The 56,082-nt window shown below is 68.3% G+C and carries 57 protein-coding genes (1 of these 57 only partly in view); 33 read left to right on the top strand and 24 right to left on the bottom strand.

Features of this window, described 5'->3' with window-relative positions; all coding sequences use genetic code 11:
• The 9 genes from BSE24067_RS27100 to BSE24067_RS27060 all read left to right on the top strand — a co-directional run.
• The coding region annotated (locus BSE24067_RS27100) for a Rossmann fold domain-containing protein (RefSeq protein WP_367647179.1) crosses the window boundary (this coding region is incomplete at its 5' end): on the top strand, nt 1–51 show 51 of its 328 nt. The annotated region extends 277 nt beyond the left edge of the window.
• A gap of 78 nt (nt 52–129) precedes the next feature.
• Nucleotides 130–534 carry a dihydroneopterin aldolase gene (locus BSE24067_RS27095; protein WP_040142336.1) on the top strand — a complete coding sequence of 135 codons (405 nt, stop codon included), beginning with the start codon at nt 130–132 and terminating at the stop codon, nt 532–534.
• Entirely contained in the window at nt 531–1,526 is a 996-nt protein-coding gene (gene ttcA, locus BSE24067_RS27090) for a tRNA 2-thiocytidine(32) synthetase TtcA (RefSeq protein WP_151068268.1), read from the top strand. The genes BSE24067_RS27095 and ttcA overlap by 4 nt, the downstream gene beginning before the upstream one ends.
• 136 nt (nt 1,527–1,662) lie before the next feature.
• Complete coding sequence (gene glmU, locus BSE24067_RS27085; protein ID WP_151068269.1) at nt 1,663–3,024, top strand: bifunctional UDP-N-acetylglucosamine diphosphorylase/glucosamine-1-phosphate N-acetyltransferase GlmU; 1,362 nt, start codon at nt 1,663–1,665, stop codon at nt 3,022–3,024.
• A gap of 54 nt (nt 3,025–3,078) precedes the next feature.
• Nucleotides 3,079–4,896, top strand: a complete 1,818-nt coding sequence (gene glmS, locus BSE24067_RS27080) for a glutamine--fructose-6-phosphate transaminase (isomerizing) (protein ID WP_151068270.1) — start codon at nt 3,079–3,081, stop codon at nt 4,894–4,896.
• A 139-nt stretch (nt 4,897–5,035) separates the two neighbouring features.
• A complete protein-coding gene (locus BSE24067_RS27075; RefSeq protein WP_151068271.1) occupies nt 5,036–5,413 on the top strand; it encodes a type II toxin-antitoxin system RelE/ParE family toxin in 378 nt (125 codons plus the stop codon).
• Nucleotides 5,406–5,726: a helix-turn-helix domain-containing protein gene (locus tag BSE24067_RS27070; RefSeq protein WP_151068272.1), complete on the top strand. Its 321-nt coding sequence runs from the start codon at nt 5,406–5,408 to the stop codon at nt 5,724–5,726. The genes BSE24067_RS27075 and BSE24067_RS27070 overlap by 8 nt, the downstream gene beginning before the upstream one ends.
• Before the next feature lie 88 nt (nt 5,727–5,814).
• The gene (locus tag BSE24067_RS27065) at nt 5,815–6,270 is read left to right on the top strand and encodes a hypothetical protein (RefSeq protein ID WP_151068273.1); all 456 of its coding nucleotides are present in this window, start codon (nt 5,815–5,817) and stop codon (nt 6,268–6,270) included.
• Nucleotides 6,270–6,488 (top strand): hypothetical protein, encoded by a 219-nt coding sequence (locus BSE24067_RS27060; RefSeq protein ID WP_124496473.1) that lies wholly within the window; start codon nt 6,270–6,272, stop codon nt 6,486–6,488. Before BSE24067_RS27065 ends, BSE24067_RS27060 begins: the two co-directional genes overlap by 1 nt.
• A gap of 70 nt (nt 6,489–6,558) precedes the next feature.
• Here the strand turns inward: BSE24067_RS27060 and BSE24067_RS27055 are convergent, their stop codons facing one another.
• Nucleotides 6,559–7,395, bottom strand: coding sequence for an FTR1 family iron permease (locus BSE24067_RS27055; protein WP_151068274.1), 837 nt, complete (start codon nt 7,393–7,395; stop codon nt 6,559–6,561).
• A 12-nt stretch (nt 7,396–7,407) separates the two neighbouring features.
• Nucleotides 7,408–7,740 carry a cupredoxin domain-containing protein gene (locus BSE24067_RS27050; RefSeq protein ID WP_006488047.1) on the bottom strand — a complete coding sequence of 111 codons (333 nt, stop codon included), beginning with the start codon at nt 7,738–7,740 and terminating at the stop codon, nt 7,408–7,410.
• Between the two features lie 350 nt (nt 7,741–8,090).
• On the opposite strand from BSE24067_RS27050, the gene BSE24067_RS27045 reads away from it, so the two are divergent.
• Nucleotides 8,091–8,270, top strand: coding sequence for a heavy-metal-associated domain-containing protein (locus BSE24067_RS27045; RefSeq protein ID WP_151068275.1), 180 nt, complete (start codon nt 8,091–8,093; stop codon nt 8,268–8,270).
• A 71-nt stretch (nt 8,271–8,341) separates the two neighbouring features.
• Here BSE24067_RS27045 and BSE24067_RS27040 read toward each other — a convergent pair whose 3' ends face one another.
• Nucleotides 8,342–9,832 (bottom strand): aldehyde dehydrogenase, encoded by a 1,491-nt coding sequence (locus tag BSE24067_RS27040; protein WP_151068276.1) that lies wholly within the window; start codon nt 9,830–9,832, stop codon nt 8,342–8,344.
• Between the two features lie 86 nt (nt 9,833–9,918).
• Nucleotides 9,919–10,470 carry a cupin domain-containing protein gene (locus BSE24067_RS27035; protein WP_151068277.1) on the bottom strand — a complete coding sequence of 184 codons (552 nt, stop codon included), beginning with the start codon at nt 10,468–10,470 and terminating at the stop codon, nt 9,919–9,921.
• Nucleotides 10,471–10,938: 468 nt separating this feature from the next.
• On the opposite strand from BSE24067_RS27035, the gene BSE24067_RS32665 reads away from it, so the two are divergent.
• The 11 genes from BSE24067_RS32665 to BSE24067_RS26985 all read left to right on the top strand — a co-directional run bounded on the left by BSE24067_RS32665 (nt 10,939) and on the right by BSE24067_RS26985 (nt 23,811).
• A complete protein-coding gene (locus tag BSE24067_RS32665) occupies nt 10,939–11,121 on the top strand; it encodes a hypothetical protein (protein ID WP_006402789.1) in 183 nt (60 codons plus the stop codon).
• Between the two features lie 290 nt (nt 11,122–11,411).
• On the top strand, nt 11,412–12,194 hold the full coding sequence (locus BSE24067_RS27030) for a gamma-glutamyl-gamma-aminobutyrate hydrolase family protein (protein ID WP_151068278.1): 783 nt from the start codon (nt 11,412–11,414) through the stop codon (nt 12,192–12,194).
• 33 nt (nt 12,195–12,227) lie between these two features.
• On the top strand, nt 12,228–13,565 hold the full coding sequence (locus tag BSE24067_RS27025; RefSeq protein WP_151068279.1) for a glutamine synthetase family protein: 1,338 nt from the start codon (nt 12,228–12,230) through the stop codon (nt 13,563–13,565).
• Between the two features lie 37 nt (nt 13,566–13,602).
• Nucleotides 13,603–15,030: an aspartate aminotransferase family protein gene (locus tag BSE24067_RS27020; RefSeq protein ID WP_174904911.1), complete on the top strand. Its 1,428-nt coding sequence runs from the start codon at nt 13,603–13,605 to the stop codon at nt 15,028–15,030.
• 62 nt (nt 15,031–15,092) lie between these two features.
• Nucleotides 15,093–16,208 (top strand): polyamine ABC transporter substrate-binding protein, encoded by a 1,116-nt coding sequence (locus tag BSE24067_RS27015; protein WP_151067444.1) that lies wholly within the window; start codon nt 15,093–15,095, stop codon nt 16,206–16,208.
• A gap of 190 nt (nt 16,209–16,398) precedes the next feature.
• Complete coding sequence (locus tag BSE24067_RS27010; protein ID WP_151067446.1) at nt 16,399–17,553, top strand: ABC transporter ATP-binding protein; 1,155 nt, start codon at nt 16,399–16,401, stop codon at nt 17,551–17,553.
• Nucleotides 17,554–17,563: 10 nt separating this feature from the next.
• Nucleotides 17,564–18,550 carry an ABC transporter permease subunit gene (locus BSE24067_RS27005; RefSeq protein WP_151067468.1) on the top strand — a complete coding sequence of 329 codons (987 nt, stop codon included), beginning with the start codon at nt 17,564–17,566 and terminating at the stop codon, nt 18,548–18,550.
• Nucleotides 18,547–19,386, top strand: coding sequence for an ABC transporter permease subunit (locus BSE24067_RS27000; protein ID WP_170297545.1), 840 nt, complete (start codon nt 18,547–18,549; stop codon nt 19,384–19,386). The genes BSE24067_RS27005 and BSE24067_RS27000 overlap by 4 nt, the downstream gene beginning before the upstream one ends.
• Nucleotides 19,387–19,492: 106 nt before the next feature.
• Nucleotides 19,493–21,067: a DUF3138 family protein gene (locus BSE24067_RS26995; protein WP_151067470.1), complete on the top strand. Its 1,575-nt coding sequence runs from the start codon at nt 19,493–19,495 to the stop codon at nt 21,065–21,067.
• Between the two features lie 112 nt (nt 21,068–21,179).
• Nucleotides 21,180–22,484: an NAD(P)/FAD-dependent oxidoreductase gene (locus BSE24067_RS26990; RefSeq protein ID WP_151067448.1), complete on the top strand. Its 1,305-nt coding sequence runs from the start codon at nt 21,180–21,182 to the stop codon at nt 22,482–22,484.
• 25 nt (nt 22,485–22,509) lie between these two features.
• Nucleotides 22,510–23,811, top strand: a complete 1,302-nt coding sequence (locus BSE24067_RS26985; RefSeq protein ID WP_151067450.1) for an NAD(P)/FAD-dependent oxidoreductase — start codon at nt 22,510–22,512, stop codon at nt 23,809–23,811.
• Nucleotides 23,812–23,888: 77 nt separating this feature from the next.
• Here BSE24067_RS26985 and gor read toward each other — a convergent pair whose 3' ends face one another.
• The 4 genes from gor to BSE24067_RS26965 all read right to left on the bottom strand — a co-directional run bounded on the left by gor (nt 23,889) and on the right by BSE24067_RS26965 (nt 28,215).
• The gene (gene gor / locus BSE24067_RS26980) at nt 23,889–25,244 is read right to left on the bottom strand and encodes a glutathione-disulfide reductase (RefSeq protein ID WP_151067452.1); all 1,356 of its coding nucleotides are present in this window, start codon (nt 25,242–25,244) and stop codon (nt 23,889–23,891) included.
• 243 nt (nt 25,245–25,487) lie between these two features.
• On the bottom strand, nt 25,488–25,712 hold the full coding sequence (locus BSE24067_RS26975) for a hypothetical protein (RefSeq protein ID WP_151067472.1): 225 nt from the start codon (nt 25,710–25,712) through the stop codon (nt 25,488–25,490).
• A gap of 328 nt (nt 25,713–26,040) precedes the next feature.
• A complete protein-coding gene (locus BSE24067_RS26970) occupies nt 26,041–27,162 on the bottom strand; it encodes a porin (RefSeq protein WP_151067454.1) in 1,122 nt (373 codons plus the stop codon).
• Nucleotides 27,163–27,447: 285 nt separating this feature from the next.
• Entirely contained in the window at nt 27,448–28,215 is a 768-nt protein-coding gene (locus tag BSE24067_RS26965; RefSeq protein ID WP_151067474.1) for a YoaK family protein, read from the bottom strand.
• 360 nt (nt 28,216–28,575) lie between these two features.
• On the opposite strand from BSE24067_RS26965, the gene BSE24067_RS26960 reads away from it, so the two are divergent.
• Complete coding sequence (locus BSE24067_RS26960; protein WP_151067456.1) at nt 28,576–28,917, top strand: hypothetical protein; 342 nt, start codon at nt 28,576–28,578, stop codon at nt 28,915–28,917.
• A gap of 62 nt (nt 28,918–28,979) precedes the next feature.
• Here the strand turns inward: BSE24067_RS26960 and BSE24067_RS26955 are convergent, their stop codons facing one another.
• Both BSE24067_RS26955 and BSE24067_RS26950 read right to left on the bottom strand, forming a co-directional pair.
• Entirely contained in the window at nt 28,980–29,507 is a 528-nt protein-coding gene (locus BSE24067_RS26955) for a chromate transporter (protein ID WP_151067458.1), read from the bottom strand.
• Complete coding sequence (locus tag BSE24067_RS26950; protein WP_151067460.1) at nt 29,507–30,118, bottom strand: chromate transporter; 612 nt, start codon at nt 30,116–30,118, stop codon at nt 29,507–29,509. Before BSE24067_RS26950 ends, BSE24067_RS26955 begins: the two co-directional genes overlap by 1 nt.
• A 96-nt stretch (nt 30,119–30,214) precedes the next feature.
• Here BSE24067_RS26950 and BSE24067_RS26945 point away from each other — a divergent pair, with 96 nt between their 5' ends.
• From BSE24067_RS26945 to BSE24067_RS26915, 7 genes are all read left to right on the top strand, one after another.
• Nucleotides 30,215–31,099, top strand: coding sequence for a transcriptional regulator GcvA (locus BSE24067_RS26945; protein WP_151067462.1), 885 nt, complete (start codon nt 30,215–30,217; stop codon nt 31,097–31,099).
• Nucleotides 31,100–31,150: 51 nt separating this feature from the next.
• Complete coding sequence (locus BSE24067_RS26940) at nt 31,151–31,303, top strand: hypothetical protein (protein WP_170297546.1); 153 nt, start codon at nt 31,151–31,153, stop codon at nt 31,301–31,303.
• Nucleotides 31,304–31,986: 683 nt separating this feature from the next.
• Nucleotides 31,987–32,493, top strand: a complete 507-nt coding sequence (locus BSE24067_RS26935; RefSeq protein WP_151067464.1) for a Csu type fimbrial protein — start codon at nt 31,987–31,989, stop codon at nt 32,491–32,493.
• A 93-nt stretch (nt 32,494–32,586) separates the two neighbouring features.
• Nucleotides 32,587–33,339 carry a fimbrial biogenesis chaperone gene (locus BSE24067_RS26930; protein ID WP_151067476.1) on the top strand — a complete coding sequence of 251 codons (753 nt, stop codon included), beginning with the start codon at nt 32,587–32,589 and terminating at the stop codon, nt 33,337–33,339.
• A gap of 25 nt (nt 33,340–33,364) precedes the next feature.
• Nucleotides 33,365–35,671, top strand: a complete 2,307-nt coding sequence (locus BSE24067_RS26925; RefSeq protein WP_244130475.1) for a fimbria/pilus outer membrane usher protein — start codon at nt 33,365–33,367, stop codon at nt 35,669–35,671.
• Nucleotides 35,668–36,183 (top strand): Csu type fimbrial protein, encoded by a 516-nt coding sequence (locus BSE24067_RS26920; protein ID WP_151067466.1) that lies wholly within the window; start codon nt 35,668–35,670, stop codon nt 36,181–36,183. Before BSE24067_RS26925 ends, BSE24067_RS26920 begins: the two co-directional genes overlap by 4 nt.
• A gap of 72 nt (nt 36,184–36,255) precedes the next feature.
• Nucleotides 36,256–36,852, top strand: a complete 597-nt coding sequence (locus BSE24067_RS26915; RefSeq protein WP_174904909.1) for a hypothetical protein — start codon at nt 36,256–36,258, stop codon at nt 36,850–36,852.
• A 27-nt stretch (nt 36,853–36,879) separates the two neighbouring features.
• Here the strand turns inward: BSE24067_RS26915 and BSE24067_RS26910 are convergent, their stop codons facing one another.
• The 13 genes from BSE24067_RS26910 to flgB form a co-directional block, all read right to left on the bottom strand.
• Entirely contained in the window at nt 36,880–38,184 is a 1,305-nt protein-coding gene (locus BSE24067_RS26910) for a solute carrier family 23 protein (protein WP_151068765.1), read from the bottom strand.
• Between the two features lie 292 nt (nt 38,185–38,476).
• Complete coding sequence (gene flgL, locus BSE24067_RS26905; protein WP_151067115.1) at nt 38,477–39,718, bottom strand: flagellar hook-associated protein FlgL; 1,242 nt, start codon at nt 39,716–39,718, stop codon at nt 38,477–38,479.
• A 22-nt stretch (nt 39,719–39,740) separates the two neighbouring features.
• Entirely contained in the window at nt 39,741–41,738 is a 1,998-nt protein-coding gene (gene flgK, locus BSE24067_RS26900) for a flagellar hook-associated protein FlgK (protein WP_151067114.1), read from the bottom strand.
• Nucleotides 41,739–41,929: 191 nt separating this feature from the next.
• The gene (locus BSE24067_RS26895) at nt 41,930–42,685 is read right to left on the bottom strand and encodes a flagellar brake protein (RefSeq protein ID WP_151067113.1); all 756 of its coding nucleotides are present in this window, start codon (nt 42,683–42,685) and stop codon (nt 41,930–41,932) included.
• A gap of 234 nt (nt 42,686–42,919) precedes the next feature.
• Nucleotides 42,920–43,903, bottom strand: coding sequence for a flagellar assembly peptidoglycan hydrolase FlgJ (flgJ, locus tag BSE24067_RS26890; RefSeq protein ID WP_151067112.1), 984 nt, complete (start codon nt 43,901–43,903; stop codon nt 42,920–42,922).
• Entirely contained in the window at nt 43,904–45,079 is a 1,176-nt protein-coding gene (locus BSE24067_RS26885) for a flagellar basal body P-ring protein FlgI (protein ID WP_244130474.1), read from the bottom strand.
• Entirely contained in the window at nt 45,079–45,768 is a 690-nt protein-coding gene (gene flgH / locus BSE24067_RS26880) for a flagellar basal body L-ring protein FlgH (RefSeq protein ID WP_151067110.1), read from the bottom strand. Before flgH ends, BSE24067_RS26885 begins: the two co-directional genes overlap by 1 nt.
• Nucleotides 45,769–45,788: 20 nt before the next feature.
• Entirely contained in the window at nt 45,789–46,577 is a 789-nt protein-coding gene (gene flgG / locus BSE24067_RS26875; protein ID WP_006485706.1) for a flagellar basal-body rod protein FlgG, read from the bottom strand.
• 35 nt (nt 46,578–46,612) lie between these two features.
• Complete coding sequence (gene flgF, locus BSE24067_RS26870) at nt 46,613–47,371, bottom strand: flagellar basal-body rod protein FlgF (RefSeq protein ID WP_151067109.1); 759 nt, start codon at nt 47,369–47,371, stop codon at nt 46,613–46,615.
• Between the two features lie 20 nt (nt 47,372–47,391).
• The gene (gene flgE, locus BSE24067_RS26865; protein ID WP_151067108.1) at nt 47,392–48,633 is read right to left on the bottom strand and encodes a flagellar hook protein FlgE; all 1,242 of its coding nucleotides are present in this window, start codon (nt 48,631–48,633) and stop codon (nt 47,392–47,394) included.
• Nucleotides 48,634–48,661: 28 nt separating this feature from the next.
• The gene (locus BSE24067_RS26860) at nt 48,662–49,405 is read right to left on the bottom strand and encodes a flagellar hook assembly protein FlgD (protein WP_151067107.1); all 744 of its coding nucleotides are present in this window, start codon (nt 49,403–49,405) and stop codon (nt 48,662–48,664) included.
• A 62-nt stretch (nt 49,406–49,467) separates the two neighbouring features.
• Nucleotides 49,468–49,893 carry a flagellar basal body rod protein FlgC gene (gene flgC, locus BSE24067_RS26855; protein WP_040142404.1) on the bottom strand — a complete coding sequence of 142 codons (426 nt, stop codon included), beginning with the start codon at nt 49,891–49,893 and terminating at the stop codon, nt 49,468–49,470.
• 36 nt (nt 49,894–49,929) lie between these two features.
• Nucleotides 49,930–50,418 (bottom strand): flagellar basal body rod protein FlgB, encoded by a 489-nt coding sequence (gene flgB / locus BSE24067_RS26850; RefSeq protein ID WP_151067106.1) that lies wholly within the window; start codon nt 50,416–50,418, stop codon nt 49,930–49,932.
• A gap of 205 nt (nt 50,419–50,623) precedes the next feature.
• On the opposite strand from flgB, the gene flgA reads away from it, so the two are divergent.
• The 3 genes from flgA (at nt 50,624) to BSE24067_RS26835 (ending at nt 52,960) form a co-directional block, all read left to right on the top strand.
• Complete coding sequence (gene flgA / locus BSE24067_RS26845; protein WP_174904907.1) at nt 50,624–51,985, top strand: flagellar basal body P-ring formation chaperone FlgA; 1,362 nt, start codon at nt 50,624–50,626, stop codon at nt 51,983–51,985.
• 119 nt (nt 51,986–52,104) lie between these two features.
• Nucleotides 52,105–52,434 (top strand): flagellar biosynthesis anti-sigma factor FlgM, encoded by a 330-nt coding sequence (flgM, locus tag BSE24067_RS26840; RefSeq protein ID WP_151067105.1) that lies wholly within the window; start codon nt 52,105–52,107, stop codon nt 52,432–52,434.
• Nucleotides 52,435–52,519: 85 nt separating this feature from the next.
• Entirely contained in the window at nt 52,520–52,960 is a 441-nt protein-coding gene (locus BSE24067_RS26835; RefSeq protein ID WP_151067104.1) for a flagella synthesis protein FlgN, read from the top strand.
• A gap of 77 nt (nt 52,961–53,037) precedes the next feature.
• Here BSE24067_RS26835 and BSE24067_RS26830 read toward each other — a convergent pair whose 3' ends face one another.
• On the bottom strand, nt 53,038–54,888 hold the full coding sequence (locus tag BSE24067_RS26830) for a M24 family metallopeptidase (protein WP_151067103.1): 1,851 nt from the start codon (nt 54,886–54,888) through the stop codon (nt 53,038–53,040).
• A 451-nt stretch (nt 54,889–55,339) separates the two neighbouring features.
• Here BSE24067_RS26830 and BSE24067_RS26825 point away from each other — a divergent pair.
• Nucleotides 55,340–56,082, top strand: a 743-nt coding sequence (locus BSE24067_RS26825) for a helix-turn-helix domain-containing protein (protein WP_254600365.1), incomplete at its 3' end; no start/stop codon positions are given.

Raw genomic sequence — 56,082 nt, 5'->3', positions numbered from 1 at the left:
GTCGACGGCGGCGAGCACCTGGTGCCGCCGGCCGCCGGCCCGACTGACTGAACTGCGCGGCGCGCGCGGCCCGACCGCCGCCGCCCGCGCCGCTTTGCGTGTGCGCACGCCAATTTGACTGGGACGACCATGTTTTCCGCTCTCCTGCACCCCCGCCTCGCGGACTGCCGCAGGCTCTACCTGCGCGACTACGAGGTGCACATCAACATCGGGGCCTTCGAACACGAGAAGCGCGGCGAGCAGCGCGTCGTCATCAACGTCGACCTGTTCGTGCCGCTCGCGCAATCGACGCCCGTCGACGACCGGCTGCATGAAGTCGTCGACTACGACCTGATGAAGCAGAGCGTCGCGCAATGCCTCGCGCGCGGCCACATTCATCTGCAGGAAACGCTGTGCGACGCGATCGCCGCGACCCTGCTGGCGCACGACACCGTGCGCGCGGTACGCGTCCGTACCGAGAAACCGGACGCCTATCCGGACTGCGACGCCGTCGGCGTCGAAGTCTTTCGCATCAAGGACGAGGAGCGCGCATGAACGCCCCCCACATGAACGACACGGCGGCCGATGGCGTCGCCGTCGAAGCCACCGTCGCCGAAACCGGCCGGCGCGCGCTGACGCGCCGCGAGCAGAAGGAAGCGTACGAGAACAACAAGCTGTTCAAGCGGATCGTGCGCCAGGTCGGCCAAGCGATCGGCGACTACAACATGATCGAGGACGGCGACAAGGTGATGGTGTGCCTGTCCGGCGGCAAGGACAGCTATGCGATGCTCGACGTGCTGCTGCGCCTGCGCGAGCGCGCGCCGATCGACTTCGACATCGTCGCGGTCAACCTCGACCAGAAGCAGCCGGGCTTCCCCGAGCACGTGCTGCCCGAGTACCTGACGCAGATCGGCGTGCCGTTCCACATCGAGAACCAGGACACCTACAGCATCGTCAAGCGGCTCGTGCCCGAAGGCAAGACGACCTGCTCGCTGTGCTCGCGGCTGCGCCGCGGGATCCTGTACCGCGTGGCCGGCGAGCTCGGCGCGACCAAGATCGCGCTCGGCCACCATCGCGACGACATCCTGCAAACGTTGCTGCTGAACATGTTCTACGGCGGCAAGCTGAAGGGGATGCCGCCGAAGCTGCAATCGGACGACGGCAAGAACGTCGTGATCCGCCCGCTCGCGTACGTGAGGGAAACCGATCTCGAAAAATACGCGGAACTGCGCGAATTCCCGATCATCCCGTGCAACCTGTGCGGCAGCCAGCCGAACCTGAAGCGCGCGGAAATGAAGGCGCTGATCCGCGAATGGGACAAGCGCTTCCCGGGCCGCGTCGACAACATGTTCAGCGCGCTCGCGAACGTCGTGCCGTCGCACCTGATGGATACGACGCAGTTCCCGTTCGCGTCGCTGCGCGCGAGCGGCGTCGCCGATCCGCAGGGCGACATCGCGTTCGACGAGGAACCGTGCGCATCGGGCGACGACACGCGCGCGCCCGGCGCGGCCCGGCCGATCTCGATCGTCCAGTTCGACGATCTGTAAGCAGCGCCCGAACGCGGGCCGGAACGGGGCGAAGCGCGCCCCTTTTCGGCACTGTCGCCGCGCCGCGACAGGCCCGGAACGCCAGGGGCCGCATGCTAAAATGGACGGCTTCGAACTCCTCAGACAAGCTGGCGCCATGAATATCGTGATTTTGGCGGCAGGCACCGGCAAGCGCATGCGTTCCGCGCTGCCGAAAGTGCTCCATCCCCTGGCCGGCAGGCCGCTCCTCTCCCACGTCATCGCCACCGCGCGCACGCTGCAGCCGTCGCGGCTCGTCGTCGTCGTCGGTCATGGCGCCGAGCAGGTGCAGGCCGCCGTCGCCGCGCCCGACGTGCAGTTCGCGCTGCAAGCGGAGCAGCTCGGCACCGGCCACGCGGTGCGCCAGGCGCTGCCGCTGCTCGATCCCGCGCAACCGACGCTCGTGCTGTACGGCGACGTGCCGCTCACGCGCGCGTCCACGCTGAAACGTCTCGTCGACGCCGCGCGCGACGGCCGCTACGGGATTCTGACGGTCACGCTCGACGATCCGACCGGCTACGGCCGCATCGTGCGCGACGCGTCCGGCTTCGTCACGCGCATCGTCGAGCAGAAGGACGCGTCGCCCGAGCAGCTGAAGATCGCCGAGATCAACACCGGCATCATCGTCACGCCCACCGCGCAGCTGTCGATGTGGCTCGGCGCGCTGAAGAACGAGAACGCGCAGGGCGAGTACTACCTGACCGACGTCGTCGAGCTCGCGATCGAGGCCGGTTTCGAGATCGTCACGTCGCAGCCCGACGACGAATGGGAAACGCTCGGCGTGAACAGCAAGGCGCAGCTCGCGGAGCTCGAGCGCATCCATCAGCGCACCGTCGCCGATGCGCTGCTCGCCGACGGCGTCACGCTCGCCGATCCGGCGCGCGTCGACGTGCGCGGCACGCTGCGCTGCGGGCGCGACGTGTCGATCGACGTGAACTGCGTGTTCGAAGGCAACGTGACGCTCGCCGACAACGTGACGATCGGCGCGAACTGCGTGATCCGCAACGCGTCGATCGGCGCGGGCACGCGCATCGACGCGTTCACGCACATCGACGGCGCCGAACTCGGCGCGAACACCGTGATCGGCCCGTACGCGCGGCTGCGCCCCGGCGCGCAGCTCGCGGACGAAGCGCACGTCGGCAACTTCGTCGAGGTGAAGAACGCGGTGATCGGCCACGGCTCGAAGGCGAACCACCTGACCTACATCGGCGACGCCGACATCGGCGCGCGCGTGAACATCGGCGCGGGCACGATCACCTGCAACTACGACGGTGCGAACAAGTTCCGCACCGTGATCGAAGACGACGTGTTCGTCGGTTCGGACACGCAGCTCGTCGCGCCGGTGCGCGTCGGCCGCGGCGTGACGATCGCGGCCGGCACGACGATCTGGAAGGACGTCGCCGAAGGCGTCCTCGCATTGAACGAGAAGACGCAGACCGCGAAGAGCGGCTACGTCCGCCCGGTCAAGAAGAAGAGCTGAACCCTTTGCGGGCGCCCGCGCGGCGCCCGCGTCGACTTACAGGATTGACCATTCATGTGCGGGATTGTCGGCGCAGTTGCGCAGCGTAATATCGTTCCGGTGCTGATCGAAGGATTGCGGCGCCTCGAATACCGTGGCTACGATTCGTGCGGCGTCGCCGTGCTCGAACCGGGCGCACCGAAGCGCGCGCGCAGCGTCGCGCGCGTCGCCGATCTCGATGCGCAGGTACGGGAATCGCACCTGGAAGGCACGACCGGCGTCGCGCACACGCGCTGGGCCACGCACGGCGCGCCCGTCACGCACAACGCGCACCCGATCTTCTCGTCGAACGCGCTTGCGCTCGTGCACAACGGCATCATCGAGAACTTCGAGGCGCTGCGCGACGCGCTGCGCGCGAAGGGCTACGAATTCGTGTCCCAGACCGACACCGAAGTGATTGCGCACCTCGTGCACAGCCTGTATCGCGGCAACCTGTTCGACGCGGTGCGCGAAGCCGTGCAGCAGCTGCACGGCGCTTACGCGATCGCGGTCACGCACAAGGACGAGCCGCACACCGTCGTCGGCGCGCGCCAGGGTTCGCCGCTCGTCGTCGGTCACGGCGACGGCGAGAACTTCCTCGCGTCCGACGCACTCGCGCTGGCCGGCAGCACCGACCGCTTCACGTTCCTCGAGGAAGGCGACGTGTGCGAACTGTCGCTCGGCGGCGTGAAGATCGTCGACCGCCACGGCGCGCTCGCGCAGCGCGAAATCCGCGTGGTCAGCGCATACGGCGGCGCGGTCGAGCTTGGGCCCTATCGCCACTTCATGCAGAAGGAAATCTTCGAGCAGCCGCGCGCGATCGGCGACACGGTGCCGCAAACGGAAGCATTCGACGCGGCGCTGTTCGGCGACGCGGCGAGCGCCGCGTTCGCGGACATCGACAGCCTGCTGATCCTCGCGTGCGGCACGAGCTACTACTCGGGCCTCACCGCGAAGTACTGGCTCGAATCGATCGCGAAGATTCCGACGCAGGTCGAGATCGCGAGCGAATACCGCTACCGCGAGTCGGTGCCGAACCCGCGCCAGCTCGTGCTGGTGATTTCGCAGTCGGGTGAAACGGCCGATACGCTCGCCGCGCTCAAGCATGCGCAGTCGCTCGGCCACACGCATACGCTCGCGGTGTGCAACGTCGCGACGAGCGCGATGGTGCGCCTGACCGAGATGCAGTTCCTGACGCACGCGGGCACCGAGATCGGCGTCGCGTCGACGAAGGCGTTCACGACGCAGCTCGTCGCGCTGTTCGTGCTGGCGGCGACGCTCGGCAAGCTGCGCGGGCACGTCGATGCCGCACAGGAAGCGCAGTTCCTGAAGGAGCTGCGCCACCTGCCGGCCGCGCTGAACAGCGTGCTCGCGCTCGAGCCGCAGATCATCGCGTGGTCGGAGGAGTTCGCGCGCAAGGAAAACGCGCTGTTCCTCGGCCGCGGGCTGCACTATCCGATCGCGCTCGAAGGCGCGCTGAAGCTGAAGGAAATCTCGTACATCCACGCGGAAGCGTATCCGGCCGGCGAGCTGAAGCACGGGCCGCTCGCGTTGGTCACGGAAGCGATGCCGGTCGTTACCGTCGCGCCGAACGACACGCTGCTCGAGAAGCTGAAGTCGAACATGCAGGAAGTGCGCGCACGCGGCGGCCAGCTGTACGTGTTCGCGGATGCCGACACGCAGATCGTCAACGACGACGGCCTGCACGTGATCCGGATGCCGGAGCACTACGGGCAGCTGTCGCCGATCCTGCACGTGGTGCCGCTGCAGCTGCTCGCGTATCACACCGCATGCGCGCGCGGCACCGACGTCGACAAGCCGCGCAATCTCGCGAAGTCGGTGACGGTGGAGTAACACGCGTGCCCCGCACGGGCCGTTGCCGGCCTGTCGGGGTCACGTAGCGGCGCGGAGCCAGCCATTCAGGCCATTCGGCCAGGTCGAAATGTGTACCACGTAGTGGTATATAATCCTGTGCTGATTCGACTGGCTCGACATGTCTGCTTCCGTACGACGCGTATTCAGGACGAAGTGGTTTCACAAGGCAGCAGGAAAGGCAGCAGGAAAAGCGGGAATCGCCGACGGCGAGCTGTGCCGTGCGGTGCGGGCACTGGCCCGAGGTCAGGGTGTCGATCTCGGCGGCAACGTCTGGAAGAAGCGCCTGGACGGCAATCGCCAGCGACGCATCGTGCCGGGCAAGGTGGGACACACGTGGGTATTCGTGTTCCTGTTCGCGAAATGCGACCGCGAGAACATCGACGCGCACGAACTGCGCGCCTTCAGAAAGCTCGCCGCGGATGTCGGTCGATGCACCGACGTCGACATCGCGACGCTGGCCGCACTGAACGAGTGGGTGGAGATTCGCAATGGCTAAGAGCCGATTCAACAGCGACGCAACGGAGGCCGTTCACGCCGCCGCGCCGGGCCGCTATCGCGCGCAGCTGATCGACAAGAAGACGATGCGCGAATACGACGCACTGTGCGTCGAAGCCGCGCCGCAGTTCGATCCGGCAGCAATCGCGCGCATCCGCAAGTCGGTGAACGTGAGCCAGAGCGTGTTCGCGCTCTACCTGAACACGACGACGTCGACGATCCGCCAATGGGAACAGGGCGACAAGCGGCCGAGCGGCATCGCCGCGCGAATGCTGCAGATCGTCGAGAAGCACGGGCTCGAGGTGTTTTCCTGAGCCGCGTTTCCCGAACGCCGACGGGCAGCCGATCCCGCACCGGCCACCGCGATGCAACGCGACCCGCGAGCAAGATGACGGAGAGACAATGGTAAGACTGTTTGGATGCGGATTGCTGGCGCTGAGCGTCGCGTCGACGAGCTGGGCGGCCGAGCATTACGTCGAAGTCTGGAACCCGCCCGAGGCACGCGCGCCGGCGGCACGCACGCCGGCCGCGCGCACCGGTGCCGACGCGCACGCTGCCAGCAAGGCCGCGGAAAAGCACGCGAGCGTGCAGTCGAAGCCCGCCGCGAAACCGCACAAGCGCCGCGTCGCGCAGGCCGTGAAAGCCGCGCCGCATCGCGCGCCTGCCGCGACGGTCGAAGCGCCTGCCGCACCGCGTCCGGCCGCGCAGCCGGCGCCGGGCCGGCTCACGGTGATGCAGCCGGCCGCGCCGGACACGCCGCACGCGCTCGACTTCCCCGATATCCCGCGGCAATACACGCCGGACGGCAACGTGCTGCGCGTCGGCACGAGCAGCCGCTCCGCGGAGGTGACGCGATAATGGAAGCGCAGACGTATCACGGCTACCAGATCTGGGGCCACGCGATCCTGCAGCAGGACGAGATCCTGCAACCCGAACGTTTCGCCGCGAGCGGCACGATCACGCAGAACAACCGGCTCGTCGAAGCGTCGGGCGTGCTCGGCGTGTTCGACACCGAGGACGAAGCGCGCGAAGCCGGGCTCGAATGGGCGCGCGCGTGGATCGACGGTCATCGCTGAGCGGCGATGCGCAACGGATGAAAAAAAGGGGCGTCGATGACGCCCCTTGTTTCATCCGCACCGCGGCAGATCATGCCGCGTGCCGCGGCGGCCGCACGGCCGTCTGCGGGCGCCCGACGAGCCGCGCGAGCACGACGATCGCGATCAGCGTCACGACGTACGCGGCGATCTGGATCCCCGCCGGGCGCGCGGTATAGCCGATCAGCGTATGCAGCGCCTTGCCGACGATGCTCGATTCCTTCAGCAGCCACGACGTGTCCCACACCGCATCGCCCCACGACGGCACGAGCCCTGCCGCGAGCAGAAAACCCACGCACTGGCTCGCCATCCCCGCCGCGAGCAGCACGATCAGCGCGTTCGTGACGGAGAACAGCCGCTTCAGCGGAATCTGCAGCAGCCCCGCATACATCGCATAGCCGAGCCCGGCGCCGCCGAGCACGCCGAGCAGCCCGCCCACGGCCATCTGCGGCGCCTGGCCCGGATCGCCGGCCGCGATCCCGTACAGGAACAGCACGGCCTCGGAGCCCTCGCGCAATACCGCGACGCCGACCACGATCGCGAGCCCGGTCAGCGGCCGGCTGCCGGCCGCGACGGCGCGCCCGACCTCGCCCATGTGCAGCGCCATCTCGCGCCCGTGCCGGCTCATCCAGATGCAGTGCCACGCGAGCATCAGCGTCGCGACGAACATCACGCCCGCGTTGAAGACTTCCTGCCCCATGCCCGACGCCCACTGCGAGATCACGTCGGCGAACGCCGCGATCAAGCCGGCGCCGATCACGCCGCCGACGAGGCCGCCGCCGACCCACCAGCCGCGCCGCGGCACGCCCTTCGTGGCAGCCATCACGATCGAGACCACCAGCGCAGCCTCGAGCACTTCCCGAAAAACGATGAGGGCAGTAGACAGCATCGCGATATCGGCTTACTTGACGGTCAGGTGCGTCTTCGACTGCGCTTCGTGATACTCGTCGTGGAACTCGTAGGTGCCGGCCTTCAGCGGCCCGACCAGGATCTCGACCGACTTGCCGGCCGGCACGACCTTCTCCGCCTTGAAGTCGTCGCTTTCGAACTCGGCGGGCGTCGCATCGAGGTTCTTCACGACGAACTTCACCTTCTTGCCCGCGGGAATCGTCACGCCGTCGGGCGAAAACTTGTGGTCCTTCAACGTCAGGTTGACGACATCGTCGGCGGCGAATGCGGACGTTGCCGATGCGCCCAGCAGGGCCAGTGCGAAGCCGATAGCGAAACGGGTCATGTGCGTAATCAAATGAAATATCGAAGGGGATCGATACTAAGATCGATTCGCATTTTCAACTCGGAGTACCCATGCTGCACGCATGGAAATCGCGCACTGCGGCGACAGCACGCACCTTGTCGCGCAAGGCTTTGCCACAGTTCGCCGACAATGCGGGTTCGTCAATCCGTGGATATTCCGACTGACGCGCCCATGCAAAGGGCCATTCGTCTGACTTCAGTATTACAAATGGCTGTAGGCCGCACGATCGTTGCGAACGGGCTTGACCTTCCCACCATGGCAAGCTTCATGCTGAACGTGCTCGTCAATCGTCAATTCAGGAGAACACGACGGAATTCGAAGTCCAGGACATGACCTGCGGCGGCTGTGCCAACGCAATCACGCGCGCGGTGACGGCCGCCGATCCGGCAGCGAAGCTCGACATCGACGTGGCCGCGAAGATCGTCAAGGTCGAATCGGCGCAGGGCGCCGAACGCGTGCAGTCGATCATCGAGGCCGCAGGCTTCCACCCGGCGCTGCGCTCGGCCTGACCGGACTCGCAGGACGCGGGCGCGACGCCTCGGTGCGCCGCACCCGTGACTGCGCCCGCCTATCAGCCGGCTCAGCGCAAACGGATCAGCGTCGACTTCAGCTCGGTGTATTTCTCGAGCGCATGCAGCGACTTGTCGCGGCCGTTGCCCGATTGCTTGTAGCCGCCGAACGGGAAGTTCATGTCGCCGCCCTCGTCGTAGCAGTTCACCCAGACCGTGCCCGCGCGCAGCCTGCGCGACACGTCGTGCGCGGTCGTCAGGTCCGACGTCCATACGGCCGCCGCGAGCCCGTACTCGGTATCGTTCGCGATCCGCACCGCGTCGTCGACGTCGTCGAACACGATCACCGACAGCACCGGCCCGAAGATCTCCTCGCGCGCGATCTTCGCATCCGGCTTCACCTCGAACACCGTCGGCTCGACGTAGAAGCCGCCCGTCTCCTCTCTCACCCGCGCGCCGCCCGTGACGAGGGTGCCTTCGTTGCGCCCCGCGTCGATGTAGCCGAGCACGCGTTCGAGCTGAATTCCGTCGACGATCGCGCCCATCGACACCGCCGGATCGAGCGGATTGCCCGGCACGTACGCGCGCGCGGCCGCGACGAGCTTCCCGATGAACGCGTCCTTGATGTCGCGATGCACGAGCAGGCGCGAGCCGGCCGTGCACATCTCGCCCATGTTGTAGAAGATCGCGCCGGCCGCGGCCTGCGCGGCGCGGTCGAGATCCGGGCAATCCGGCAGCACGATGTTCGGCGACTTGCCGCCGAGTTCGAGCCACGCGCGCTTCAGGTTCGACTGCGCCGCGTATTGCATGATCAGCTTGCCGACCGCGGTGGAACCGGTGAATGCAATGCAGTCGACGTCGCGGTGCAGCGCGAGCAGCTTGCCCGGCTCGCCCGCGCCCGGCAGCACGTTGAACACGCCGGCAGGAATGCCGGCCTCATGCGCGAGCTGCGCGACGCGGATCGCGGTCAGCGGTGACTTCTCCGACGGCTTCAGCACGACGCTGTTGCCCGCCGCAAGCGCGGGGCCGAATTTCCATGCGGCCATCAGGATCGGGAAATTCCACGGCACGACGGCCGCGACCACGCCGACCGGCTCGCGCGTGACGAGCCCGACGAGATGATGGTCGGCCGGCGCGACCTCGCCGCCGACCTTGTCGATCGCCTCGGCGAACCATTCGACGCAATACGCGGCGCCCGGCACGTCGACCGTCGTCGTATCGCCGATCGGCTTGCCCGCATCGAGCGTTTCCAGCAGCGACAGTTCGTCGAGATGCTCGCGCATCAGCGCGGCCCAGCGCAGCAATACAGCCTTGCGCGCGCGCGGGTTCAATCCGGCCCACACGCCGGCGTCGAACGCGCGCCGCGCGGCCGCGACCGCGGCATTCACGTCGGCCTCGCCGCAGTCGGCCACCTTCGCGAGCACGCGGCCGTCGATCGGGCTCACGCAGTCGAACGTCTTGCCGCCGTGCGCGTCGCGCGGCGCGCCGTCGATGAATGCGCGCCCTTCGATCTCGAGCGACGCCGCCTTGTCCTGCCAGTCGGCCAAAGTCAACTTGTTCATTCAGGATCCCTCAATGGTGATGGCATTCGCGCTGCGGCACGCCGCGCAACGGCAACTTCGCCGGCGGCGAATGCGGTGTTGCGCGGTCAGAAGGTGGCCGGCGAATTGGCCGACACGACCTCGCACAGCTGTTCCGCGCTGGGATTGCGAAAACGGTGCGGCAAACGGCTTTCGAAGTAGTAGCCGTCTCCGGGGTCGAGCAGCCACGTCGCGCCGTCGACGGTGAGCTCGAGCCGGCCCGACACGACGATACCGCCCTCGTGCCCCGCATGCGCGAGCATCTCGGGGCCCGTATCGGCGAGCGGCTGGTAGACCTCGCGCATGATGCACATGTTGCGATCCTTCACGCCGGCGCCGACGAGGTGGAACGCGAGCGCGTCGTTGCCGAGGTTCGGCATCTCGTCGCGGCGCGACACGACCGCGCGCGATTCGACGAGCTCGAACGTGAAGAACTCCGCGAGACTCATCGGGATGCATTCGAGCAGTTTCTTCAGCGAGCCGACCGACGGGCTCACGCGGCCCTGTTCGATCAGCGAGATCGTGCCGTTGGTCACGCCGGCCCGCTTCGCGAGTTCGCGCTGCGACAGGCCGTGCTTGTTGCGCACGAAGCGCAGGCGCTCGGCGACTTCGGTGGACATCGATTCGGTTTCGGACACGATTTGGAGTGCGGTGAAAAAGTGAAACGGCGCATTGGGCATGTTCGGCACCCGTTGAATATTCTAATCACTTTATGCCGCACATCAGCGGGGAAAACCCTGAAAGGCGTTCGAAATAATGAACACCCGATACATCATTCCATTTGCGAATCTTTTATTCGCAGTGCTTCGGGAAACCCCTGACACGACACCGTCAAAAAACATTTGACGCCGTTTTTGGCTCGTATATGCTGGCTCTCAGGTAAGCGTCATCGGCCATTCATCGGCACCGAAAAACGTTATCGCAACGCAAAGATCGATGCCGATAAATGTAAATGACGCCAACCTGACACCTTGATTATTTTAAACGCCCCGCGCACCGAAACGATCAGGTGTTCAATACTTTCAACAAACCAGTCGAGTGTAATCGTGAGAGTCCGTGGCCCTCTGGTGAGGTGGGATCGAGGCGATGTGCGAAGTTTGCGCAGCGCTGCTCCCGCTTCCGATGGCAGTTGCGGCTGGCATAGTCCTCGCCTGCTGCACCTGTCGATCTACACCATCCTGTCTCGTCGTTCCGTTCGGCGCCACAACGCCGTTTCCGCACGCGCATTCGTGGCCGTCGATACCGACGAAGTCGCGTCGCTGCTGCCATAGCGCCTCTCCTCCTTTTTTTCGTCGTTCGTTTCAGTGAGCTGTTCGCCAGCCGCGCCGTTCGCGCGGTGACGGAACGCGTTCGCGCATCGATTGCCGCGTCGCGCAGCGCAACGAAACGAACGACGGCCTGACCGTCGCGCACCGCACGGGCCGCCCACGCGCCCCGCGCCGTGCCCATTCACCAGCGGCCTTGCGCACTGCGCCAGGCTGCGGGGTTCCGTCGCGCCCGCGTTTTTGACGATTCACCGCAATCACGCACGCACGAGCCTTACGGACAACTGATTGACGTCATGGAAAGGAAACCTCTCGTCGGTCTCACCGCCGACTTCACGCAGATCGGCGCGCATGCGTCGCATACCGTCGGCGACAAGTACGTCGCGGCGATCGTCGACGGCGCGCGCGCGTTCGCGATGGTGCTGCCCGCGCTCGGCGAACGCCAGTCGGTCGACGACGTGCTCGCCACCGTCGACGGGCTGCTGTTTACCGGCAGCTACTCGAACGTCGAGCCGCACCGGTACGGCGGCGAGCCGAGCACACCGGGCACGAAGCACGATCCCGCCCGCGACGCGACCACGCTGCCGCTGCTGCGCGCGGCGATCGCGGCCGGCGTGCCGGTGCTCGCCGTGTGCCGCGGCTTCCAGGAGTTGAACGTCGTGTGCGGCGGCACCCTGCATCAGCGCGTGCACGAAGTCCCGGGGCTCGCCGATCACCGCGAGGACGACGACGCGCCGATGGACGTGCAATACGGCCCCGCGCACGTCGTGCACCTGATGCCCGGCGGCGTGCTGCACGCGCTCGCCGGCGGCCGCGACGACGTGCGCGTGAACTCGCTGCACAAGCAGGGCATCGCGCAGCTCGGTTCGGGCCTCGCGGTCGAGGCCGTCGCACCGGACGGGCTGATCGAGGCCGTCAGCGTCGTCGATGCGCCGGCCTTCGCGCTCGGCGTGCAATGGCATCCGGAATGGCGGCATGCGCATGACGCGCTGTCGAGCGCGATCTTTCGCGCATTCGGCGACGCATGCCGCGCGCGCCGCGATGCGCGCACCCGCGCCGCGGCCGCCGCGCTCGCCTGAGCGCCAATCCACATAACGAGAACGAGAACGGACATGCAAGACATCGAAGACTTTCTGAAGCAACACCGGATCACGGAGATCGAAGCGATCATTCCCGACATGGCCGGCATCGCGCGCGGCAAGATCACGCCGCGCAACAAGTTCACGTCCGGCGAATCGATGCGGCTGCCGCAGGCCGTGATGGTGCAGACCGTCACCGGCGACTATCCGGAGGACGGATCGCTCACCGGCGTGACCGATCCCGACATGGTGTGCGTGCCCGACACGTCGACCATCCGCCTGATCCCGTGGGCCGTCGATCCGACCGCGCAGGTGATTCACGACTGCGTGCACTTCGACGGCTCGCCGGTCGAGATCTCGCCGCGCTACGTGCTGCGCCGCGTGCTCGACCTGTACAAGGCGAAAGGCTGGAAGCCCGTGGTCGCGCCCGAGCTCGAGTTCTACCTGGTCGACATGAACAAGGACCCGGACCTGCCGCTGCGTCCGCCGGTCGGCCGCACGGGCCGCCCCGAAACGGGCCGCCAGTCGTATTCGATCGAGGCCGTCAACGAGTTCGACCCGCTGTTCGAGGACATCTACGAGTACTGCGAAACGCAGAACCTCGACATCGACACGCTGATCCACGAGGTCGGCGCCGCGCAGATGGAGATCAACTTCATGCACGGCGACGCGCTGTCGCTCGCCGACCAGGTGTTCCTGTTCAAGCGCACAGTGCGCGAGGCCGCGCTGCGCCACAACATGTACGCGACGTTCATGGCCAAGCCGATGGAAGGCGAGCCGGGCTCCGCGATGCACGTGCACCAGAGCATCGTCGACGAGGAAACGGGCCGCAACCTGTTCACGTCGGCAGAAACGGGCGGCGCGACGTCGCTGTTCTACAACTACCTCGCCGGGCTGCAGAAGTACACGCCCGCGCTGATGCCGATCTTCGCGCCGTACATCAACTCGTATCGCCGGCTGTCGCGCTTCATGGCCGCGCCGATCAACGTGCAGTGGGGCTACGACAACCGCACGGTCGGTTTCCGCATCCCGCACTCGGGGCCGGCCGCGCGCCGCATCGAGAACCGGATCCCCGGCGTCGACTGCAACCCGTACCTCGCGCTCGCGGCGACGCTCGCGGCCGGCTATCTCGGCATGACGCAGCGCCTCGAGCCGACCGAGCCGCTGGTCAGCGACGGCTACGACCTGCCGTACGGGCTGCCGCGCAACCTCGAGGAAGGCCTCACGCTGATGGCCGCGTGCGAACCGCTCGGCGAGATCCTCGGGCCCAAGTTCCTGAAGGCGTATTTCGCGCTGAAGGAAACCGAATACGAAGCGTTCTTCCGCGTGATCAGCTCGTGGGAGCGTCGCCATCTGCTGCTGCACGTGTAAGCGCGCGCACAACCGCATTACGGAATACGGAGGAAACATGACTTACCGCAATGAATCCGCGTGGATCCAGCCCGCCGCACCGGCGGCCCGCACGACGCAGGCGCGCTCGACCGCCGAATACCGCGCGCTCGACGCCGCGCATCATATCCACCCGTTCTCGGACATGGGGGCGCTCAATCGCGCGGGCAGCCGCGTGATCGTGAAGGCCGACGGCGTGTACCTGTGGGACTCGGACGGCAACAAGATCATCGACGGGATGGCCGGGCTCTGGTGCGTGAACGTCGGCTACGGCCGCAAGGAACTGGCCGACGCCGCATATCGCCAGATCCAGGAACTGCCGTTCTACAACACGTTCTTCAAGACGACGCACCCGCCGATCATCGAACTGTCGGCGATGCTCGCCGAAGTGACGCCCGCCGGCTTCAACCACTTCTTCTATTGCAACAGCGGCTCGGAAGGCAACGACACCGTGCTGCGACTGGTGCATCAGTACTGGCGCGTGCAGGGCAAGCCGCAGAAGAAATACGTGATCTCGCGCAGGAACGGCTATCACGGCTCGACGATCGCCGGCGGCACGCTCGGCGGGATGGGCTACATGCACGAGCAGATGCCGTCGAAGGTCGAGCACATCGTGCACATCGATCAGCCGTATTTCTTCGGCGACGCGCAGGCCGGCGAGACGCCGGAAGCCTTCGGCCTCGCGCGTGCGCAGCAGCTCGAAGCGAAGATTCTCGAACTCGGCGCGGAGAACGTCGCCGCGTTCATCGGCGAGCCGTTCCAGGGCGCGGGCGGCGTGATCTTCCCGCCGTCGACGTACTGGCCGGAAATCCAGCGAATCTGCCGCAAGTACGACATCCTGCTGGTGGCCGACGAAGTGATCGGCGGGTTCGGGCGCACCGGCGAATGGTTCGCGCATCAGCACTTCGGCTTCGAGCCGGACCTGATCACGATGGCGAAGGGGCTGACGTCGGGCTACGTGCCGATGGGCGCGGTCGGCATTCACGAACGCGTCGCGCGGCCGATCATCGACAACGGCGAACTCAACCACGGCCTCACGTACTCGGGCCACCCGGTCGCGGCCGCGGTGGCGGTCGCGAACCTGAAGCTGCTGCGCGACGAAGGGATCGTCGAGCGTGTGAAAAGCGACACGGGCCCGTACTTCCAGGCGCTGATGCGCGAAACCTTCTCGCGCCACCCGATCGTCGGCGAAGTGCACGGCCACGGAATGGTTGCGAGCCTGCAGCTCGCGGAAGCGCCGGCCGAACGGCGCCGCTTCGCGAACGGCGGCGACGTCGGCACGATCTGCCGCGATTTCTGCTTCAACGGCAACCTGATCATGCGCGCGACCGGCGACCGGATGCTGCTGTCGCCGCCGCTCGTGATCTCGCGGCAGGAACTCGATGAGCTCGTATCGAAGGCGAAGAAGGCCGTCGATGCGACTGCCCAGCAGCTGGGCCTTTCGTAACGACTTTGCCTACAGGCGTGCGGCGGGCGCCGCACGCCACCATAACCCAGGGGAATTCCACCATGCGTGCCTGCTTTCTTCGCCAAGCCTGCTCCGTCGCGGCCCTTGCCGCCGCCGCTGCGTTCACGTCGGTCGCCAGCCCGTCGGCGCGTGCCGACGAGCTGAACGTGTACAACTGGTCCGACTACATCGCACCGGACACGATCCCGAACTTCCAGAAACAGACGGGCATCCACGTCAAGTACGACAACTACGACAGCGACGACACGCTGCAGGCGAAGCTGCTGGCGGGCAGTTCGGGCTACGACATCGTCGTGCCGACGTCGAACTACATGGCCAAGCAGATCCAGGCCGGCGTGTACCAGAAGCTCGACAAGTCGAAGATTCCGAACCTCGCGAACCTCGATCCGCTGCTGATGAAGATGATCGCGGATGCCGACCCGGGCAACCAGTACGGCGTGCCGTGGGCGTACGGCACCGACGGTATCGGCTACAACGCGCAGGCGGTGAAGAAGGCGCTCGGCGACAAGGCGCCGGTCGACAGCTGGGCGCTGGTGTTCGACCCGGCCAACATGGAAAAGCTGAAGAGCTGCGGCGTGTCGTTCCTCGATCAGGCGGTCGACGTGTTCGCGGCAACGCTGCAGTACATGGGCCGCGACCCGAACAGCAAGAACCCCGGCGACTACCAGGCTGCATTCGAAGTACTGAAGAAAGTCCGCCCGTACATCACGCAGTTCAACTCGTCCGGCTACATCAACGATCTCGCGAACAACGACGTGTGCGTCGTGCTCGGCTGGTCCGGCGACGTCGGCATTGCGCACCGCCGCTCGGCCGAAGCGAAACGCGCGTACGACATCAAGTTCTCGAATCCGAAGGAAGGCGGCCTGCTGTGGTTCGACGTGATGGTGATCCCGAAGGACGCGCCGCACCCCGAGGCCGCGTTGAAGTGGATCAACTACGTGTCCGACCCGAAGGTCAACGCGGCGATCACGAACACGGTGTTCTACCCGACCGCGAACAAGGCCGCGCATCAGTTCGTCACGCCGGCCGTCGCGCAGGACCCGACCGTCTACCCGCCCGAGGACGTGCTGAAGAAGATGGTGCTGATGAAGCCGATGCCGGCCGACATCCTGCGCCTCGAGAACCGTCTGTGGGCGCAGTTGAAGACGGGCCACTGATCGTGAGCCAACGCGGCGGCGCAGGCAGCGGCTGACCATCGGCCGACGTCCGCCCTCCCGCGATCAGCGGACCTGCGTCCGCCCGCACGTCCTGTTCCATCCGGCATGAGCCGTTGCCCGCGAGTCGCGTTGCGCGCCTCGCGCGGGGACGCTCACGCCTGCAATCCGTGAAGAACGAATGGTGACTCCCATGCAATCGATACCCTCTTCCGCAGCTGCACGCCAGACCCAACCGGCCGCCGTGGCCCGCTCGAAGAACGACGCGTTCGTGCGCATCGAAAACGTCGTGAAGAAGTTCGGCGACAGCACGGCCGTCGACAACGTGAACCTGACGATCGCGAAGAACGAGCTGTTCGCGCTGCTCGGCAGCTCGGGCTGCGGCAAGTCGACGCTGCTGCGCATGCTGGCCGGGCTGGAGACGGCCACGTCCGGCAGGATCTTCGTCGACGGCGAAGACCTTGCGTCGCTGCCGCCGTACCGCCGGCCGGTGAACATGATGTTCCAGTCGTACGCGCTGTTTCCGCACATGTCGGTCGAATCGAACGTCGCGTTCGGGCTGAAGCAGGAAGGCACGCCGAAGAACGAGATCAAGGAACGCGTGGCCGACGCGCTCGCGCTCGTGCAGATGAGCAAGTACGCGAAGCGCAAGCCGCATCAATTGTCGGGCGGCCAGCAGCAGCGCGTCGCGCTCGCGCGTTCGCTCGTGAAGCGCCCGAAGCTGCTGCTGCTCGACGAGCCGATGTCCGCGCTCGACAAGAAGATCCGTCAGAAGACCCAGCTCGAACTGGTCAACATCATCGACAAGGTCGACGTGACCTGCGTGATGGTCACGCACGACCAGGAAGAAGCGATGACGATGGCGAGCCGCCTCGCGGTGATGAGCGAAGGCAAGATCGTGCAGATCGGCACGCCCGGCGAAGTGTACGAATACCCGAACAGCCGCTTCTCCGCTGAATTCATCGGCTCGACGAATCTGTTCGAGGGCCGCGTGGTCGAGGACGAGCCCGATCACATCTTCGTCGAGAGCGACGACCTCGAAGCGCGCATGTACGTGAGCCACGGCGTGACCGGCCCGCTCGGGATGCCGGTCGGCATCTCGGTGCGGCCCGAACGCGTGCACGTGTCGCGCGACAAGCCGGGTTCGCATCACAACTGGGCGCGCGGCGTCGTGACCGACATCGCGTACATGGGCAGCTACTCGCTGTACCACGTGCGTCTGCCGAGCGGCAAGACGGTCGTGTCGAACCTGTCGAGCTCGCATCTGATGCACGACGGTGCGCCTTCGTGGAACGACGACGTGTTCGTGTCGTGGTCGCCGGCAAGCGGCGTCGTGCTGACGCAGTGAGGACGCCATGATCAGAACCTCCGCTTCCACGCCGTCCGCGCCGGTTTCTAGCGGCGCCGCCGTCGCGACACGGCCTTCAACGCGCCGCAGCCGCTTCGCCGCGCTGTCGCGCTTCCTGCCGTCGGGCCGCGGCGTCGCGATCGGCGTGCCGTTCCTGTGGCTCACGATCTTCTTCGCGCTGCCGTTCGTGCTGGTGTTCAAGATCAGCTTCGCCGACCAGGTGATGGGGATCCCGCCGTATACGTCGCTCGTCGAGATCAAGGACGGCGTCGTGCGCTTCGCGCTGCAGCTGTCGCACTACGCGTTCCTGCTGCAGGACGACCTGTACATCGCGACCTACCTCAGCTCGCTGAAGATGGCCGCCGTGTCGACGCTGCTGTGTCTGCTGATCGGCTATCCGATGGCGTACTACATCGCGCGCTCGGAACCGGCCCGGCGCAACGTGCTGATGATGGCCGTGATGCTGCCGTTCTGGACGTCGTTCCTGATCCGCGTGTACGCATGGATCGGCATCCTGAAGGACGACGGCCTGTTGAACCACGCGCTGATCGCGCTCGGCATCATCCACACGCCGCTGCGCCTCTATCACAGCGACGCGGGCGTGTACATCGGGATGGTCTATTCGTACCTGCCGTTCATGGTGATGCCGCTCTACGCGCACCTCGTGAAGATGGACCTCACGCTGCTCGAGGCCGCTTACGACCTCGGCGCGAAGCCGTGGGTCGCGTTCACGCGGATCACGCTGCCGCTGTCGAAGAACGGGATCATCGCCGGCAGCCTGCTGGTGTTCATCCCGGCGGTCGGCGAGTACGTGATTCCCGAGCTGCTCGGCGGCGCCGACACGCTGATGATCGGCCGCGTGATGTGGGACGAGTTCTTCAACAACATGGACTGGCCGATGGCGTCCGCGGTGACGGTCGCGATGGTGCTGCTGTTGCTGGTGCCGATGGCGCTGTTCCAGTACTACCAGGTCAAGGAACTGGAGGACGCGAAATGATCAAGCCGAACAAACCGCTGTCGACGGGCGTCCTCGCCTTCGGCTTCCTGTTCCTGTACATCCCGATCATCAGCCTCGTCGTGTACTCGTTCAACGAGTCGAAGCTGGTCACGGTGTGGTCGGGCTTCTCGCTGAAGTGGTACGCAGCGCTGCTCGACGACGACGAGCTGCTGAGCGCCGCGTGGCTGTCGCTGAAGATCGGCCTCCTGACGGCCACCGCGTCGGTCGTGATCGGCACGTGGGCCGGCTTCGTGCTCGCGCGCTTCGGCCGCTTCAGGGGCTTCACGCTGTACACCGGGATGATCAACGCGCCGCTCGTGATTCCGGAAGTGATCCAGGGCATCTCGCTGCTGCTGCTGTTCGTCGCGCTCGAGCAGATGTTCGGCTGGCCGAAAGGTCGCGGGATGGTGACGATCTGGATCGGCCACGTGATGCTCTGCGTGTCGTACGTGGCGATCATCGTGCAGTCGCGCGTGAAGGAGATGAACAAGTCGCTGGAAGAGGCCGCGCTCGATCTCGGCGCGACGCCGCTGAAGGTGTTCTTCGTGGTCACGCTGCCGCTGATCTCGCAGGCGCTGCTGTCGGGCTGGCTGCTGTCGTTCACGCTGTCGATCGACGATCTCGTGCTGTCGGCGTTCCTGTCCGGGCCGGGCTCGACGACGCTGCCGCTCGTCGTGTTCTCGCGCGTGCGGCTCGGCCTGAACCCGGAAATGAATGCACTGGCGACGCTGTTCATCACCGCGGTGACGATCGGCGTGATCGTCGTGAACCAGATGATGGTTGCGCGCGAGCGGCGCCGCGTGGCCGACATGAAGGCGGCCTTCGCGGCGGCCTGACCCGACGCATCGTTCCCCTTCGATCGATAACAAGACGGCGCGCCGCGCGATTGCGGCGCGCGCATCGAAACGCACTTTGACAGCCGCACGACTAGGAGAATCCGCCATGAAGAAGAAACTGATCTGCCTGCTGGTGGCCGGCGCGTTGCCGGGCATCGCGCTGGCCGGCTCCACATCCGCCGAAATCAAGGCGCTGCAGGCGCAGGTGGCCGCGCTGCAGAAGCAGATGAAGGCCATGCAGGCGCAACTCGCCGCGCAACCGGGCGGCACCGCGGTCGCGCAAGCGGGCGCGGCGGCCGCGGCGAAACCGGCCATCGTGGCCGCCGATCCGTCGTCGCCGGACTATGGCCATGCGCAGGCCGCGCTGACCAACGACGAGGTCAGCGAAATGAAGCAGCAGATCGCGAACCAGCAGCTGAAGGTCGACTCGCTGACGGACGCGGCCAACACCGGGCCGCTCGCGGGCCTGTCGGTCACCGGCTACATCGATCCGACCTACATCTACAACCGCGCGGCCGGCACGTCGTCGTTCCTGTTCGCGAACCACGAGAACGCGTACAACTACTTCAACAGCACGTTCGGCGATCTGTACCTCGACATCAAGAAGACCTTCGGCGTCGGCCCGATGGCGCCGTCGGCCGAGATCACGCTGATGCCGAACCGCGGCAACGGCATCACGCTGCTGCAGAACTCGCGCGGCTCGATCACCGACAACCTGCTGAACACCGCGGTCGTCAACGTGCCGATCAGTGCGACGACCACGCTCGTCGCCGGCCTGATCCCGAGCTTCGGCGGCTACGAGGTGCAGCAGTCGAACCAGATGCTCACGCTCACGCACAACCTGCTGTACGACTTCTCCGATCCGGGCAGCTACGTCGGCGCGGGCGCGAACTACACGAAGGGCGCATGGGCGTGGAAGTTCTTCGTCGGCAACGAGCAGTACCGCACGTACGGCTCGGTCACGCAGACGGGCACCAACGCGCTCGGCGATCCGATCACCACCAGCAACAAGGTGCCGACCTTCACCGCGCGCGCCGACTACACGTGGTCGAGCGCGCTCGACATCGGCGGCTCGATCAACATCGGCCGGCAGACGCTCGCGAGCGCGATCGACTCGGACGGTGTCGTGCACTACGGGCCGGGCGGCGCCGCGCCGAGCGGCTACGGCACGTTCTTCTTCGGCGAAGTGGACGCGACGTACACGCTCGCCGACATCCAGTACAACGCCGAGCTCGATTACGGCCAGCAGCAGCATGCGGCATACAACGGCGGGCTCGCGCAGTGGTACGGGCTGTCGCTGCTCGCGCACCGCAAGTTCAACGCGCCGGTGGTCGGCCGCATGGGCGTGACGCTGCGCTACGATGCGCTCGTGAACAGCAAGAACGGCGGCGGCGGCGGCGGCATCGCGCTGAACGGCAACGGGATGGATCCGTTCAACGGCTTCGGCGTCGATGCGGACTGCCTCGCGACGTCGAAGGCGAACGGCGGCCTCGGCTTCGACTGCAAGGGCGCGGTGCGTCAGGACGTCGCGCTCGACCTGCTGTTCTATCCGACCCAGCAGATCACCGTGAAGGTCGAATACCGGCACGACTGGGCGAACAACAAGGTGTTCCTGCGCAACGACGGGTCGTACGGCAAGTCCAACGACCTGCTCGCGACGCAGTTCATCTATTCGTTCTGATGCAGGTCGCGCGGGGCGCCGTGCCGCACGTACGGCGTCCCGCGTCGTGTCACCCGGCCGGCTCGTGGTGCGTCGCGCACCGCCGCCGGCCGTCTTCGATGGAGCCGGTTTCATGACGCAGTCTTTCAACCGCCGCGCCGATGCGCTCGGGCGCGACTCGTACTACGAAGCAACCGCCACACGACCGTTGGCGGACGATCCCGTGCTCGAGGATGCAATCGACGCCGACGTGTGCGTGATCGGCGCGGGCTTCGCAGGCTTGTCGACGGCGCTCGATTGCCGCGCGCGCGGGCTGTCGGTCGCCGTGATCGACGCGCACCGGCCCGGCTGGGGCGCGTCGGGCCGCAACGGCGGCCAGGCGATCACGGGCTTCGCGAAGGACGACGTGATCGACAAGCAGCTCGGCGCCGACGGCGCGCGCGCCGCGTGGGCGCTGTCGCTCGACGGTGTCGCGCTGATCGCCGAGCGGATCGCGCGCTACGGGATCGACTGCGATTTCACGCGCGGCTACCTGACGGTCGCGACCAAGCCGCGCCGCATCGACGACCTGCGCGCGTGGATGAACGCCGCGAGCACGCGCTGGGGCCATCCATCGCTGTCGTGGCTCGATACCGGCGACATCCGCGCGCGCATCGCGTCGTCCCGCTATCTCGCGGGCGTCTACGATCCGCTGTCGGGCCATCTGCATCCGCTCAAGTATTGCGTCGGCCTCGCCGATGCCGCGCGCCGCGAAGGCGTCGCGCTGTACGCGCACACGCCCGCGCTCGAGGTCGTGCGCGGCGCGCGGCCGATCGTGCGCACACCGTCCGGCGAAGTGCGCTGCCGCTTCGTCGTGTCGTGCTGCAACGCGGGCCCCGGCGGCATCCTGCCGGCCGCGACCGCCGCACGCATCGCGCCGATCGCGTCGTACATCATCGCGACCGAGCCGCTCGGCCGCGCGCGCGCCGACGCGCTGATCGCGCAACGCGAAGCCGTGTGCGACAACAACTTCTTCCTCGACTACTTCCGGCTGTCGGCCGACGACCGGATGCTGTTCGGCGGCCGCGCGAACTCCGCGGGCGCGTCGCCCGGCACGCTCGCCGAAACGATCCGGCGGCGCATGGCCGGCGTGTTCCCGCAGCTCGCCGACGTGCGCGTCGATCACGCGTGGGGCGGCTTCGTCGACGTCACGCGCAACCGCGCGCCGGATTTCGGCGCGCTCGATCCGAACTTCTTCTACGTGCAGGGCTTCAGCGGACACGGCGTCGCGCTCACGGGCATCGCCGGGCGTGCAATCGCCAGCGCGATCGCGGGCGACGCGCGCGCGTTCGACCTGTTCGCGCGACTGCGTCACCGGCGCTTTCCGGGCGGCGACGCGTGGCGCCAGCCCGCGCTCGAACTCGGGATGCTGTATCACCGCGTGCGCGAGCTGTTCTGAGCCTTCGTCATTCATTCATCCGACCATGCAGACATTCGCCAACCAGCCGCACGTCGCGTCGTACTACGCGGCGACCGTCAACGATACGACCCGCCATGCGCCGCTCGCCGGCGCGGCCGACGCCGACGTGTGCGTGATCGGCGCGGGCCTCACCGGCTTGTCGGCCGCGCTCAACCTCGCCGAGCGCGGCCATTCGGTGATCGTGCTCGAGGCGTCGCGGGTCGGATGGGCGGCGAGCGGGCGCAACGGCGGGCAGCTGATCGGCGGCTTCGCGTGTGACATCGACACGTTCGCGCAGTTCATGCCGGAAGGCGACGTGAAGCGGATCTGGGACATGGGGCTCGAAACGCTGTCGCTCGTGAAGTCGCGCATCGCGCGGCACGGCATCGACTGTGCGCTCGTGCCCGGCTATCTGACCGCCGCGAACACCGAGCGTGACGCGGATTCCCTGAAGCGCTGGCGCGACGAAGCCGCGAAGCGCTTCGGCTACGACCGTTTCCATTTCGTCGAAGCGGACGAACTCGGCGACTACGTGCAGTCGGCGCGCTATCGCGGCGGGCTGTACGACCCCGACAGCGGCCACCTGCATCCGCTGAACTACACGCTGGGGCTTGCGCGCGCGGCGACCGGCGCGGGCGTGCGGATTCACGAGGACAGCTGCGTGACGCGCGTGCGCGACGTCGCGGGCGGCCACGTCGTCGAGACCGAGCAAGGGCACGTGCGCGCGCGCTTCGTCGTGCTCGCCTGCAACACGTATGTCGGCACGCTGTCGCCCGCGTTGTCGAAGAAGATCATGCCGGTCGGCACGTACGTGATCGCGACGGAGCCGCTCGGCGAAGCGCGCGCCGCCGCACTGATGCCCGCGCGCGCGGCCGTGTGCGACAGCCGCTTCGTGCTCGACTATTTCCGGCCGGCGCCCGATACGCGGCTCGTGTGGGGCGGCAAGGTCAGCTATTCGACGCGGCCGCCGCGCGATCTCGCGGCGGCGATGCGCGCGGACATGCTGAAGACGTTCCCGCAGCTCGCCGACGTGAAGGTCGATTACGCATGGGGCGGCTTCGTCGACATCACGATGAATCGCGCGCCGCACTTCGGGCGCGTCGCGCCCACGATGTATTTCGCGCAGGGCTTCTCGGGGCACGGCGTGAACACGACCGCGCTCGCGGGCAAACTGATCGCCGAGGCGATCGACGGCCAGGCGAGCCGCTTCGACCTGTTCGGCCGGATCCGGCATCGCGACTTCCCCGGCGGCGCGGCACTGCGCACGCCCGCGCTCGTGCTCGCGATGAGCTGGTACCGGCTGCTCGATGCGTTCGGCGTGCATTGAGCCGCGCCGCATCGACGAAAACGGCCGCGCCGACGCGCAGCCGTTCGCTATCCGCGTGGCGGCACCGCGTGCCGCCGCTAGTCGCCGACCTTCTGCCGCATCGTCACGAACTCCTCGGCCGCGGTGGGGTGAATGCCGATCGTGTCGTCGAACTGCGCCTTCGTCGCGCCCGAGCGGATCGCGATCGCGATGCCCTGGATGATCTCGCCCGCGTCGCGGCCGACCATGTGCGCGCCGATCACGCGCTGGCTGTCGCGCTCGACGACGAGCTTCATCAGCGTGCGTTCGTCGCGGCCCGACAGCGTGTGACGCAGCGCCTTGAACGACGTGCGGTAGATGTCGATTGCGTCGTGCAGGCGGCGCGCGTCCGCCTCGGTGAGCCCGACCGTCGCGACCTCGGGCTGGCTGAACACGGCCGACGGCACGTACGCGTGATCGGTCGCGACGCGCGAGCCGCCGAACAGCGTCCGCGCGAGCAGCGCGCCGTCGCGCGTCGCGACGGGCGTGAGCTGCGGCCGCGACGTCACGTCGCCGATCGCATGAATCGACGGCACCGACGTCGCCGAATACGCATCGACCGCGATCGCGCCGCGCGCGTCGAGCAACACGCCCGCGCGTTCGAGGCCGATCCCGTCGACGTTCGGCACGCGGCCCGTCGCATAGAGCACCGCGTCGTACGGGCCGTGCGTCGCATCGCCGACGCGCACGCTGAGCGTGCCGTCATCCGCACGCGCGATCGATTCGACCACCGCGTGCGCGTGGATCGCGACACCCTGCTTCGTCATCTCGTCGGTCAGGAACTGCCGCACGTCGTCGTCGAAGCCGCGCAGGATCCTGTCGCCGCGATAGAACAGATCGACGCGGCTGCCGAAACCGTTGAAGATGCCGGCGAACTCGACCGCGATATAGCCGCCGCCGACCACCGCGATGCGCGCGGGCAGTTGCGCGAGCGACAGCGCCTCGCGCGACGTGATCGCATGCTCGATGCCGGGCCGCGGCGGCAGCACCGGGCGCGAGCCGGTCGCGATCGCGATGTGGCGCGCGCGCACCGTGCGCTCGCCGATCGCAACCGTGTGCGCGTCGACGAGCGTCGCGCGCCCGGCGTGCATGTCGACGCCGGATTGCCGCAGCAGGTTGATGTAGATGTCGCTGAGCCGGTTGATCTCGCGGTCCTTCGCGGCGATCAGCGTGGGCCAGTCGAGCGAGCCGGCGCCGAAGGTCCAGCCGAAGCCTTTCGCGTCCTCTATTTCGTGCGGATAGTGCGATGCATAGACGAGCAGCTTCTTCGGGATGCAGCCGCGCAGCACGCAGGTGCCGCCGATCTGCTCCTCTTCCGCTATGCCGACGCGCGCGCCGTATGACGCCGACATCCGGGCGAGCCTCACGCCGCCGGAGCCGGCGCCGATGACGAACAGATCGTAGTCGAAATCCATCGCAAGCCTCATCGCAGTTCGGATGACGGCACGATAACAAGATTCCGGAATTCGTGCGGAAGATCGCGCCGCGCGATGCGTGCGCGATAAAAAACGGCGAGAGACGTCGCCTCTCGCCGGTCAAACCGACTGCCGGGTGTGCCATGCGTCACCGATCGACCACATGCCCGGCCTGCCGGCCGCGCGGCACCGGTCCGCCCGGGCGCGCGAACGGCGCGCCCGCGTCCGGACCAGCCGCCATGCTCAGGCCTGCGACGTGTCGCTGCCGTCCGTCGCCTGCGTGTCGTCCGCCTGCTGCGGCTGCTCGTCCTTCTTCTCGAGCATGCCTTCGATCGCCTCCGCGCCCTTGAAGCCCGCGATCGCCGCGGCGGCCTTCGTCAGCAGGCCCGCATCCGGATCGAGCTTCTCCGCTGCCTCGACCGCGGCCACGGCGCCGGCAATTTCACCCACGGTGTTCAGGATACCCATCGTCATCCCCTTTTCAGGAAAATCGTGAGCGCATCGTCCCACGAAAAAAACCGGCGGACCGTGTTTGTCATCACCGGATACACAAGTTACGCACCACGCCGGCCGCACGCGGCGGACCGTACATGCAGCGTAGCCGAAACGCTTCGCGCGCACTGTCAAAGTATGTTGTGGAATGCCGACGGAACGCTTACGTCGCGGACGGTCCCGAGGCAGCGATCGCGGAACGATCATGCGCGCATGAACGGCGCGTGACAAAAAAAAAAGAGGCTCCCGCGGGAGCCTCTTCGATGCGCGCCGAGCGGAGCCGGCGCATGCGTTCCGACATTCGTCAGAAGATATTGCGCAGGCCGATCGCGATGCCGGTCTGATTGCTGCGGCCCGGCAGTTCGACGTTCGCGGCGCCGTTCGTCTTGTTGAAGTCGACGGTGCCGTAGATTTCCGTGCGCTTGCTCAGTGCGTATTCGGCGATGCCGACGATCGCGTAGCGGTTGCCGCTCGCGAGCGTGCCGTTCGTGGTCATCGCGTTGCGCATGTGGTCGTAGTAGAACGCGCCCGTCAGCGTCAGCGGCGTGCTGACCTGCCAGCTCACGCCCGCGAACGGACCGTCGTCGATCCGGCCCGTGCCCTTCGCGACTGGAATCGACTGCTGCGCGAGCAGGCTGTCGACGAAACCGGTGTCGTCCTTCGAGCGCAGGTAGCCCGCATAGACCTTCGCCTTGCTGAACGCGTACACGACGTTCGCGTGGTAGATCGTCTGCTTGCGTGCGGAGTTGTCGCTGTTCTGCTGCGCGCCGGCCGCGATGCTGAGCGGCCCCATTACGTACGACAGCGACACGCCCCACGCATTGCCCTTGCCGAGCGAGCCCGGGATCTGGCCCGAGAAGCCGCCCGCGCCGGTCGATTCGTAGTTCGTGCCCGTCGAGTACATCGCCTTCGCGGTCAGGCCCGCGAACTTGCCCGTGTACTTGATCTGGTTGTCCGCATACAGGCCGCCACCCAGCGCGACCGGCAGCCACGCGTTTTCGAGGTAGTTGCCGACCGTCAGCGGATCGTAGGTGTCCGCCAGCAGGTCGAACAGCGGCGTCTTCTGGCGGCCGAGCGTGACCGTGCCGTACGGGCTCTGCAGACCGACGTACGCTGCGCGGTTGAACAGGCGGCCGCTGTCGGCGAACGCGCCGTTCTGCAGGTTCACGCCGCTTTCGAGGTTGAACACGGCCTTCAGGCCGCCGCCGAGGTCTTCCGTGCCGTAGATGCCGAAGCGGCTGTTCGTGATCGCGCCGTTGGACATCGACAGCAGGCCGTCGTTCTTCGCGTTGGCGTTGGTCAGGTAACGGATGCTGGCGTCGGCGACGCCCCAGAGCGTGACCGAGCTTTGTGCGGCTGCGTACTGGCTGGCGAAGGCCAGCACCGCGCCCCCTGCGATGGCTGCGAGTCGGGTGGTCTGCTTCATGAGCTTTCCTTTTTTAGGTGTCTCCATTCATGGCCGGCCGCGTGCGCGGCCGGGTGGCGATCGGACGCGCTCATGGCGCGCGCGATGTGGGCTGAATCATAAGATGAGTGCGCTGCGTGAAAGAAATTGAAATTCCCGGCGACGCGTGATTGTCGTCCGGGAACAACGGTTTCCTGTGGGCGGTGCCGCTGGCGCGGTCGGAGCCGGGTGTGGGAGGCGGGACGGTGCTGTCGGGATCGGGCGAGGCGATGAAGATCGTCGCGCGGAAAACCGGCGGGCCGCGCGTCAGGCTGCCGGGCGCGGCGTCCCGTCGTCGGGGTGGCTGCCGTCGCTGCCGTCGCTGCCGTCGCTGCCGTTGCAGCCCGCGCTGCCGCCGCCATCGGCCGCTCGCCGCCGCGCCCGCCGCACGATTTCCGCGAATGCACCGGCGAGCAGCAGCACCGCGCCCCACAGCGCGACGCCGGGCGCGAGCCGCGTCACGAAGCCGCCGATTACGGCGCCGGCCAGAAAGCAGAAGCTGATCGTCGCGAGCAGCGCCGAGTCGTGCAGCGCGCCCGCGTCATAGCGCGGAATCAGCCCGACGAACAGCTTCTGCGCGGCGCGGCGCAGGTTGCCGGTCGTCATCACCGATGTGTACGAAAGTTCCTCGAGATGGGTGAACGACAGTGTCTGCAGCGTCGCGACGAACGAGATGCCGGGAATCAGCCATGCGCTCGACGCGCCGACGAGCCCGCTCGCGGCGACGCCGAGAAACGCGATCTCGACGATCAGGCTCGCGAACGCCGTGTGGCGCATCCAGCCGCGCTGCGCGGCGAGCCCGAGCAGATGCGCGACGAACACCGCGACCACGAAGCCGCCGAGCGGCGGCACGTGATGCAGCGCGGCCGCCCAGTCGCCGGCCGACACGTTGATGCCGAGCAGCGCGACGTTGCCGGTCATCGTGTTCGCGAACACGTGGCCGTGGCCGACGTACGTGTATGCGTCGAGATAGCCACCCGACAGCGTGAGCAACGCGGCGACAGTGAGATTGCGGCTGGCGCCGTCGAGATCCATCGATCCTCCCGTGTGGCGCGCCGCCCGGCCGCACGCGGCGGGCAGCGCCAGATTCATCGGTTCAGGCAGCGCCGGACGCCGCCGCTTCTGCGCTTCTGCGCTTCTGCGCTTCTGCGCTTCTGCGCTTCTGCGCTTCTGCGCTTCGGCTTCGACGCCCGCGTCGCGCCAATATAATGCTCGGCGTCGGGCGACCATCCGGTCGCACGGCGCCGACATCGAACATCGTCGCAAATGGCGGCGCCGAAGTCGCCCGAGTATACCGGCCGACTTCGGCGGTCCGCTTCCGCGGCCACCGCACCGGCCGGTTCGCCCGCGCCGCTTCGCGACGACCCGCGCCCTTTCGACACGCCGCCGAATCCCATGACACCCGCGAAGTTCTTCCTGCGCTACACCGTGATCCCGTTCATCGCGATCGTGCTGGTCGCCGTCTGGGCGTTCCACCGCGAATCGGGCGAAATCGACGCGCGCCAGTATGCGGCGCTGGTGGCGGCCTATCCGTCGTTCACGCCGAAGCTCAAGCGCGAAGTCGCCGATGCGCTGCATGGCAGCGGCCGGCTCGGCAAGGCCGATTACGACGCGATCATGCGCGACGCGCTCGAAGCGGGTTACGTGGTGGACTGGCCGGCGGCGACCGACGACGTCGGCGCTGAGCGCGGCCGTCTGCTCGGCCTCGTGAACGGCGACCGGCCCGCGTCGCCATAGCGATCACGCGTTCGATCGGCGCCCGCGCCGGCACCGCGCCGGCCGCCGCCCCCGTCCGCCGCTCACTGGCCGATGCCGGAGAGCCCGATCAGCGCGCCGCCCGCGAGCAGCCACAACGGATGGATGCGCGTGCGCGATGCGAGCACCGCGCACGCGGCGGTGATGCCCCACTGGATCGCGGTGCGGTTCGACGCTTCCGAGATCAGCACCGCGCTGGCCGCGACGAGTCCGGCCGTGATCGGCATCAGCCCCTGCTGCACGTAGCGGCGCCACGGCCGGTCGCGAAAGCGTTCCCACGCGTGCAGCGCGAGCACGGTGACGACCGACGACGGCCCGAACTTCGCGATCGACGCGACGAGCAGCCCCGACCAGCCGGCCACATGCCAGCCGACCAGCGACACGATCATCATGTTCGGCCCCGGTGCCGCCTGCGCGAGCGCGAACAGCGCGGTGAATTCGTGCGCGCTCATCCAGTGATGCACGTCGACGACCTGCCGCTGCATCTCCGGCAGGATCGTATTGCCGCCGCCGAATGCGAGCAGCGACAGCTGACTGAAGATCGTCGCGATTGCGATCAGCGTGTCGTTCATCAGCGGCCTCCGTCGCGCGCGGCGGTGCGCTGCTGCGCAGGCGTGTCGCGGTACCGCGACGCGAGCCAGATGCTGACGGGCGTGAGCACGAGCATCGTCGTCAGCAGCGGAATGCGCAGCACCGCGATCGCGACGAACGCGAGCGCGGCGAGCGCGGCCGCCGTGCGCGGCGCGCGCAGCAGCGGCTTCGCGACCTTCACGGCCATCGCGACGAGCAGGCCCGCGGCCGCGGCGGCGAGCCCGCCGAACAGGTGCTGCACGCGCGGATCGCCCTGCGTCTTCGCATACAGCACGCCGAGCGCGACCACGACGAGCGTCGGGCCCGCGATCAGCCCGAGAATGCCGGCGAACGCGCCCGCGACGCCGCGAAAGCGCATGCCGACCGCCACCGACAGATTGATCACGTTGCCGCCCGGCAGGAACTGGCACAACCCGAGCAGATCGGTGAATTCGTCGGCGGTGAGCCATTTGCGCTGCTCGACGATCGTGCGCCGCGCGAACGGCAGCGCGCCGCCGAACGACATCAGGCCGAGCGACAGGAAACCGGTGAACAGCTCGGCGAGGCCGATCCGGCGAGGGGACACGGCGGACGGCGGAGAGACGGATTGCATGGGGATCCTCAACAGACGATGCGCCGAGGTTACTGCCGTTCCGGCTCGCTGCAAAACGATTTTATCGGCGCTCCCTTGTGATCTAGAATCACAAGCATGGCACGTGACCTCCCGCCCTTTTCCGCGCTTCGGGCCTTTGAAGCAGCGGCACGACACGAAAGCTTCAGCGCCGCCGGCGACGAGCTGCATGTGACTCACGGTGCCATCAGCCGGCAGATCGCCGGGTTCGAGGCATGGCTCGGCAAGCCGGTGTTCCACCGTTACGGCAAGCGCGTGAAGCTCACCGACGAAGGCCGCCGCTATCTCGACACCGTGCGCGCCGCGTTCGACAGCATCGCGCTCGCCACCGAGCAGTTGCGCCACACCGGTGCCGCGCGCGTGCTGCGCATCAACGCGCTGCCGACCTTCGCGATGAAATGGCTGCTGCCGCGGCTGTCGCGGTTCCAGCGCGACGTGCCGAACGTCGAGCTGAAGCTGTCGACGTCGAATGCGCCGCTCGAGACGCTCGACGGCTTCGACGTCGCGATCCGCCGCGGCCCCGGCCATTGGCCGAACTGCACGAGCGGCCACTTCCTCGACGAAAGCGTGATTCCGGTGTGCAGCCCCGCGCTGCTCAAGCGCGCGCCCATTGCGCGCGCGGACGATCTCGCGCGCCACGTGCTGCTGCACTCGGATACGCGGCCCGAAGGCTGGCGCGACTGGTTCGCGGCCGCCGGCGTGACGATGAAGGGACGCAAGCGGCAGTCGTTCGACCACTTCTATCTGGCGCTGCAGGCCGCCGTCGACGGGCTCGGCGTCGCGCTCGGCCCGCTGCCGCTGATCGACGACGAGCTCGCGAGCGGCCGTCTGGTGATGCCGCTCGACGGGCCGCGCATCGCGACGCGCAGCTACTGGTGGATCGCGCCGGGCGCACGGGCCGACGATCCGCTCGTCGCGCAATTCTGCGCGTGGCTCGCCGCGCAGTCGAACGTGATCGCGTGACGCGCGGCGCCGCCGGCATCTGATCGAAACGGCCGCGCGCATGTTGCACGAATGAAACCGATCGCCATGCGGCGCGTGCGATTCCACTGCGGAATCGCCGTCACGCACACGCCGCGAATCCGGCGTCATCCCGCCACCGCGCGCCAGCCGGGCGAGCGGCCGGCCGGCGTCGCCGCGTCGCGCCGCATCGCGTTGCACGACTGAAACATTTCGGCATGCGCACCGTCGCCCCGCGGCCGCGCGACGACCGCCGAGCCCCTGTTTGCACGGACCTCCGCGCGCTGGCCCGTTGCTTGCTGATGCAGCGGTGCAGACAACGACGCTGCACGAGCGAGCGGCTCGATGCAGGCGACAAACAATCATCAAGCGGGTCGGGGAAATCATGTCGAATCTCATATCGGCCGTCACACGGCTGCTGTCCTGTCTCACTGCGCCCGTCGCGCATTCATCGATGCCGGCGGCACGGCCTCGCGCCGTCGCCGTCCGATGCGCGCGCACGGCCCACCCCGTCCCCCGAAGTCACGACACGCCGATCCGATAGGCGAATCCCGGGAGTCCCTCGCCGCGCGCATCCGCGCCGCGCCCGTTCGTGCGTTCGTGCCATTCGCCCGGCAGTGCCGCCGGCGCCCCGCCGCATGCCGACGCGCCCGCACGCGGCGTGCCGCTACCGCGAAGGCCGTACGCGCCGCCGCGCCGCGCATCGCGGCGGCCAGGGCCCCCGGACGCCGTTCCGACTCCGCATCACGACACAAAGGAGGTGCCCGCCCAGCAAGCGACCCGACTCCGACGCATCCAGAAGACCCTCGCGCATCCGGACGATCGAGACGCCGTCCCGAACGGCTCGTCGCACCGGCCGCACATTCCAGCTTTGAAGGGAGAAACGCATCATGAAGCAGTCCGTACTCACCTTGGCGGCGCTTGCCGCATCGCTCGCCTGCGCGGCCGTCCCGGCATCGGCCGCACAGACGAGCACGACCTTCGGCGTGTCCGCCACCGTCAACGCAACCTGCCTGATCGACTCGGCCGGCGCGCTGACCTTCCCCGCCTATACGCCGGGCACCGGCGATCAATCGGCGCAGTCCGCGATCACCGTGCGCTGCACGAACGGCACGAACTTCAACATCGGCCTGAATGCGGGCACGACGGCCGGCGCCACGGTCGCCAATCGCATCATGACGAGCGGCTCGAACCAGCTCAACTACTCGCTGTACCAGGATTCGAACCGCACGGTCGTGTGGGGCAACACGCCGCCGACCGATACCGTCAACGGCACCGGCCAGGGGATGGCGATGGCGCAGGCGATCACCAAGACCGTGTACGGCAAGGTGCCCGACCAGCCCAATGCAGTGCCGGGCAGCTATGCGGACACGGTGACGGTCACCGTGACGTTTTAGTGCCGCACGGAGGGCGCGCGGCAGCCATGCGCGCGCCCTCCCGACCGGCCGCCGTCGAGCATCCCGCAGCGCATCCCAGGAGGTGGATCCGTGATGAAACCGAACGTGTGCAAACTCGCGACCTGGCTCGCGGCCGCGACGCTCGCCGCCGCCTGCGCCGACACCCAGGCCACCGACTTCACCGTGTCGCCCGTGCGCGTCGAGCTGTCGGCCGCGCAGCGCAGCGTCGCGCTCACGGTGCGCAACGAGTCGCCCGACCAGCCCGTGATCGTCCAGCTGCGCACCGTTGCGTGGTCGCAGAACGCGGGCGACGACGTCTATGCGTCGACCGGCGACCTGATCGCCGCGCCGCCGATGTTCACGATCGCGCCCGGCAGTGCGCAGGTCGTGCGCGTCGGCCTGCGGCATCCGCCCGCCGCGGACCGCGAGACCAGCTACCGGCTCTATCTGCAGGAGATTCCGCCCGCGCCGAAGCCCGGCTTCACCGGCGTGCAGATCGCGCTGGAAATGAGCCTGCCGATCTTCGTGAAGCCGGCCGCCGACACCGCCCCGCGGCTGCGCTGGAGCGCGGAACCGCGGCCGGGCGGCGCGGGCATGGTCGCCTTGCGCGTGACCAACGACGGCACCGCGCATGCGCAGGTGGCGAACCTCGCCCTCTTCGCGCCGGGCAGCGATCGCCCCGTCGCCACGCACGCGGAATTCGCGTACGTATTGCCCGGCCAGTCGCGCGAACTGATGTTCAAGCCCGGCGCCGGCGCCGCGCCGGCCGTTGCCGCCGGCATGCACCTGATCGGCTACTCCGATGCGGGCGACATCGATTCGACGGTCGCGCCGAGCGCGCGCTGACGCGGCGCTGCTGATCGCGATTCTCATGAGCGCGCAGACCACACTCGCGGAAGAGCGTCTCGTCGCGGCACCGGCGGCCGCGGCCGCCGCCGCGCAGGCGTCGCGCGGCGCGGCGGGCGGCCCGGCCGAGCTGCTGTACCAGATCGACATCAACCGCCAGGGCCTCGACGAAACCGCGCTGCTGATCAAGGCGGCCGACGGCTTCTACGTGTCCGCCGACGACCTGAAGCGCTGGCGGCTCAGGCAGCCGGACGTCGCGCCGCTCGCCGGCAGCGACACGCCGTACTACCCGCTGAAGGCGATCGCGGGGCTCACGTACACCGTCGACGAACAGAACCTGACGATGGCGATCAGCGCCCCGGCGCAAGCGTTCGTCGGCGCGACGTTCGATGAAGCCGAGCGGCGCCGCGTGCCGGCGGTCGAGCCGGGCATCGGCGGCTTCTTCAACTACGACCTGCTCGCCGAACAGGCCGCTGGCCAGACGCACGGGTCCGGGCTGTTCGAACTCGGCTTCTTCAACCGCTTCGGCGTCGGCGTCGGCACGTTCCTCGCGGACGAATCGGGCCCGACGCGCCGTCTGACCCGCCTCGAAACCACGTGGACGACCGACCTGCCCGGCCACCTCGCGAGCCTGCGCATCGGCGACGCGATCAGCCGCGCGGGCATGTGGGGCCGCGCGATCCGCTTCGGCGGCATCCAGTACGCGACCAATTTCGCGACGCAGCCGGGGCTCGTCACGATCCCGCTGCAGGGCGTGAGCGGACAGGCCGTGCTGCCTTCGACGGTCGACGTCTATGTGAACAACGCGCTGACGTCGACGCGCGAAGTCGCCCCCGGTCCGTTCGCGATCAACAACGTGCCGGTGGTGACCGGCCAGGGCGACGTGCGCGTCGTCGTGCGCGACGTGATGGGCCGCGAGCAGGTGATCACGCAGTCGTTCTACGCGAGCGCGAATCTGCTGAAGCAAGGCATGCAGGATTTCTCGTACGAGATCGGCAAGGAACGGCGCGATTTCGGGCTGGCGAGCAACGACTACGGGCACTGGTTCGCCAGCGCGACGCACCGGATCGGCCTGACCGACCGGTTCACCGGCGAGATCCACGCGGAAGCCGAAGCGTCGCGGCAGAACCTCGGCGTCGGCGGCGTCGTGCTGGCCGGACCGCTCGGCGTCGTCGACGCGTCGGCGGCGGCGAGCCATAGTACCGGCGGCGCCGGTGCGCTCGCGACGATCGGCGCGCAAAGCCAGGCCGGCGTCGTCGACATCGGCGCGCATGCGCAATGGGCGACGCCGCATTTCGCGCAGATCGGGCTCGAGCCGGGCAGGCTCGCGCCGAAGCTGCTGACGAGCGTCAACGTCGGCGTCGGGATGGGCCGCTTCGGCTCGCTCGGGCTCGCGCACGTGTTTCTCGACGACCGGGACGGCTACAAGACCCAGTTGCTGTCGCTCAGCTACAGCGTGCAGCTGGGGCGCTTCGGCTTCGCCAACGTCAGCGTCAGCAAGCCGCTGAGCGGCGCGGGCGCGACGATCGTCGGCGTCGCGTGGACGATCCCGGTCGACAACCGCACCAGCGCATCGGTCACGATGACGCACCAGCAGGGCGGCACCGAAATGCTCGCGCAACTGCAGCGCAGCCTGCCGGTCGGCGAAGGCTTCGGCTACTCGCTGCAGGCCGGCAACGACACGCAGGATGCGAGCGCGACGCTGCAGACGCGCACCGGCACCTACAGCGTCGAGGCAGCCGCGTATCGCGGCCGCGCCGGCGTGCGCGCCAACGTCGCGGGCGGCGTCGCGTTCGTCGACGGCACCGCGCGCCTGTCGCGGCAGATCACCGACAGCTTCGCGCTCGTCAAGGTGCCGGGCTTCGCCAACGTCGGCATCCTCGCGGACAACCAGCTCGTCGCGCACACCGACGCGAGCGGCGTCGCGCTGCTGCCGCGGTTGCGCGCATACGAAAACAACCCGATCTCGATCGAGCAGGCCGACCTGCCGTTCGACGCGACGATCGGCACGCTGAAGCTCGACGCAGTGCCCTACTTCCGCAGCGGCATGGCGCTCGTGTTCCCGATCACGCGCTCGCGCGGCGCGATGCTGACGCTCGATCTCGAGAACGGCGCGCACCTGCCGGCTGGCGCGATCGTCACGATCGCCGGGCAGAAGGACGCGTTTCCGGTCGGCCGCGACGGCGTCGTCTACGTCACCGGACTGTCGGAACAGAACCATCTGCATGCCGCGTGGCGCGACCGGCAGTGCGACGCGACCGTGCGCTTTCCCGCCGGCGACGATCCGCTGCCCGACCTCGGCACCCATCTTTGCAAGGGAGTCACACCATGAGACATCGAAAGCATGCCGAACGGCCGGCGCGACTCGCACGCGTGCGCACGGCAGCCGCGGCGTTCGCGGCGCTGTCGGCCGGTGCGGCCGCGCTGGTCGCGCCTTCCGTGCGCGCGGCGACGACCTGCACGATGAATGCACCGTCGTCGATGGTGTTCGGCACGTACGACACGATCAACGCGGCCACGTCCGCCGTCACGATCTCGGTCAACTGCAGCGGCAGCGGCAACGCGACGCCGACGGTCACGGCGAGCGCGGGCGGGGGCACCTTCGCGAACCGGCTGATGACACGCACCGGCGACACGCGCACGCTCGGCTACAACCTGTATCTCGACAGTGCGCACACGTCGATCTGGGGCGACGGCACGAGCGGCACGTCGGCGATTTCGTGGGGCAAGATCACGGGCGCCGGCGCGTTCAGCGCGACCGTATACGGGCTGATCCGCGGCGGCCAGAACGCGGTGCCGGGCAGCTATGCGGACCACAACATCACGATCCTGTTCAACTACTAGGCGTGCGGCCGGCGCACGCGCCGTGCGTGCCGCCATCGACCGCCATCACGGACTCGGACAACGGGGGCAGACATGAATCGAACCCAGACAGCGAGCGCCGCCGCAGCGCGGTGCGCCCGACGCGGACAGGCCGGCGCCGGATCTGTCGCGCTTGCGCGCGGCGCCGGCCGCGCGCGCCGGCTGCGGGTCGCGCTGACCGCGCTGGCCGCGCTCTCGATCGCGCTCGGCGGCGCGGCGCCCGGCTCGAGCGCCGCGAAGCAGGTTAGCCGGTCGGTGCAGGTCGGGACGACCGTCCAGGCGTATGCACGGCTCAATGCGGCCAATCCGGCCCGGCTCGTGATCGCGAACAAGGACACGAGCATCGGCTACCTGGCCGTGCCGAACGCGAACAATCCGTCCGGGACGACGCTGGCGGTCCAGACCAACGACCGCGCCGGCTACACCGTGCGCGTGCAGGTTGCCGCCGCGAGCCTGTCGCAATTCAGTTCGATCGAGATCACCGGCTTCGGCGGCAAGGTGGTGCTGCCGGGAACGGGCGGCACGATCAACGTGCCGTATACGGCGCTGAACACGACGTTTACGCTGACCTATCGTTTCGTGTTCGCGCCGAAGGCGAAGGACGGGACCTTTGCATGGCCGCTCACGTTTTCGGTGCAGCCGAATCCGTGACGCGGGTGCCGGCGGCCCCGCCTCGCCTCACACCACCGGCCCCGGCTCCTTCTCCTTGCGCAGGATCGCGTACAGGATGATCGCGCCGAACGTCGCGGTGCCGATCCCGCCGAGCCCGAAGCCGCCGAACTTCAGCGAGAAGTCGCCGGCGCCGAGCACCAGCGTGACGGCCGCGACGATCAGGTTGCGGTTGTCGGAGAAGTCGACCTTGTTGACGCCCCAGATCCGCGCGCCCGTCACAGCGATCAGCCCGAACACGACGATCGACACACCGCCGAGCACCGGGCCCGGAATCGTCTGGATCACCGCGCCGAACTTCGGCGAGAAGCCGAGCCCGATCGCGATCAGCGCGGCGACCGCGAACACCAGCGTCGAATAGATTCGCGTGACGGCCATCACGCCGATGTTCTCCGCGTAGGTCGTCACGCCCGTGCCGCCGACGCTGCCGGACACGATCGTCGCGAGCCCGTCGCCGATGAACGCGCGGCCGACGTAGCGGTCGAGATTGGTGCCCGTCATCGCGCTGACGGCCTTGATGTGGCCGAGGTTCTCCGCGACCAGGATCACCGCGATCGGCGCAAGCATCAGCATCGCGTGCGGATCGAACACCGGCGCGCGGAAACCCGGCACGCCGAACCACGCGGCTTGCGCGACGATGCCGAAGTCGATCGGCTTGCCGAGCCCCATCCCGTTGGTCGCGATCGCGTAGATCACGTACGCGATCACGAGCCCGACGAGGATCAACAGGCGCTGCACCATCCCGCGCGCGAACACCGCGACGCCGCCGACGCACAGCACCGTGACGAGCGCCATCACGGAATCGAAGGTCGACGCCGACACGCCCTTGACCGCGATCGGCGCGAGGTTCAGCCCGATCACCGCGACCACCGCGCCGGTGACGACGGGCGGCATCAGCGTCTCGATCCAGCGCGTGCCGATTGCCTGCACCAGCGCGCCGAGCGCGACGTACACGACGCCGCACGCGATGATCCCGCCGAGCGCGACCGGGATGTTCGGGTTCGGGCCGCTGCCGCCGTAGCCCGTGACCGCGATCACGAGGCCGATGAACGCGAAGCTCGAGCCGAGGTAGCTCGGCACGCGGCCGCCGACCAGCACGAAGAACAGCAGCGTGCCGACGCCCGACATGAAGATGCACAGGTTCGGATCGAAGCCCATCAGCAGCGGCGCGAGCACGGTCGAGCCGAACATCGCGACGACGTGCTGCACGCCCATCGCGACCATCTGCGGCCACGCGAGGCGTTCGTCGGGGCCGACCACGCGCGCGGCGCCGGTCGATTGCACGCGCCAGCGCGGGAAGTAGGAATCGGACATGGGGAAAGGGGCTCCTGTCGGTCGCCGGCCGCGGACGGTGCGCCGGTCTGGAAACTGGCGCGAGTTTACGGAGCGGAAATGGGGCTGGCAAGCGCGGCGCGCCCGGACACGGCCGTGCGCGGCCAGCGGGCATCGTGCGGCGCGATCGTGCGCGCCGGGTGGCGGTGGCGGCGCGGGGCGCGGGGCGCGGGGCGCGGGGCGTGCGGGATGCGGCGTGCGACATGCGCGCGGCGCCGGCCTGCGCTCGCCGCGACGTAAGCGGACGCTCACATCGCGGCGGGCGCCGCGGACATCACGGGTTGATGTACTGGAACAGCGACAGGTTCTGCAACTGCACGTACGCCTTCTGCGCGCCGGTCAGCGCGTTCTGCACCTGCAGGTACTGGCTGATCGTCGTGACCATGTTCGTGCTGGTCAGGTCCGTCAGGTTGCTGGTGGTCTGCAGCGACGCGGTCTGGTTGACGGCCTGCATCGCCTTCACTTCCTGCTCGCGGCCGCCGACGGACGCCTGGATCGTCGTCACGTTGCGCATCGTGTTGCCGACCTTGATCGAGCCGGTCATCATCGCGTTCGTCAGCGACGCGGCCGCTACAGGGTTGCCGGTCACGGGCGTCTTCAGCGCCGCGATCATCGAGTCGAGCGTCGAGAAGATGTCCGCGCCGCCGCTCGCCTGCGGGCCGGGCGTCACCGCGAACGTATCGCCGGCGCTCGGCGTGCCCGATACGGCCACCGTCATGCCGCCGCCGAGCGCGATCGACGCGCCCGGCGTGTATGCCTGCGCGGGCGTCGTGGTCGGCGGGTTGGCCGTGCTGTCGGTGACCGTGTAGGTCGGCGCGGCGGCCGTACCGCCGAACGTGATCGAGAAATGGTGGCCGTTGGTCGCCGCGGACGGGTCCGTCACCGTGACCGCAGTGATCGTGCCGGTGCCGGCGTTGCCGGCGCCGGCCGACGGCACCGGCGCGCTGCCGAGCGACGGCACCGACATGAACACCGCCGAACCGGTGTCGCCTTGCGACACGCTGCTCGAATCGGCGATCTGCACCTCGCGCGTGCCCGAGTCGCCGACGTAGCTGACGCTGCCGTTCGGGCTGCTCGTGAACGGCGCCGACGAATTGTTCAGGCCGGCGAACAGGTAGTTGCCGGCGCCGTCGTTCGAGTTCGCGAGCGTCATCAACTGGTCGCGATAGCCTTGCAGCTGCGTCGCGAGCGCCGCGCGGTCGCTGTCGGCGAGCGAGCCGTCGCCGGCGCGCACGACGAGCGTCTGCACGCTCGTCAGCACGCCGCTCACGCTCTGCAGCGCCTGGTCCTCGGCCTGCAGCGACGCGAGCGCGGCGCTCTGGTTGGTCGCGTACTGCGACAGCGTCGCGGACGTCATCGACAGCTGCACGGCCTGCGCGGCGCCGACCGGGTTGTCGGCGGGCGTCTGCAGGCTCGTGCCGCTCGAAATCTGCTGGTACAGCTGCGCGAGCTGCGCCTGCTGATCGTTCATCTGCGCAACGTTCAGCTGGAAGAACTGGGCGCTGGAAATTCGCATCGCTTCTATCCCTCGAATCCGGTCAGTTGAACAGGCCGAGCACGGTCTGGAACAGCGTCGCCGCCGTCTGGATCACTTTCGCGTTCGCCTGGTAAAGCTGCTGGTACTGCATCAGGTTCGCCGCTTCCTCGTTCTGGTTCACGCCCGACACCGACTGCTGCGCGCTCGTGATCTGGCCGACGAGCGACGTCTGCGCGGCGCTCGACGACTTCAGCTGGCTCGCCGTGTTGCCGATCGCGTTCACGTAGTTCGCATACGCGCCGGTCAACGTCGTCGTGCCGCCGCCGAGCGCCTTCGCGGTGACGAGCTGCGACAACGCTTGTGCGTTGGAGCCGTCGCTCGTGCCGCCCGCGTACGGTCCGATCGTGAACGTGTCGCCATCCGACGGCGCGCCGGACAGCGTGACCGTCACGCCGTTCATCACGCCCGCCGGCGCCGGCTGCGTGGTGCTGTTGATCGTCAGCTTCGCGCCGGCCGACGCGTTGTACGGCACGCTGTCGGTCGGGCTCGTGATCGTCACCGAGGTCGGCGGGGTGCCCGCGATCGTCACCGTGGTGCCGGCCGGGAAGCCCGACAGCGACTGCGACGCCGCGTCGTAGGTCAGCTTGGTCGGCGTCGCCGGCACCTGGTAGCCGGCGCTCACCGCGCCCTGCGCGATCTTGCCCGTGCCGAGGTTGGTGCTCGATGCCGCGGCGACCACCGGCGACGCGGCCGCGATCGCGGAGCCGCTCGTGGTCGCGAGGCCGAAGCCGGTCAGCGCGCCGCGCGTCGGTAGCACGGTGAACTGGTCGCCGGCATTCATCGCGCCGGACGAGAACGAGAAGTTCAGCCCGCCGATCGACGCCGGCATCGAGGTCGACTGGCCGACCACCGACCCGCTCGCGCGGTCGGTCAGCGTGTAGTTCGTGCCGTCGTACGACAGCGTGTAGTCGCTCGTCGTGGGCTGCGACGCATTCGCGAACGACACGGACAGCGCCGCGTTGCCCGTATTGCCCTGATTCGAATAGACGGCCGGGCTCGCCACCGTGAACAGGTTGCCGCCCGGCTTGCCCGACAGATCGACGCCGAGCGCGTTCTGCGCGTTCACCTGCGCGGCGAAGCTGGTCGCGAGCGCGCCGAGTTGCGCCTGCGCCGGGTCGAGCGTCTGGTTGCGGAACGCAAGGAGGCCGCCGAGCGTGCCGCCCGACAGCGACGTGTCCGGCAGCGCCTGGTTCGGGCCCGGCGGGTTCGCGCCGGCGACCCCCTGCGACACGACGGTCAGCTCGCTCGGATCGGACGACGACGTGACGGTCGCGAGCTGGTAGCTCTTGTCGGCGACGACGAGCGGCTGGCCGCCCGCGAGGAACACGCTGTAGCCGCTGTCGTTGCGCACGACCTGCACGCCGGCGAGGCTCGACAGGTTCGACACCGCGAGGTCGCGCTGGTCCATCAGCTGGTTCGGCGGCTGTCCCTGGCTGCTCGCCGCGGCGATCTGCTGGTTCAGTTGCGCGATCTGCGCGGTGTACGTGTTGATCTGCGACACGGTGCTGGTGAGCTGCGTGTTCACGCTCTGGCGCAGCGCATCGTATTGCTGGCCGGCCGCCTTCAGCTGGTCGCCGAGAATCTGCGCGTTGCTGATCGCGGTCTGCCGGACCGACGGATCGGACGCGTTGTTCGCGACGTTCTGCAGCCCGGTGAAATAGCTGGTGATCGCGGTCGAGATGCCGGCCGTCGGGCTGCCGACGTAGTTGTTCAGCTGCGCGACGAGCGAATACCACGTCGACAGCGCGCCGCCCTGCGACTGCGCGCTGTTCAGCTGGTCGCTCAGGTACTGGCTGTACTGCCGCTGCACGGTGACGGTGTTCACGCCCTGCGGCATGTAGCCGCTCGACGTGTACTGGCCGCTCGCCTCGGCGTAGACGGGGCGCTCGACCGAATAGCCGGGCGTCGCGGCGTTGCTGATGTTCTGGCCGGTCGTCGTGAGGCCCCAGAGCGCGGCATTGAGGCCGCTGACGCCGAGGTTCATGAGTGTGTTGGACATGCGCGATCCTGATGAGCCGGCCGCGCTGCGGCCGCCGGGTTGCGTGACTCCCGGTATAACGGCCGCGGATCGAAAAAATTGAGGAAAAAATGCGCGTGCGGCGCGCATGCGTGCGTCGCCCGCCGGGCGCCCCGGCAGCCCGTGCCGGCACCGGTGCGCGAGCGGCCCCCGGCGGGGCCGCCGAGGGTGCGTCAGGCCCGCGCGAGCGAGCGGCGCTTCATCTCCAGCTGCGTGATCAGGCGCTGCAGCGTGTTCTCCGCCGCGCCGGGCAGCGACATGAAGCGAAAGCCGAGCTGGTAGCGCCGCGAACCGTTCGGCATCTGCGTCGAGCGCTGCGACACGAGGCGCAGGTCGAGCGACAGCTTGCCGTGGCCGGTCAGTTCGAGCTCGACTTCCGGCAGCAGCGTGCCGACCTCGAGCGCCTCGACGCGTTCATCGGCCGTGCGCAGCCCGACGCCGCCGAGCGACAGGTTGTGCACCTCGAACACGAAGCCGTCGCCGTCCGGCAGCTTGCCGCGGCACAGGAACGGATCGACGATCGGCGCATCGACGCGGAAGTACTCGCGGCGCTGGATGCACATCAGCACGTCGGGAAAATCGGCGACGAACGCGGGCAGCCCTTCATAGCGCGTCTCGCGCGGCGCGCCGGTCGTGAATTCGACGCGCACGCCTTCCGGCGCGGCCGCGAACGTGCAGTGCGACGCGGCGAGGATGCTGGCGTTCTGCTCGGACAACGCGCCCCAGTCGAACGTGAACGTGCGCGCGCCGACGTCGACCTCGAGCAGGCGCGTGACGAGCTGGCCGCCCGGATACTGGACGGTCAGGAAGTCGCCGCGATTCACGAGGTTGCGCAACTGCACGCCGATCTCGAGCGGATTGCGGCGGGCGTAGTCGGGCCCGGAATGACCGGCATCCAGGCTCGGATCGGTCGACGTTTCGATATTCATGGCTAGCCGGTCTTCTTGTCATGGGCGCCCGGATGACCGGTGCGCAATAAAACCGGGCCAGAACATGACCCGGTTGCGGTCTCACACACTTAGCGGCAGTGCTCACCGAAAGTTTAGATCGAATTGCGGATATTTTTCGCGCAAACGTTGAAACCGCGCGCGGCGCAAGCCGGGCGCGGTCCGTAAGACTGTCAACAAGGGCGGCTGCCGGGCCCGTGCCGGCCCGCTGCTCCGTCAGCCGATCTGCTGCATGATCGAGATCAGCTTCTTCGCGTAATTCGGGTCGGTCGCGTAGCCGGCCTTCTGCATCCCGTGCGCGAAACCCTCGACGCTGCGGCTCGCGCTGAGCACGCCCGCGTAGCGCGGGTTGTTCTTCAGCAGATTCGCATAGTCGGTCATCGCGTGCTCGTACGAATCGTACGCGCGGAACTTCGCGACGACGCGCCGCGGCGTGCCGTTCACGTATTCGGTCGTCAGCGCCGACACCGTGCGGCCGGTCCAGCCCTTGTTCGCCTTGATGCCGAACACGTTGTAGCTCGTCGAGCCGTCGCTCGCGCGGATCTCGCGCTTGCCCCAGCCCGATTCGAGTGCGGCCTGGCCGACGATGAAGCGCGCCGGGATTCCGGTGGTCGCGCTCGCCGCCTGCGCGGCGCCGGCGAGCCGGTCGACGAACGCGTCGGCGTCCTGCACGCCGCTCGCGCCCTTCACCGGCGGCGTCAGCGCGCTGCCGGCCGAGTAGCCGCGGGCGCCTGCGAGCGCGCCGTTGTTCGCCGCGTTCGCGTAGGCCTTCGCCATCGCGTTCATCGCGGCGAGGCTGCCTTCGTTGCCCGACGCGCCGAAGCCCGCCGCGCCGAGCCCGGCCGCGCCGGCGTCGGCTGCCGTGTCGCCGCCCGCGCCCTGCCCCGCGTTGCGCAGCAGCTGCTTCATCAGCGCGTCGGCGACGCCGATCCCGCGCTTCGACATCTGCTGCGCGAGCTGCTGGTCGAGCATCGACGTGTACATCTTCGACGTGTGCGAATCGAGCAGCCCGCCGTCGGGCGATGCGTCGCGCATGCTCTTGAGCATCATCTGCGTGAACATCGCGTCGAACTGGCCGGCCACCGCCTTCGCGCCGGCCTGCGGCGACTGCTTCGCCTGCGCGCGCAGCGCATCGAACCCCTGCACGTCGAGCGCGAAGCGCTGCGTGAGGTCGTTTGCATTGGGAAGGTTCGACGCCATTTAGATGATCTCCAGATCGGCGCGCAGCGCGCCGGCCGCCTTCATCGCCTGCAGGATCGACATCAGGTCCGCCGGCGTCGCGCCGAGCGTGTTCAGCGCCTTCACGACGTCGGCGAGGTTCGCGCCGGCCGTCACCATCTTCAGCGCGCCGTTGTCCTGCTTCAGCTGGATCTGCGACTGCTGCGCGACCACCGTCTGCCCGTTCGAGAACGGCCCCGGCTGCGACACCACCGGCTGCGTGTTGACGACCACCGACAGGTTGCCGTGCGCGACCGCGCAGCTTTGCAGCGTGACCATCTGGTTCATCACGATCGAGCCGGTGCGCGCGTTCAGGATCACCTTCGCGGCGGCCTTGTCCGGGCTCACGTCGAGGTTCTGCAGCCGCGCCATGAATGCGACCTGCTGCGCGGAGTCCGCCGGCGCGGCGAGCTGGATCGTGCGGCCGTCGAGCGCCGTCGCGGTGCCCGGGCCGAAGCTCGAATTCACCGCCGACACGATACGCTGCGCGGTGCCGTAGTCCATGTCGTTCAATTGCAGCTGCAGCACGCCGTTCATCTGCGCGATCGCGTTCGGCACCGAACGCTCGACGATCGCGCCGCCGACGATCCGGCCGGCCGCGAGCTGGTTCACCTGCACGCGGCTGCCGTTCGCGCTCGCGCCCGCGCCGCCGACGGCCATGTTGCCCTGCGCGAGCGCATACACCTGCCCGTCCGCGCCCTTCAGCGGCGTGAGCAGCAGCGTGCCGCCGCGCAGGCTCTTCGCGTTGCCGAGCGACGACACGGTCACGTCGAGCGCCTCGCCCGGCCGCGCGAACGGCGGCAGCGTGGCCGTCACCATCACGGCCGCGACGTTCTTCAGCTGCATGTTGTTCAGCGACGACGGGCCGCCGTTCGCCGAACCGTTGTTGATCGAGATGCCGAGGTTCGCGAGCATGTTCGCGAGCGTCTGCGTCGTGAACGGCGTCTGCATCGTCTGGTCGCCGGTGCCGTCGAGACCGACGACGAGGCCATAGCCGATCAGCGGGTTGTCGCGCACGCCCTGGATCTGCGCGAGGTCCTTCAGGCGCTCCGCGTGCGCGGGCGCGGCGGCCAGCGCGCCCGCGGCCAGCACGAACGCGGCGGCGAGCGCACGGCACGCGCGCAGCGGCAGGTGGTGGAAAAGAGGCTGCATCGTCATCACCACGGTGCGATGTTGAGGAAGAAGCGCTGCAGCCAGCCCATCGTCTCGGCTTCGTTGATGTAGCCCTTCGACGAGTATTCGATCTTCGCGTCGGCGACCTGGGTCGAGTAGACGGAGTTCGCACCCGAGATCGTGTTCGGGTTGACGACGCCCGAGAAGCGCACGAACTCGTTGCCCTGGTTGATCAGCATCTGCTTCTCGCCGCTGACGACGAGGTTGCCGTTCGGCAGCACATTGGTGACGGTCACCGTGATCGTGCCGTTGAACGTATTCGCGGCGCTCGCGCCGCCGGTGGCCGCGAACTTGTTCGCGCCGGCCGCCGACAGGTTCGCCTTCGCGAACAGCCCGCCGAGGAAGCCGGCCGTCGGCACGCTGAAGTCGGTGTTGCCCTGCCGGTTCGTGTTCGCGCCCGACGACTTCGTCGCGTTGATGTTCTCCGCGATCATGATCGTCAGGATGTCGCCGACGTTGCGCGGCCGCTGATCCTCGAACAGCGGCCGGCCCGCGTAGCCCGGGTTGTAGATCGAGCCCGGCGCCTGCATCGACATCGGCACCGGCGGCTGCGCCGTCATCGGCTGCTGGATGATCGGGTCGCGCGGAATCTGCGCGCATCCGGCGAGCGCGGCCACCGCGACCGCGCACGCGGCGCGGACGGAGGCTGACGGGAGGAGGCGAACCTGCTTCATGGCGACGACGGGTGTTCCGGTTAGCTCTTCATCTGCGTGACGGTCTGCAGCATCTGGTCGGACGTCGTCACGGCCTTGCTGTTGATCTCGTACGCGCGCTGCGTCTGAATCATGTTGACGAGCTCCTGCACGACGTTCACGTTCGACGCCTCGACATAGCCCTGGTTGAGCACGCCCGCACCGTTCAGGCCCGGCTGCGACACGTTCGGCGCGCCCGACGACGTCGTCTCGGCGAACAGGTTCTCGCCCTTCGCCTCGAGGCCGGCCGGGTTGATGAAGGTCGCGATCTGCAGCGAACCGATCTGCACCGCGTTGCTCGAGCCCGGCTGCGTGACCGACACGACGCCGTCCTTGCCGATCGTCAGCGACTGCGCGTTCTGCGGCACCGTGATCGCCGGCAGCACCTGGTAGCCGCTCGACGTGACGAGTTGGCCCTGCGCGTTGGTCTGGAACGAGCCGTCGCGCGTGTACGCGTTCGTGCCGTCCGGCATCAGCACCTGGAAGAAGCCCGCGCCGTTGATCGCGACGTCCTTCGAGTTGCCCGTCTGCGTGAGGCCGCCCTGCGTGTACAGGCGCTCGGTCGCGACCTGCTGCACGCCGGTGCCGAGCTGCAGGCCCGACGGCAGTTCCGTCTGCTGCGTCGAGTTCGCGCCCGGCTGGCGGATCGTCTGGTAAAGCAGATCCTCGAACACCGCGCGCGACGCCTTGAAGCCGTTCGTGCTGGTGTTCGCGAGGTTGTTCGAGATCACGTCCATCTGCGCCTGCTGCGCATTCATGCCGGTGGCGGCAATGTAGAGCGATCGGTTCATGTTGAATCTTCTCCTGGTAGCGAGGGCCTGGCCGCTCAGCTGAAGTTGAGCAGCTGGTTCGCCGACTGCTCGTTCTGGTCGGCCGTCTGGATCAGCTTCGACTGCAGCTGGAACGCCCGTGCGTTGTCGATCATCGCGACCATCGCGGTCACCGGATTCACGTTGCTGCCTTCGAGCGAATTCGGCGTGACGACCACGGTCGGGTCGGCGTCGGCCGGATTGCCGTCGGCGGTGCGGAACAGCCCGTCGTTGCCGCGCGTGAGCGTGGCCGGGTCGGGGTTCACGAGCTTCATCTGGTCGACGATCGCGACGGCGGTGGGCGGGTCGCCCGGCATCAGCGCGGACACCGTGCCGTCCTTGCCGATCGTCACTTCCGCGTTCGGCGGCACCGAGATCGGGCCGCCGTTGCCGAGCACCGGCAGGTTGCTCGCGTTGACGAGCTGGCCGTTCTCGTCGACGTGCAGGTTGCCGGCGCGCGTGTATGCCTCGCCGCCGTCGGCCGTCTGCACCGACAGCCAGCCGGCGCCCTGCACCGCGACGTCGAGCGGGTTGCCGGTGCGCGTGATCGGACCCGGCGCGTAGTCCGCGCCCGGCGTCGACGCGAGCACGTAGGTGCGCGTCGTCGTCGGGTCGACGTTGCTGCCGTCGCCGAAATTCATCGGCACCGCGCGGTAGGTCGCGAGCTGCGCGCGAAAGCCCGTCGTCGATGCGTTCGCGAGGTTGTTCGCGACGATCGCCTGCTGGTCGAGCGACTGCGACGCGCCCGTCATCGCCGTGTAGATCAGTCGGTCCATGGCTGCCGGTTATCCGCGCGTTACAGGTTGATCAGCGTCTGGTCGACGGTCTGCTGCGTCTTGATCGTCTGCGCGTTCGCCTGGTAGTTGCGCTGCGCGGTGATCAGGTTGACGAGCTGCGACGTCAGGTCGACGTTCGAGTTCTCGAGCGCGCTGCCCTGCAGCGTGCCGTGGTTCGTGCTGCCCGGCGCGGAGATCTGCGGGACGCCCGACGCGGCCGTCTCGGCATACTGGTTGCCGCCGAGGCTGATCAGCCCGTTCGGGTTGTTGAAGTTGGCGATCGCGATCTGCCCGAGCACCGCCGTCTGGCCGTTCGAGTAGTTGCCCGTCAGCTTGCCGTCCGGGCCGATCGAGAAGGTCGTCAGCGTGCCGCTCGCGTAGCCGTCCTGCGCGAGGTTGTTCACGCCGTCCTTGCCGCCGTACTGCGTGGTGCCGGTCAGGTCGAGCGTGAGGCTCTGCGGCGTCGTCGAGCCGTCGGTGGTCGGCACGGTGAACTGGAACTGGCCGACCGACGCGGTTGGCGTGGTCGAGCCCGGCAGCGTCGTGCTCTTGATCGCGCCCGACGAATCGAACGTGACCGTGCCGAGGTCGGTGGTCGTGCCGCCCTGCACGCCCGCGTACGCTTCCCACGTGCCGGCCGCGGACTTCACGAAGTACATGTTGACCGGCTGCGAGCCGCCGAGCGAGTCGTACACCTGGATCGACGTCGAGTAGTTGTACGTCGTGGTGTCGGTCGCGTTGAACGGCGTCTTCGTCGGTACCGTGTCCTGCGAGTTCAGGTTGAACTGGGCCGTGATCTTGGTCGTCGCGGTCGGCGCGATGTTGGTCGTCGGCGCCTGCAGCGGCACCGTCTGCGCGGTGCTGATCACGCCGTTCTTGTCGGCGGCGTAGCCCATCAGGTTCGCGCCCGCCGAGTTGACGATGAAGCCGTTCTTGTCGCGCTGGAACGTGCCGTCGCGCGAGTACGTCGTCACGCCGTTGTTCGACATCTGGAAGAAGCCGTTGCCGTTGATCGCGACGTCGAGCGACGAGTTCGTCGTGTTGATCGTGCCCTGGCCGAACTGCTTCTGCACCGACGCGAGATTCGTGCCGATCCCGATCTGCGTGTTCACCGACGTCGCGATCGAGTTCGCGTACATGTCGGAGAACTGCGCGGTGCTCGACTTGAAGCCGACCGTGTTCGCGTTCGCGATGTTGTTGCCGATCACGTCGAGCGCGTTCGATGCGCCGGCGAGGCCGCTCAAACCCTGTTGATAACCCATTTCGGTCTCCGTTTGCGAGAAAGCTGGATCAGTTGGTGGTGGTGGTGCCGCCGGACGACGACGCGGTGTTCGGGAAAATCGACGCGACCTGGGTCAGCCCCACGGTCGAGCCGTTCGACAGCACGAGCCCCGCCGTGCCGTCGGCCTGCTTGATCACGCTCTGCACCGTCGCGGCCGTGAGCACGGTCGGCGCGTACGTCTTGCCGTCGCTGCCCGTGTACTGCGCGCTCACGGTGTACGTGCCGTCCGGCAGCGTGTTGCCGGCCGCGTCCGTTGGCGTCCAGTTGAACGGCACCGTGCCGGCCGACTGCTTGCCCGCGTTGATCGTGTTGACGACGGCGCCCGCCTTGTTCTTCACGGTGATCGTCAGGTTCGACACGTCGCTCGTGAGCGACACGCCGAACGGCGATGCCGCGCCGCCCTTCACCCCGACGCTGTTGCCCGGCGCGAGCACGTTCGTGCCGATCAGCAGCGCGGCCTGCGTCTGCTGGCCGGCCGCGAGCTGCGTCGACAGCGACGAGAGCGACGTGTTCAGCTGCGCGATGCCGCTGACCGTGTTGATCTGCGCGAGCTGCGACGTCATCTGCGAGCTGTCGACCGGGCTCGTCGGATCCTGGTTCTGCAGCTGCGTGACGAGCAGCTTCAGGAACGTCGCCTGCAGGTCGCTCGCCGACGTGCCGGTCGTCGACACGTTGTTGGTGTTCATCGTGTCGGTCGGCAGGGTCGACACGTTGGTGCCGTTGCTGCCGATCGTCGTGGTGGAGGATGTCATCCTGGGTGGCCTTGGGTCGGAACTGTCGGGTCTATCGAGTCTGTTGCGTCGTTCGGCGCGGGTTACGAGCCGATCGTCAGCGTCTTCAGCATCAGCGTCTTCGCGGTGTTCAGCGTCTCGACGTTGGCCTGGTACGAGCGCGACGCCGAAATCATGTTCACCATTTCCTGCACCGGATCGACGTTCGGCATCTGCACGTAGCCGTTCGCGTCGGCGGCCGGGTTCGCCGGGTCGTAGGTCGACTTCATCGGCGACGGATCGTCGACGACCTTGGTCACGCGCACGCCGCCGACGCCCTGGCCGGACGCGGTGCGCGCGCCGCCGATCGGGTCGGTCGCGAACACGACCTGCTTGGCCTTGTACGGCTTGCCGTCAGGGCCGGTCGCGCTGTCGGCGTTCGCGAGGTTCGACGCGGTGACGTTCAGCCGCTGCGATTGCGCGGACAGCGCCGAACCGGCGACGCCGAAGATGTTCATCAACGAGGGCATGGAGGCTCCTTGTTCGGGTGCGCAAGCGCCGCGCGCTTACGAGTTCGTCGAGATCGCGGCGATCATCGCCTTGATCTGCTGGGTCATCACGGTCATCCCGGTTTCGTAGTGCAGCGCGTTGTTCGCGAACTGCACGCGCTCGACGTCGAGATCGACCGTGTTGCCGTCGAGCGACGGTTGCAGCGGCATCCGGTACTGCGCGCGACCGTAGTCGTCGCTCGGGCCGCCGGTCGGAATCAGCTTCGCGGTGCCGGCCATGTGGCCCGGCGCGGTCGACACCATCGTCATCCCGCTCGTCACGCCGGCCGGCTGCGCCATCGGCAGTTGCGCGGCGTTGCTCGGCGCGAGCGCGCCGCCCGTCTGCTTCAGCGAGCGCGCGAGAGTCGACGCGAAGTCGACGTCACGGGCCTGGTAGCCCGGCGTGTCGGCGTTCGCGATGTTCGACGACAGCAGTTCCTGCCGATAGGCGCGCACGTCGAGCGCCTGTCGGCCGAACGCGAATTCGGCATCGAGTTTGTCCAGCATGTGTGCGTCTCTCCGTATGAAGCGCTGCACGCCCGTCGCGCCGGGTGGCGGCCCGAGGGGCTTTTTTCCATGACAGCGATGGTAGGCGGCGCATGCAACCGGCAATCGGACGAATAACGCGGCAAAGGCCCCCTCTATTCATCGTTTGCGCGACGGCCCGGCTCCCTAGAATGCGAATCGGATCAACGGCTTCGAGGACACGGCAATGGCACGCAGCGCACTTCGCGAATACGCCGGACGCGGCACGCGCCTGCGCCGTGCGTTTGCGCTCGCGGCCGCGTTGTGGGCCGCGGCGCCGGCCGCGCACGCGGACGACGGGATGATCGTGATTCCAGGCCGCGGCGAGACGGCCGAGACCGCGCTCGCGCATGCGAACGCAGCGAGCGGCGAGCAGTTCGGCGGGAAGGCGGGTGCGGTTCGGGACACGGGTGGTGCGGGCGGCATGGCGGGTGCGCCTGGTATCGCTGCGGGCGGTGCTTCCGGGATGGCCGGCGCAATCGGCGTAGCGGCGGCCGGTGCTTCCGGTATGGCGGATACGGCCGGGGTCGCGGCAGCCGGTGCTTCCGGCATGGCCAGCGCGACCAGCGCGGGCGGCGGTTCCCGCTGGGCCGGCGTGGCCGCCGGCGCCTCCGCGGCGCAGCCGGCCGGATCGATGGTGGTCACGAGCGTTCCGGCGCCTGCGTCCGTTCCGGCTCCGGTGCCTCGCCCCGTCCATGCAGCAGCCCGCGCGAACGCCGCGAACAGCGGTTACGGCGCGCCGCGCGCCGCCGATCCCGCTGGTGTCGCAACCGTCGTTGCAGGCACCGGTACGGCCGACGCCTCGTCGAATCCTGCACGGCAGACGCTTGCCGCACGCATGGCCGCGGCACGCGCCGTGTCGGCCACGCCGGTCGCGCGTGCACCGGCGCCCGCCGCCACGTCCGCGGCGCAGCAGACACAGCCCGGCCAGCAAGACCCCGAGTCGATCCGGCGTACGGCGCTCGCGTTCCTGCAGCAGCAGATCGCCGGCCTGCCGGGCAAGACGACCGCAACGGTCGCGGCCGCGTTTCCGCGCGGGCTCGCCGCGTGCACGACGCTCGAGCCGTTCCTGCCGACCGGCGCGCGCCTGTGGGGCCGCACGACCGTCGGCGTGCGCTGCGCGGGCGAGCGGCCGTGGACCGTCTACCTGCAGGCGAAGGTGACGGTTCAGGCCACCTATTACGTTGCCGCGCGGCAGATCACGCCCGGCGAGCCGCTGACCGCCGCCGACCTCGTCGCGCGCGACGGCGACCTGACGGTGCTGCCGCTCGCGGTGATCACCGATCCCGCGCAGGCGGTCGGCGCGACGGCGCTGGCCCGGATCGCGGCTGGGCTGCCGCTGCGCCAGGACATGCTGAAGAGCGCGGCGTCGGTGTCGGCCGGCCAGACGGTGCGCGTCGTCGCGGCCGGGCCCGGCTTCACGATCTCGGCCGAGGGCAGCGCGCTCGCGAACGCGGCGCCGGGCCAGTCGGTGCGGGTGAGGATGGCCGCCGGGCAGATCGTCACGGCCGTCGTCAAGGACGCGGGGACCGTGGAAATTCCACTGTAGGGACGGATTACGCCGCCAGATTGTAAAGAATTGTTTCTTCGGAGAATTTCAGGAGCACGGTGCTAAAGTTCGGGCCGACCCGGCCGTTATCTGGGTCATACCGTCCAGGAAAACCCATCGTGAAGATCGATTCCACTCCGAACCCGAGCCCACTCGCGCCGACCGGCAACGGCGCGGCCCGCGCGCAATCCGGCGCGGCTTCGTCGACGTCCGCACCGGCGGCCGACGCAGGATCGACCGGCGACACGACCGTGAACCTGTCGGGTCTGTCCGGCCAGTTGCGTTCGGCGTCGGCTTCCGGCAGCGCCGACATCGACACGGCCCTCGTCCAGTCGATCAAGGACGCGCTGAACAACGGCACGCTGACGATCGACGTGAACAAGATCGCCGACGGCGTATTGAATACCGCCCGCGACCTGCTGCAACAGCAGCGCTCGCAGGGCAACTGAGCCGGCCTGGGGCCCGTCACGCCCTGACCGGTCCCCTGGTTTGCCGGCATGCGCACACGCATGCCGGCGCGACGAGCATGACGCGATGAGAGAAGAGCTGCTGGCCACGGTCAACGACGAACACGCGACGATCGAAGCGTTCGCGTCCCTGCTCGCCTACGAGGAAAAGGCGCTGACGACGCCGGAGCCGCTTGAAATGCTGCCCGGCATCGTCGAGAAGAAAAGCGAGCTGATCGACCGGCTCGCGCAACTCGAGCGCACGCGCGACACGCAGTTGTCGGCGCTCGGATTTCCGGCCGGCAAGAAAGGCATGGATCTGGCCGCAGAGCGCGACGCGCGCCTCGCCGGCCGCTGGCAACTGCTGCTGCAGGCCGCCGAACGCGCGCGCCAGGCCAACGCGACCAACGGGATGCTGATCCGGATCCGGATGGACTACAACGAGCGCGCGCTCGCGGTGCTGCGCTCGGCGCCCGCGCCGGCCGGCGTCTACGGGCCCGACGGGCGCGTGTCGGCGCTGATGCGCTGAAGCGCTGAAACGCCGACGTATCGATGCAGTGATGTAGCGGCCGCGCGGCTCTGCCGCGGCCGCGCCCCTTCCCCGCCCTACAGCAGCGGACACGCGGTAACGTGCGTGCCGCGTTCCATACAAAGCCGTTCGTAGTCGCGCAGGTATGCGCGCTCGTCGTCGTCCAGCAGGTCGACGTCGATCAGGTCCCAGTCGTAGCCGACCGTCACGAGGTTCTCGAACGCGACGGTGTCCGATTCCTCGTCGTCCGCGCGGACGATCACGATGTTCTCGATCCGCACGCCGCCCTTGCCCGGCACGTAGATGCCCGGCTCGACCGAAATCACCGCGTTCGGCACCAGCCCGTACGTCGCGCCAGGCGCGAAGCGCACGCCGCCCTCGTGCACGTGGATCCCGACGCCGTGGCCGGTGCCGTGGCCGAAATCGTAGCCGTGGTCGCGGCACACCTGCCGCACGGCCGCATCGACGTCGCCGCCCGTCGCCGTTTTCGGGAAGCGCGTGACGAGCCCCTTGATGCACGCCTTCAGCGCGACCGTGTAGATCTCGCGCTGCCACGGCTGCGCGACCGTGTCCGGCCGCGTGCGGCGCAGCACGACGCGCGTGCAGTCCGTCGCGAAGCCCGCGTCGTAGTAAGCGCCGCTGTCGAGCAACACGAGCTCGCCTTCGGTCAGCTCGACGTCGGCGCTCGCGGCCGTGTAGTGCGCGAACGCGCTGTTCGCGCCGTTCGCGGCGATCGACGGGAACGTCAGCGCGACCGCCGAGCGCGCGCCGTACGCGTCGTTGATCGCGCGCGCCAGGTCGTATTCCGTATCGCGCCGCCCCGGCTCGCCCGCCTTCGCCCAGCGCATCGTCTCGGCGATCGCGGCCGAACTGCGCGCGAACGCGTCGCGGAACTGCTCGAGCACCGCCGGCGTCTTGCCGGCGCGCAGCGCCTCGACCGGGTTGAAATCGGCGTGGCGCGCGTGCGGCCACACGCGGCTCACCGATTCGGCGAGCGCGCAGTTGACCGATTCGAACCCGTAGCACACGTGGTCGACCGCGAACTGCGCGAGGAATCGCTCCAGTTCGGCAATGTCGCGCCGGATCACGTGCAGCGCCGGATACGAGGTCAGTTCGACCGGGCACCGGTCGCAGCCTTCCGGCAGGAACAGCACGACTTGCTCGCCGATCGCGAACAGGAAGCCGAGGTGCGACGACGTATTCGGGATGTGATAGCCGCGGCTGTTCAGCAAATACGCGAGATCGTCCGACGCGCACGTGCAGAACGCGGTCTTGCCGGGCGCCGCGCCCGTGTGCGCGGCGAGCCGCCGGTTCAGCGCGTCGACGTTCTGCGCGACGCTCGCGCCGGTCATCGTCTCCGGCAGCTCGAAGATCGGCCGCTCGACCACCCAGCCGGGCAGCGCGATCGCGCGATCGATCTCGCGCTCCGCGAGGCGCGTCCAGTCGAGCGTCGCGGCCCGCGTCTGCGCGAGCAGCCGGTCGCGCTGCGCGACGCTGATCCGCAGCGCATCGTAGCCGACCCGCGCGAGCCGGCTCGCATGCGCGAGCAGCCAGTCGGCGAGCGCCTGCCAGATCGTCACGTTCATGCCGAGCTTCTCGATGCGCACGCGCGCCGGGTCGCACTGCTGCTCGGCCTGCAGGTGATAGCGGCCGTCGACGAACAGCACGAACGGCGGCACGCCGAGCGCGTGCGCGGTCGCCGCGCTCAGGAAGATCCCGCAGCCGGCCGAGCCATCGAAGCCCGATACCGCGTAGCGCGGGTTGTTGCGGCTCGGCAGGTATTCGGTGATGTATTCGTCCTGCGACGTGATCACGACCGCGTCGAGCCGCGCGGCGTCGAGCAGACGCGACAGGCCGGCCTGCGTGTCGGCGACGGACGCGTGATACGGGGGAAGGCCGGAGAAGCTGTATTTCAGTCGATCGATCATCGGGTACCCGTCATGTGTTGTCGTCGGCGGCCGGCGGCATCGCGCGCCCGCAGCGGCACGCCGCGCGTGCGTGGACGACGCACGGGCCGGCCGGCAGCCGGGCCGTGACGCCGATCCAGCGGCCGGCTCTCGGTAAAATTTTTGTCTCACTTAACTTTGTTTGATGCGCGACAGAATCTAGAGCACGCGCAAATTGAGGTCAAGCCAAAATTTTCGTAGCGCTAAAATTACCGATGCGGCCCGGGACGGCGGCGCGCGAAGGTGGTGCCGGAAGCCGGCGCGGCCATGCGGGGCGCCGGGGTGCCGCGGCACCCCGGCGGCACCCCGCGGTACAATGCGCCGGCATCGTCGGTCCGGCGGCCGCGGCCCGATCCGATTCGCGGCCCGCGACGTCCCGCCGGCTGCCCCGCCCCTGCGCTCGCCTTCCGGTTCGTTGCCACCAAAGAGATTCATGGATTCAGACATCATGCGTATCGGCCAGCGCATCCGCCGCCTGCGCCGGGACGCGAAGAAGACGCTGCTGGAAGTCGCGACCGAAGCGAATCTGTCGGTCGGCTTCCTGTCCCAGGTCGAGCGCCATCTGACGGGCATCTCGCTGTCATCGCTCGTGAACGTCGCGAAGGCGCTCGACGTGCCGCTCGGCGCGCTGATCGACCAGCCGCGCCAGGCGCAGCCCGACTCGCATGCTGGCCGCCGCGAGACGTACGCGGTCGACGCCGCGTCGCAGTGGTACGAGCGGCTGTCGACGACCTTCGACGGCAGTCAGATCAATGCGCTCAAGGTCCGCATGATGGAGGGCTATCGTTCGGAATGGGTCGCGCACGGCGGCGACGAGTTCGTGTACGTGCTGACCGGCCGCGTGTGCTACACGATCGGCAAGAAGGATTACCCGCTGTCGCCCGGCGACTCGCTGCACTTCGATGCGAGAAAGCGCCATCGCGTCGCGAACGTCGGCGACGGGCCCGCGGAATTGATCGCGGTCGGCACGCTGCCGCTGTTCGGCGACGACTGCGCCGAGCTCGGATCCGCGGCGATGAAGATGAGGCTGCTCGCGCGCGATGCGGGCGCGACGCCGGGCGAGCCGCGCGTGAGCCGCCGCGAACCGGCGCCGAAGCGCGAACGCCGGGCGGACGGGGAAGCGTCCACCGATGCGCCGCGGCCCGCCGACACGCCGGTTCGCGCGGCGGCCGAGCC

This window comes from Burkholderia latens (genome assembly GCF_902499045.1).
In the GTDB taxonomy this organism is placed as follows: Bacteria; Pseudomonadota; Gammaproteobacteria; order Burkholderiales; family Burkholderiaceae; genus Burkholderia; species Burkholderia latens.
The sequence above is the reverse complement of the archived record's forward strand: the minus strand, read 5'-3'. Positions and strand labels throughout refer to the sequence as shown.

Coding starts and splice junctions, on each gene's coding strand:
- BSE24067_RS27095 (WP_040142336.1), top strand. CDS start 130: ATGTTTTCCGCTCTCCTGCACCCCCGCCTCGCGGACTGCCGCAGGCTC.
- ttcA (WP_151068268.1), top strand. CDS start 531: ATGAACGCCCCCCACATGAACGACACGGCGGCCGATGGCGTCGCCGTC.
- glmU (WP_151068269.1), top strand. CDS start 1,663: ATGAATATCGTGATTTTGGCGGCAGGCACCGGCAAGCGCATGCGTTCC.
- glmS (WP_151068270.1), top strand. CDS start 3,079: ATGTGCGGGATTGTCGGCGCAGTTGCGCAGCGTAATATCGTTCCGGTG.
- BSE24067_RS27075 (WP_151068271.1), top strand. CDS start 5,036: ATGTCTGCTTCCGTACGACGCGTATTCAGGACGAAGTGGTTTCACAAG.
- BSE24067_RS27070 (WP_151068272.1), top strand. CDS start 5,406: ATGGCTAAGAGCCGATTCAACAGCGACGCAACGGAGGCCGTTCACGCC.
- BSE24067_RS27065 (WP_151068273.1), top strand. CDS start 5,815: ATGGTAAGACTGTTTGGATGCGGATTGCTGGCGCTGAGCGTCGCGTCG.
- BSE24067_RS27060 (WP_124496473.1), top strand. CDS start 6,270: ATGGAAGCGCAGACGTATCACGGCTACCAGATCTGGGGCCACGCGATC.
- BSE24067_RS27055 (WP_151068274.1), bottom strand. CDS start 7,395: ATGCTGTCTACTGCCCTCATCGTTTTTCGGGAAGTGCTCGAGGCTGCG.
- BSE24067_RS27050 (WP_006488047.1), bottom strand. CDS start 7,740: ATGACCCGTTTCGCTATCGGCTTCGCACTGGCCCTGCTGGGCGCATCG.
- BSE24067_RS27045 (WP_151068275.1), top strand. CDS start 8,091: ATGACCTGCGGCGGCTGTGCCAACGCAATCACGCGCGCGGTGACGGCC.
- BSE24067_RS27040 (WP_151068276.1), bottom strand. CDS start 9,832: ATGAACAAGTTGACTTTGGCCGACTGGCAGGACAAGGCGGCGTCGCTC.
- BSE24067_RS27035 (WP_151068277.1), bottom strand. CDS start 10,470: ATGTCCACCGAAGTCGCCGAGCGCCTGCGCTTCGTGCGCAACAAGCAC.
- BSE24067_RS27030 (WP_151068278.1), top strand. CDS start 11,412: ATGGAAAGGAAACCTCTCGTCGGTCTCACCGCCGACTTCACGCAGATC.
- BSE24067_RS27025 (WP_151068279.1), top strand. CDS start 12,228: ATGCAAGACATCGAAGACTTTCTGAAGCAACACCGGATCACGGAGATC.
- BSE24067_RS27020 (WP_174904911.1), top strand. CDS start 13,603: ATGACTTACCGCAATGAATCCGCGTGGATCCAGCCCGCCGCACCGGCG.
- BSE24067_RS27015 (WP_151067444.1), top strand. CDS start 15,093: ATGCGTGCCTGCTTTCTTCGCCAAGCCTGCTCCGTCGCGGCCCTTGCC.
- BSE24067_RS27010 (WP_151067446.1), top strand. CDS start 16,399: ATGCAATCGATACCCTCTTCCGCAGCTGCACGCCAGACCCAACCGGCC.
- BSE24067_RS27000 (WP_170297545.1), top strand. CDS start 18,547: ATGATCAAGCCGAACAAACCGCTGTCGACGGGCGTCCTCGCCTTCGGC.
- BSE24067_RS26995 (WP_151067470.1), top strand. CDS start 19,493: ATGAAGAAGAAACTGATCTGCCTGCTGGTGGCCGGCGCGTTGCCGGGC.
- BSE24067_RS26990 (WP_151067448.1), top strand. CDS start 21,180: ATGACGCAGTCTTTCAACCGCCGCGCCGATGCGCTCGGGCGCGACTCG.
- BSE24067_RS26985 (WP_151067450.1), top strand. CDS start 22,510: ATGCAGACATTCGCCAACCAGCCGCACGTCGCGTCGTACTACGCGGCG.
- gor (WP_151067452.1), bottom strand. CDS start 25,244: ATGGATTTCGACTACGATCTGTTCGTCATCGGCGCCGGCTCCGGCGGC.
- BSE24067_RS26975 (WP_151067472.1), bottom strand. CDS start 25,712: ATGGGTATCCTGAACACCGTGGGTGAAATTGCCGGCGCCGTGGCCGCG.
- BSE24067_RS26970 (WP_151067454.1), bottom strand. CDS start 27,162: ATGAAGCAGACCACCCGACTCGCAGCCATCGCAGGGGGCGCGGTGCTG.
- BSE24067_RS26965 (WP_151067474.1), bottom strand. CDS start 28,215: ATGGATCTCGACGGCGCCAGCCGCAATCTCACTGTCGCCGCGTTGCTC.
- BSE24067_RS26960 (WP_151067456.1), top strand. CDS start 28,576: ATGACACCCGCGAAGTTCTTCCTGCGCTACACCGTGATCCCGTTCATC.
- BSE24067_RS26955 (WP_151067458.1), bottom strand. CDS start 29,507: ATGAACGACACGCTGATCGCAATCGCGACGATCTTCAGTCAGCTGTCG.
- BSE24067_RS26950 (WP_151067460.1), bottom strand. CDS start 30,118: ATGCAATCCGTCTCTCCGCCGTCCGCCGTGTCCCCTCGCCGGATCGGC.
- BSE24067_RS26945 (WP_151067462.1), top strand. CDS start 30,215: ATGGCACGTGACCTCCCGCCCTTTTCCGCGCTTCGGGCCTTTGAAGCA.
- BSE24067_RS26940 (WP_170297546.1), top strand. CDS start 31,151: ATGAAACCGATCGCCATGCGGCGCGTGCGATTCCACTGCGGAATCGCC.
- BSE24067_RS26935 (WP_151067464.1), top strand. CDS start 31,987: ATGAAGCAGTCCGTACTCACCTTGGCGGCGCTTGCCGCATCGCTCGCC.
- BSE24067_RS26930 (WP_151067476.1), top strand. CDS start 32,587: ATGAAACCGAACGTGTGCAAACTCGCGACCTGGCTCGCGGCCGCGACG.
- BSE24067_RS26925 (WP_244130475.1), top strand. CDS start 33,365: ATGAGCGCGCAGACCACACTCGCGGAAGAGCGTCTCGTCGCGGCACCG.
- BSE24067_RS26920 (WP_151067466.1), top strand. CDS start 35,668: ATGAGACATCGAAAGCATGCCGAACGGCCGGCGCGACTCGCACGCGTG.
- BSE24067_RS26915 (WP_174904909.1), top strand. CDS start 36,256: ATGAATCGAACCCAGACAGCGAGCGCCGCCGCAGCGCGGTGCGCCCGA.
- BSE24067_RS26910 (WP_151068765.1), bottom strand. CDS start 38,184: ATGTCCGATTCCTACTTCCCGCGCTGGCGCGTGCAATCGACCGGCGCC.
- flgL (WP_151067115.1), bottom strand. CDS start 39,718: ATGCGAATTTCCAGCGCCCAGTTCTTCCAGCTGAACGTTGCGCAGATG.
- flgK (WP_151067114.1), bottom strand. CDS start 41,738: ATGTCCAACACACTCATGAACCTCGGCGTCAGCGGCCTCAATGCCGCG.
- BSE24067_RS26895 (WP_151067113.1), bottom strand. CDS start 42,685: ATGAATATCGAAACGTCGACCGATCCGAGCCTGGATGCCGGTCATTCC.
- flgJ (WP_151067112.1), bottom strand. CDS start 43,903: ATGGCGTCGAACCTTCCCAATGCAAACGACCTCACGCAGCGCTTCGCG.
- BSE24067_RS26885 (WP_244130474.1), bottom strand. CDS start 45,079: ATGACGATGCAGCCTCTTTTCCACCACCTGCCGCTGCGCGCGTGCCGT.
- flgH (WP_151067110.1), bottom strand. CDS start 45,768: ATGAAGCAGGTTCGCCTCCTCCCGTCAGCCTCCGTCCGCGCCGCGTGC.
- flgG (WP_006485706.1), bottom strand. CDS start 46,577: ATGAACCGATCGCTCTACATTGCCGCCACCGGCATGAATGCGCAGCAG.
- flgF (WP_151067109.1), bottom strand. CDS start 47,371: ATGGACCGACTGATCTACACGGCGATGACGGGCGCGTCGCAGTCGCTC.
- flgE (WP_151067108.1), bottom strand. CDS start 48,633: ATGGGTTATCAACAGGGTTTGAGCGGCCTCGCCGGCGCATCGAACGCG.
- BSE24067_RS26860 (WP_151067107.1), bottom strand. CDS start 49,405: ATGACATCCTCCACCACGACGATCGGCAGCAACGGCACCAACGTGTCG.
- flgC (WP_040142404.1), bottom strand. CDS start 49,893: ATGCCCTCGTTGATGAACATCTTCGGCGTCGCCGGTTCGGCGCTGTCC.
- flgB (WP_151067106.1), bottom strand. CDS start 50,418: ATGCTGGACAAACTCGATGCCGAATTCGCGTTCGGCCGACAGGCGCTC.
- flgA (WP_174904907.1), top strand. CDS start 50,624: ATGGCACGCAGCGCACTTCGCGAATACGCCGGACGCGGCACGCGCCTG.
- BSE24067_RS26835 (WP_151067104.1), top strand. CDS start 52,520: ATGAGAGAAGAGCTGCTGGCCACGGTCAACGACGAACACGCGACGATC.
- BSE24067_RS26830 (WP_151067103.1), bottom strand. CDS start 54,888: ATGATCGATCGACTGAAATACAGCTTCTCCGGCCTTCCCCCGTATCAC.